Origin of the sequence: Hoylesella pleuritidis, assembly GCF_963541955.1 — a bacterium.
GTDB lineage: Bacteria > Bacteroidota > Bacteroidia > Bacteroidales > Bacteroidaceae > Prevotella > Prevotella pleuritidis.
Genome location: NZ_CAUTUT010000015.1, coordinates 1 through 57,671, shown reverse-complemented (window position 1 = coordinate 57,671; position 57,671 = coordinate 1). Strand labels below are relative to the sequence as shown.

Here is a 57,671-nt window from a genome sequence, read left to right as displayed (position 1 = left end):
ATACGGCTCGCCACGTGGCCGATGTGTTCTTAGTCTTCGCCTATGGAGATAGTACTACCGAGCAGATTGTCGTCCCGATGGTAGAGCAAGAGGGTGTTTGGTATATGCGATAAGGTAATTGGTAATCGATAGTTTAGAATCGGTTATTCTGAGTTAAAATGGCATTTTACTGCGTAAAAAGTGTGAAACGGAATGATGTTGACGTTTAAGCAGTGACCGGTCTATGTACAATCACTTCATAAACGGTGAATTCGTGTGTTCGGATTCAGTCAGAATCCCAGCATTGCTACGGGTGAAATGTCTTTTCATTTCTTCTCATTCTCTTCCTCCATTTCCACTTCTTTCACCTTGCGGAACAAATCGGAAGCGAAGACTAAGGCGTTGAGACGCTCGTTGGTAGAGCTGATCACAGCGTCTTTGTTACCTTGCCATTCTTTCTTTCCTTTGTAAATGAAGATAATGTTTTCGCCGATGCCCATCACGGAATTCATATCGTGGGTGTTGATAATGGTGGTCATACCGAACTCTTTGGTGATTCCTGAGAGCAGTTCGTCGATGACCAAGGAGGTCTTTGGGTCGAGACCGGAGTTAGGTTCGTCACAAAACAAGTACTTGGGATTGAGGACTATGGCACGCGCAATGGCCACCCGCTTCTGCATTCCGCCTGAGATTTCACCTGGATATTTGTCTTGTGCGTCGATCAGTTTCACTCTTGCAAGGCACTCCTGTGCCCGTCTGGTACGGTCGCGAAGTGTCATTGAGGAGAACATATCAAGCGGAAACATCACGTTTTCGAGTACGGAGAGTGAGTCGAAGAGCGCTGCTCCCTGAAAGATCATACCCATTTCGCGACGCATTCGCACTTTTTCTTTCTTGCTCATTGCCACGAAATTACGTCCGTCGTAGAGTATTTCACCGCTTGTAGGCTCTAAAAGTCCCACGATATTCTTCATCAGTACGGTTTTTCCTGAGCCGCTCTGACCGATTATCAAATTTGTTTTGCCGGTCTCGAATGTGGTGCTGATCTCCGTCAACACAGTCTTGTCTTCAAATGATTTTGTGAGATTCTTTACTTCTATCATACTTTAGTCCCCTAAGTTAAGGGGTTAGGGGACAGAACAAACAAAGTTGCCCGATCCCAACCCAATTGATTGTCTATAATTGAATTGTGGTCGTGATCTAATCAATAAAGCCGGATTCGACTCGTGAAAGTAGTGCCAAACGGATTTTATTAACCACATCATCTATATTGTTTTCTACTTCTTCGTTCTTAAATCTGATAACTTTGATATCGTTCTGATTGAGAAAAGTCGTTCTCTCTGTACCTTTTTTCTGTACCTTAGGACTGTCGTACACCTCTTCATCTACCTCTACACATCGTCTCGCTTGCGGACAATAGAAATCCATTACGTATACATATCAGGGCGCTAACTAAGCACTTGTGTCAGGAACACATCTGAGAAGAGAATCAAGACAGAGCTGCTTACGACGGCATCGGTGCTGGCTTTGCCTACTTCTACGGATCCGCCGTCGACCGTGTAACCGAAATACGACGACACGCTGGCAATGATGAACGCAAAGAACAGACTCTTAACAATGCTCATCCACATAAACCACGAGTTGAAAGAGTGCTGTATTCCCAGTGTCAAATCTTCCGGACTGAGGATGTGCCCGATGTAAGCCGTGGCATAAGCACCGATGATTCCCATCGCCGAACTGAATATAACGAGGAACGGCATTATTGTTACCAGTCCCAGAATCTTAGGCAATATGAGGTAAGAAGCAGAGTTAACGCCCATTATGTCGAGTGCATCGATCTGCTGAGTTACTCGCATTGTCCCTAATTCTGATGCGATATTGGAGCCCACTTTGCCGGCCAATATCAAACACATTATGCTCGATGAAAATTCGAGCAACATTATTTCGCGGGTGGTATAGCCTGAAACCCAACGCGGCATCCACGGACTTTGGATGTTCAGTTTCATCTGAATACAGATTACGGCACCGATAAAGAACGAGATTAAAAGTACGATTCCAATGGAATCTATACCTAATTGCGACATCTCTTTGATGTATCTCTTCATAAACATACGCATCCGTTCGGGGCGCGCAAATGATCGCCCCATCAATATTAGATACCTTCCGAAAGTGACAAGAAACTTCAATAATACCATTTATTATCGTGGTTTGTTAGCTGCAAAAGTAACCAAAATCAATTAAAAAACTGCAATAAAAGTGATGGTTTTTGATTTTCTAAGTATTATTTAGATGGAATTTTACTAATTTTGCGACACATTTGACAGATGGATTGATATATGGATGAATGGAACAACACGGTTGATGCCGTGTCGGCAAATCCTGAAATGCAGAATCGAACGATGGTTCTGCGAACGGAAGGATTGGTGAAACGTTATGGAAAACGCACGGTGGTGAACAACGTGTCGATTGATGTGAAGCAGGGTGAGATTGTCGGTTTGCTCGGTCCTAACGGTGCAGGAAAAACCACATCGTTCTATATGACTACGGGATTGATTGTTCCCAACGATGGACATATTTATCTCAACGACCGCGATATAACGAAATATCCCGTCTATAAGCGTGCTCGTGCCGGCATCGGATACCTGCCACAAGAGGCCAGTGTGTTCCGAAAGATGACGGTAGAAGATAACATCCTCTCGGTTCTTGAGATGACAGGGCAACCTCGCAGCTATCAATTGGAGAAATTGGAAACGCTCATTAAGGAGTTCAGGTTGACCAAAGTGCGCAAGAACAAAGGTGATCAGCTCTCGGGAGGAGAACGTAGACGCACCGAGATTGCGCGCTGTTTAGCCATCGATCCGAAGTTTATTATGCTCGACGAACCGTTTGCCGGAGTCGATCCGATAGCTGTCGAAGATATTCAGCATATTGTTTGGCAGTTGAAATATCGTAATATTGGTATCCTGATAACCGACCATAATGTGCAAGAAACACTCACAATTACCGACCGAGCATATTTGTTGTTTGAAGGAAAAATCCTCTTTCAAGGTGAGCCCGAGGAATTGGCTGCCAATGAAATCGTGCGAGAGAAGTATTTAAGCAATAGCTTTGTGCTGCGGAAAAAGGATTTCCAAACGCTGGATGAAGAGCGACGAGCACGCGAAGAACAATAGATTTTACGTATTATATTAGGTATTTACGCAAAATATAAGTACTTTTGCAGTTCATTTGAAGACAAAACAAAGAATCGAATAAAAACAAAACATCAGAGATGAAGATTTCATTTGAAAACCCCGACAAGCTGAATGGTCTGTTGACTTTGACCGTTGAAGAGGCTGATTATAAAGAAACTGTCGACAAAACATTGAAAGATTATCGCAAAAAAGCTAATGTCCCGGGCTTCCGTCCGGGTATGGTTCCGATGGGATTGATCAAGAAACAGTTCGGCACTTCTGCTAAGATGGATGCCATTAACAAGCTGGTGGGTGAACAAATCTATAAGTATCTGCAAGAGAATAAGGTTCAGATGCTGGGCGAACCACTGCCTTCTGATAGTCAGGAAGCACAGGATTTGGAGAAGGAACCGCCCTATACGTTCAAGTTTGACGTGGCTGTTGCACCTGAATTTAAGATCGAATTGACCAACAAAGACAAGATAGACTATTACAAAATCACTGTCGATGACAAGCTCATTGACCAGCAAGTAGATATGTTTGCGTCGCGTGCGGGTAGCTATGAGAATGCTAAGAGCTATCAGGATCGGGATATGTTGAAAGGAGATCTGCGCGAACTCGACGAACAGGGCAATACCAAAGAGGGTGGCATTACGGTCGAAGGAGCCGTAATGATGCCTGATAACATCAAGGTGGAAGACCAAAAGAAGCGCTTCGATGGTGCCAAATTGGGCGACATTATAACGTTCAATCCGAAACAAGCATACCCCAAGAGCAATGTAGAAATCGCTTCGTTGCTGAATATTAAGAAAGAAGAGGCCGAGAATGTAACGACTGATTTCAGTTATCAAATTACTGAAATCCGTCGCTTCAAGAAAGCGGAAGTCAACCAAGAGCTGTTTGACAGCGTTTACGGTAAGGACGCGGTGAAGAGCGAAAAAGAGTTCCGCGAGATGATTGCAGGTGGTTTGAAGGGTCAGCTTGAGGTTGACAGCGACTACAAATTCATTCAAGACGTCCGCAAATATGCAGAGAAAAAGGTGGGCAAACTAACCTATCCGGATGCACTCTTGAAACGAGTTATGCTACGTAATAATAAAGAACGCGGTGAAGAATTTGTCGAGAAGAACTACGAGCAGAGTCTGAAAGAACTCACTTGGCATCTTATTAAGGAACAGCTTGTAAGTGCAACGGGCATTAAAGTGAATGACGACGATATTCGTGAAACGGCTAAAGAGGCCGCTCGTGCACAGTTTGCGCAATACGGAATGAATAATGTGCCCGATGAATATATCAGCAATTACGCCGACGAAATGTTGAAGAAGCGTGAGAATACAGATGGACTCGTAGACCGTTCTATCGATCGTAAGCTCACCGGTGCACTCAAACAAGTGGTTAAACTCAATGAAAAGGAAATCTCACTCGATGATTTCAATAAGTTAATGAGTGAGTAAATTGTAAGGTAGTAAGTATAAAGGAGTAAGGTAGTAAGTAGAAAATAAATGGGTAAGAGAGCTTAGCGTTCTCATTTACCCATTTATTTTCTACTTACTACCTTACTCCTTTATACCAATTACTATGCTCTTCGTCTCTTTGTTAACTCTCCAATTCATCTTTTTTAGCAAAAAAAACTTCTTTCAAAAAGAAGTTATCGGCTTTTTTTATTAACTTTGTCCTATGACAAGTGGAAGAGAGTCGTTAATCTCTTTTTCGTATATCAAATAGAAAGGAATCATTAAATGAACGATTTTAGAAAGTATGCAACCCGTCATCTGGGGATGAATGGTATGGTGTTCGATGATGTCGTGAAATCTCAGGCACAATATCTCAACCCCTATATTCTTGAAGAACGCCAGCTCAACGTCACTCAGATGGACGTATTCTCGCGCTTGATGATGGACCGAATCATCTTCCTTGGTACGGAGATCGATGATTACACGGCCAACACTTTACAGGCACAGCTACTCTATTTAGACTCTGTTGATGCCGGAAAAGATATTTCCATCTACATCAACAGCCCCGGCGGAAGTGTCACTGCGGGTCTCGGCATCTATGATACAATGCAATTTATTGCCAGCGATGTGGCTACTATCTGTACAGGTATGGCTGCTTCAATGGCTGCCGTGTTGCTCGTTGCAGGCCAAGAAGGCAAGCGCTCGGCCCTCACCCACAGTCGGGTGATGATTCACCAACCGTTGGGTGGCGTGCAAGGACAGGCTTCCGACATTGAGATCGAGGCCAAAGAGATTCAGAAATTCAAGAAAGAACTCTACACGATCATATCCGAACACTCCCACACCCCGTATGAAAAAGTGTGGAAAGACAGTGATCGCAACTACTGGATGACTGCCGATGAGGCCAAAGAATATGGTATGATCGACACTGTTTACACAAAGAAGAAATAGCGAATGGCTAAGAAAGTGTGTAGCTTCTGTGGCAGAGGCGAAGACGAAGTGAGATTGTTGATAACCGGGATGAGCGGTTTTATCTGCGAGAATTGTGCACAACAGGCTTACCAGATTGCGCAATCGGCCGGCGCGCTCGATGCCGACGAGGAGGAGCACGCAGCCGATTCGGGATTCAAAGTGAAGAAAGTTCCAAAGCCGAAAGAGATTAAGAAGTATCTCGATCAATACATTATCGGTCAGGATGAGGCTAAACGCTTCCTCTCGGTAGCCGTTTATAATCACTACAAACGGCTGCAACAGCCCAAGGACGACACAGGAGTGGAGATCGAAAAGAGCAATATTATTATGGTGGGAAGCACCGGTACAGGTAAGACTTTGCTTGCCCGTACGATTGCAAAGATGCTTGATGTGCCGTTCACCATTGTCGATGCGACGGTCTTTACAGAAGCCGGTTACGTGGGAGAAGATGTCGAAAGCATCCTGAGTCGTTTGTTGCAGGTAGCCAATTATGACGTACCTGCGGCCGAACGAGGTATCGTTTTCATCGACGAGATCGACAAAATCGCCCGGAAAAGTGATAATCCCAGCATTACGCGAGATGTAAGTGGCGAGGGTGTTCAGCAAGGATTGCTCAAACTTTTGGAAGGAACGATGGTCAATGTACCGCCGAAAGGCGGGCGGAAACATCCCGATCAAGACTATATCCACGTTGATACGAAGAATATACTCTTTATTTGCGGCGGTGCGTTCGATGGTATCGAGCGCAAGATTGCACAGCGACTCAATACGCACGTCGTGGGTTATAACTCCGTGCAGAATGTGCGTAATATCGATAAAAACGACCTGATGCAATACATTCTGCCGCAAGATCTCAAATCGTTTGGCCTGATTCCGGAGATTATCGGGCGTCTACCCGTTCTCACATATCTTAATCCTCTCGATCGCGAAGCATTGCGTCGGATTCTCGGAGAACCGAAAAACTCGATTGTCAAACAATACATCAAGCTCTTTGAAATGGACGGAATCTCGCTCGATTTCTCCAATGATGCACTTGATTATATCGTTGATAAGGCGATGGAATATAAGCTCGGTGCACGCGGACTACGCTCAATTGTCGAGGCGGTAATGATGGATGCGATGTTTGAAATTCCTTCCAAGCGCGTCAAAACATTCGAGGTGACCCGCGATTATGCTGTGGCTCAACTCGACAAAGCACATTTACAAAAATTAGAATCTGCATAAACTGCGACACCCGGTGCAGCTCCTTATACGGGGGCTGTGCGGGGATTCGTTCTGAAAGACCGTTAATCGCACTCCGTTTTACTGTTAATTGCGTTCCGTTTAACCGTTAAATGCACTCCGTTTAACTGTTAGTTGCAAGGTGAAAAGCCGTTAAACGCAGAGCATAAACATGCTGCTTACCGATATGATAAAGGACGTTAATCTTACAAAAGAACTTAAACATTATTTCGGCTTTGATAAATTCAAAGGCGATCAGGAAGCAATCATCCGCAATCTGCTGGCCGGAAACGACACGTTTGTGTTGATGCCGACAGGCGGCGGCAAAAGTTTGTGTTATCAGTTGCCCTCGCTCATTATGGAGGGGACGGCCATTGTCATCTCGCCTCTTATCGCTTTGATGAAAAACCAGGTGGATGTCATCAACGGAATCAGTGAAGACGGCAGTATCGCTCACTATCTGAACTCATCTCTCAACAAGGCAGCCATCACGCAGGTGATGAACGATGTGCGCACGGGAAAGACCAAACTGCTTTATGTGGCACCCGAATCGCTGAACAAAGAAGAGAATGTGGAGTTCTTGCGAACGGTTAAAATCTCGTTCTATGCTATCGATGAAGCTCATTGTATATCAGAATGGGGACATGATTTTCGCCCTGAATACCGCAACATTCGCCCTACAATCAACAAGATCGGAAATGCGCCTGTCATTGCACTCACGGCTACGGCCACTGACAAAGTGCGCTCAGATATCAAGAAAAGTTTAGGAATTACGGATGCACGCGAGTTCAAAAGTTCGTTCAATCGGCCCAACTTATATTATGAGATACGCCCGAAAACTAATGATATAGACCGCCAGATCATAATGTTTATTCGTCAGCACGCAGGCAAAAGCGGTATTATTTACTGTTTGGCGCGTAAAAAGGTGGAGGAGCTTGCAGCTGTTTTGCAGGCCAATGACATTAAAGCCGCTCCTTATCACGCAGGTCTCGACAGTGCCACTCGCTCGCAGACGCAGGACGATTTCTTGATGGAGCGCCTTGATGTTATCGTTGCTACTATTGCATTCGGTATGGGGATAGACAAGCCCGATGTGCGTTTCGTGATTCATTATGATATTCCCAAGAGTCTCGAAGGTTATTATCAAGAGACCGGACGGGCCGGACGTGACGGCGGAGAAGGCCTTTGCATCACGTTCTATTCAAACAAAGATCTCCAAAAATTGGAGAAGATTATGGACGGAAAGTCCGTTGCAGAGCAGGATATCGGTCGACAATTGTTGCAGGAAACGGCCGCTTATGCAGAGTCGTCCGTATGTCGTCGTAAAATGTTACTGCATTATTTCGGCGAAGAATACGATGAAAACAATTGTCATAATTGTGATAATTGTCTCCATCCTAAGGAAAAAAAAGAAGCCCGAAATGCACTGCTCATCGTACTGAATGCTGTAAAAGCCGTTAAGGAAAACTTTCGGACAGATTATGTAATCGACTTAGTGAAGGGGCGCGGAACTGATGACATCGTGTCGCATAAGCACAATGAATTGGATGAATTCGGCAGTGGCGAGGACGAAGACGACAAGATTTGGAATCCCGTTATCCGTCAGGCGATTATCGCCGGTTATTTGAAGAAGGATGTGGAGAACTATGGTTTGCTCAAACTTACCGCTACCGGCAAACGATTTATCAAGTATCCCGTGTCCTTTATGATTGTGGAGGATAAGAATTTCAAGAGCGATTACGATGAGGAAAGGCACGACTCGGCTGCGGCTGCACTCGATCAAGAACTTTATGCAATGCTGCGCGACCTGCGAAAGCGCATGGCTGCCAAGCTCGGTATTCCTCCTTACGTAATCTTCCAGGATATTTCGCTCGAGCAAATGGCCACGATGTATCCTGTCAATATGCAGGAATTGCAAAATATTCAGGGCGTAGGCGCGGGGAAAGCGAAACGTTACGGCACTGAGTTTTGCAAGCTTATCCAACAGCATTGCAAGGAAAACGACATTGAAAGACCCGAAGAACTGCGCGTGAGAACGGTTGCTAAGAAGAGTATGCTCAAAGTAAAGATCATTCAAAGCATCGACCGTCAGATTGCGTTGGACGATATTGCCAATGCTCAAAACATTGATTTCAGTGATTTACTTACGGAAATCGAAGCCATCGTTTACAGTGGGACGAAATTAAATATCGACTATTTCCTCGACGAAGTAATGGATGATGAACGTGTGGAGGATATTTACGACTATTTCCACGACAGTGTGACCGACAACATAGATACGGCAATGGAGGAATTAGGAGGCGACTATACAGAAGACGAGATACGGCTGGTCCGCATCAAATTTCTATCTGAAATGGCCAACTAAATGGCTTTTCTGCAATTCAAGAACAGTGATGTTTTGCTGGAATCGATACGCGAAGGGCGACCGATGACACGCAGTGAGAAGCTCAGTTTGATTGTCGGACTGAGTATTCCTTCTATACTTGCGCAGATCACCAACGTATTGATGTTTTACATTGATGCTGCAATGGTGGGGCGATTGGGGGCCCGTTCTTCGGCTGCTATTGGCTTGGTGGAATCGTCTACGTGGTTGTTCGGGAGCATCGCTACGGCTACTTCGATGGGCTTTTCGGTGCAAGTGGCCAATTTTATCGGTGCAAACGATTTCGTAAAAGCCCGACAAGTGTTTCGTCACGGCCTCATTGCGTCTTTTGTTCTTAGTCTGGTGATTACGCTGTCGGCTGTTTCCGTAGCTCGACCGCTTCCTTATTGGTTAGGTGGTGGCCCCGATATTGCACCCGAAGCATCCCTTTATTTCCTGATTGTTGCACTTGCCGTGCCGTTTTTTCAGCTGTCAAGTATTTCCGCATCGATGTTAAAATGTTCGGGCAATATGCGTATCCCGAGTATCGTCAGCGTGATGATGTGCGTGTTCGATGTACTGTTCAATTATCTCTTCATTTTCGTTTGCGGCCTCGGTGTACCCGGTGCAGCGCTCGGAACGGCATTAGCTTTTGTCTTGGCAGCCTCGGTCGAAGCCTATTTTGCTGTTTTCCGCAATCGGATTCTGTCGTTGCGGCGAGAGGGCGAGAAGTTTTTCTGGGTGGGAAATTATATCCGTAATGCTTTTAAAATCGGTTTTCCGATGGCTGTACAATCGGTGCTGATGGGCGGTGCACAGATTGTCAGTACTGTCATTGTTGCTCCGTTGGGCAATATCGCCATTGCAGCCAATACGTTCGGAATCACTGCCGAGAGTCTTTGTTATATGCCGGGCTATGGCATTGGTGATGCAGCCACCACCTTAGTGGGGCAAAGTAATGGGGCAGGCAGAGGCGATTTGTGTCGTAGTTTTGCCCGGATGACCGTCTTTTTAGCAATGCTCGTGATGATGTTAATGGGCATTGTGATGTATGTTTTTGCTCCTGAGATGATCGGAATACTCACGCCTGTGGAAGAGATTCGCCTTTTGGGTACCGACGCTTTGCGTATTGAAGCCTTTGCTGAGCCGATGTTCGGTGCCGCTATCGTTACGTATTGCGTGTGCGTGGGTGCTGGCGATACGTTGCGTCCGGCTCTAATCAACCTTGGAAGTATGTGGTTTGTCCGTCTGACGTTGGCTGCCGCCTTGGCTCCTACCTATGGATTGCGTGGCGTATGGTTTGCAATGGCGGTAGAACTCACGTTGCGTGGCGTTCTTTTCCTCATCCGATTGTTCCGTGGAAAATGGATGGGGTGTTTTATTTCGTAATGCCGTAATTGCAGATGGAATACTGATTCGTGAATAGATAAACGAATATCAAGAAAAGATGGAACAGTAAAATGAGCGAATTGGATATTTGAAATAAAAAATAATTGTTGTATAAATGATTCATAAATCGAATAAAAATGAAACGTAAAACATTAATCGTGGCGTTGGCGTTTGCTGCAACGGCAACCTATGCACAGGAGCTTTCGTCGGGTATCGACAAGGCCAATCTGAACACAAGTGTAAAGCCCGGGAACGACTTTTACGAGTATGCGGCCGGCGGATGGATGAAAACGCATCCCCTGGATGCCGAGCATTCGATGAACGGAGCATTCGTCGACTTGCAGGAATCAGTGCAGAAGCAGATTCGCTCGCTCATCGAAGAGTATGCCGGTAAACCGCAACAGAAGGGATCTTTGGGGCAGAAGATTGGCAGCCTGTACAAAATGATGATGGACAGCGTGCGCTTGAACAAGGACGGTTATGCTCCGCTGAAACCGGTGTTGGCGCGCATTAACGCCGTTAAGAACCGCAAAGAATATCAGTTAGTGGCCGCAGACATTGACCGTCAAGGTGGTAACACATTGATGTTTGGCATCGGTGTAGGAGCCGACCAGCGCAATGCGGCGATGAATATCGTGGGTATTGGTCAGGGTGGACTCGGTTTGGGCGAGCGCGATTATTATCTCAACGACGACGAACAAACTAAAAATGTGCGTGAAGCTTACAAGGTTTATCTAAAAAAACTCTTTACACTCGTGGGCTATGACGAGGCTGCAGCCGAAAAGAAAATGCAGGCGGTGATGGCTATTGAGACGCGGATAGCCAGGGTCAGCTACGATATGGTGAAGTTGCGCGATGTGGATGCGAATTATCACAAGATGACTTATGCCAAGCTCGTTGAAGAGTTTCCTGGCATTGATTGGGGCAACGTGTTTCTGATTTCGGGCTTCCCGCGTTTCGATGAAGTGGACGTCGGGCAGCCCGAACCTATCCACGAAGTCGAGAAAATATTGGCCGAGGCATCGCTCGACGACTTGAAGAGTTACGCCGAAGTGCGTGTCATATCCAGTGCATCGAGTATGCTGACCGACGAGTTTCGTGCTGCCTCTTTCGCGTTCAATCGAGTGCTCAGTGGTGTTCAGCAGGACCGCCCGCGCTGGAAACGTAGCGTGTCGCTCGTAAGCGGCGTTCTCGGCGAGGCTATCGGCAAGCTCTATGCAGAGAAATATTTCCCTGAAAGCAGCAAGAAGCGTATGATCGAGTTGGTGCACAACTTACAAACGGCGCTGCGAGAGCGCATTGAGGAGGCTACGTGGATGAGTGCCGCTACCAAGGCACAGGCTATCGACAAGCTGGCCAACTTCATTATCAAGATTGGTTATCCTGATAAGTGGAAGGATTACAGTGGCCTGCAAATCAACGATAGTCTCTCCTTGTTTGACAATATGGCCCGGGTCTCAGAGTGGTTCACGATGGATGAGATCGGTCGAAAGGTAAACAAGCCCGTGGATAAGACCGAATGGGGAATGACACCGCAGACCATCAATGCTTATTACAACCCCACGACTAACGAGATCTGTTTTCCTGCGGCCATTCTGCAACCGCCGTTCTTCGATCCGCAAGCCGATGATGCGGCCAATTACGGGGCCATCGGAGCCGTGATCGGTCACGAAATGAGCCACGGATTTGACGATCAGGGCTGCCTGTTCGACAAGAACGGTAATCAGCACAACTGGTGGACAGCGGCCGACAAGAAGAATTTTGATCTTCGGACGAAAGTGCTTGTAGATCATTTCAGCAACTTCGAGGTACTGCCCGGCAAGAAAATAAATGGCAAGCAGACGCTCGGCGAGAATATCGGAGACAACGGCGGGCTGAACGTTGCGTTCCGTGCTCTGCAAAACGAGATGAAAAAGAATCCGCTGGCCGATAAGGACGGCTTTACGCCTGCACAGCGTTTCTTCCTTGCCTATGCTCGCGTATGGGCGCGCAATGCTACGCCGCAGATTCAGGCTTATCTGCTCACGGCCGATGTACATTCGCCGAGTATCGCTCGCGTAAACTGTGCTCTGCCTATGATTGATGCCTGGTATCAGGCTTTCAACGTTAAGAAAGGCGACCGCCTGTTCGTCCCTAAGAACAAGCGCGCACATATTTGGTAAGGGTTCTCCCGGCCTAAGAAAGAACCGTTGCAGACCGCTTCGTGTCTGCAACGGTTTTTGGTAGATTAAAATAACGTGAGTTCGACGAATTGTAATTGTTTGTGAATGGGATGATGTTGCATCCCACGAGTGATCTATAAACGCATCCCACGAGTGGGGTGCGATGATACCCCACGAGTGCCCCCTTGAAGTACCCCACTCGTGGGGTACAAGCGCATCTTTTTTATGGAGATGAAAGCGGTTTCGCCTTGTTCGAGGGTTGCAGCGACATACTTTTGATGTTCTCACGAGGTCTTGGATATCAGAAATCCCCGGATGCAATAAAATGCTGCATCCGGGGATTTGTCTTTCCGAGGCTCGGTTCAATCTTTCTCGGGAGCAGTCGGTTCCTCGCCTTTGATACTGTCGATAACCTCTTGTGCTTCGCCATTGAGATTGATGTTTCGGGTGGTCTTGGCCTGAATAGAACCGGCTTTCATAATGTCGGCCATATCTACGCCGGTGGCCGATTTGAGTACATCGAATGCCTGCTTGATGGCGATGGGTACATTGCCACTCATCGCACTGATGCCGTTCCCGTCTCCGCTGTAAATGTTGACATCCTTGATGGCACTGATCGGTTTGGCCACATTTTCCACAATTTGCGGCAAGACTTCGATCATCATTTGTGCAACGGCAGCATTGTTATATTTCTTGTAAGCCTCGGCTTTCTTGTCCATTGCTTGTGCCTCGGCCTCACCTTTCTTTAAAATGGCATAAGCCTCGGCTTCACCTTTGGCTTTGATACCCTGGGCTTCTTGCTCCAATTGGTAGCGGGTGGCGTCAGAAGCCGCATTTTGAGCCTGTGCTCGCTGCTCAGCCTCATAGCGTTGGGCTTCGGCCACGCGTTTGCGCTGTTCGAGATCGGCCTCGGCATTCTTCTGAACCTGATATTTGTCGGCATCTGCTTTCTTCTCAACTTCGGCGGACAAACGGTTTTGACGAATGACGATCTGTTCCTGCGAGAGAATCTGCTCACGCTTGGTCTTTTCGATTTCGGCCTCGACGGTCTTGATGTTGATGGTCTTCTGCTGTTCCTGTTGCTGAATGGCATAGGCCGCATCGGCATCAGCCTGTGCGGTGTCGGCCTGTTTTTTCAGGTCGGCCCGTTTCAGGGCGAGGTCGTTGTTCTTCATTGCGATAGCCGTGTCGGCATCCACCCGCGCATCGTTGGCATCCTTGTCGGCGTGTGCCACTTGTATTTTCACATCGCGCTCGGCATTGGCTCGGTTGATGGATGCATCCTTTTTAATCTTTGCCGTATTGTCGGCACCGAGGTCGTGGATAAGTCCTTCCTTATCGGTCACGTTCTGGATGTTGCACGAGATGATTTCTATTCCCAATTTGGCCATATCCGGTTGAGCTTTCTGCATCACTTGGTCGGAAAAACCGTCGCGGTCGGTGTTGAGCGACCGCAGGTCGAGCGTACCGATGATTTCGCGCATATTACCCTGCAATGAGTCTTGCAGCTGTTCGGCAATTATCGTGGGAGTCATATTGAGGAAGTTCTTTGCGGCCAAGCGTGTGCCTTCGGCATTGGGCGTGACGCGTATCTTCGCCACGGCATCCACGTCTACGTTGATGAAGTCGTTGGTCGGAACGCTCTCCTCGGTCTTGATATCCACTGTGATTTGTCCCAAGTAAACACGGTCCAATCGTTCGAGGAACGGGATGCGAAAGCCACCCGATCCGATGAGTACACGCGGTTCGCGGCTGAGTCCCGAGATAATGAATGCATAAGAGGGCGGCGCCTTGACATAAGAAGTAAAGATAAAAATGAACAGCAGTACAACGGCTGCGGCAATGATTGCATAAATGGTTGGTTCCATAAGCCGATTTGTTTTTGTAGGGTTATTGAATATTCAGATATTTTCTTCCGAGTTTGATTTGTGATGGCAAAAATACATATTTCTTTTCAAATCTGCAAGTGTTTATTTTTGAAATGCGTGTGCGTTTTGATCTTCCTATCAAGAGATGTTATTCTTTTGCTTGAAATCTGACAGAATAATGCGTTTGTAGGTATCGAATCTGTTTGTCTGTCGGCTTGATTCACCTTAATCGAAACATTTTGCAGCATATTTATTTTGAATGAGAAGTATAGGAGTAGACGGCGAGTAGTATAGGGGTAGTGGGGCAGAAGTCCTATACTACTGCTTATTGCCAGGTATGGGGTGAGGGATGGAAGATGAATTTTGAAATTCGATATGAATGTTTTCTTGGTTTGAGTTTTTATACTTTACCTAATATGTAGATAAAATTTGTCCCTTCCCCGGTCGCAATCGGTTGGGGAAGGGACATCAACGTATGAAGTGAAGAAAATTAGTTTCCTTGATAAATACCCATAAAATAGATAGTTCCGATACTGTGTTCGGTAATCGCGTAGATGAAAGGGTGATCGGCCTTGAACACGACTTCTGATTCTGGACCAATAGCAGTGAGCCCATTTTCAACAACTGTGGAAGCTGCTGCCTTAGTTCCTTGCTCGTCTACTTCTATTTTTGCGTTTTGCAAAATACGAGAAACATAACTTGGAGTAGTACTCAATCGAGAGAAGTCTGCTTTCGTTGTATTGAAGATCAGAGACATACCCAGCGCTTGTACAATGCTGTTCAGCTGCTGGTTATAAGTTGTCGTGAAGCGTGGGAGCGATAGATTGACTTTCGTATTGTGACATTTTTTGATATTGTCAGTCCATTTCTCGGCATTTAAACTGTTTAAAACATCGGTTATCTTTTTACCTTCTCGGGGCAGAAGAACTACCATTTGGTAAGACCCATTGCCGTAAGGAAGTATTAAGGTTTGACAAATAGCATTTTCATTATAGCGGAAACCTGCTTTTTGGTGCATCATCTGCACTTTGGTCTTAACGTTTTTCTCTGTGGTAAAGGTAGTCTCACGTGTATTGTTTTTATTAAATTTTTCCAGCCAACGGCCCTTAAAATATATGGCATTCAGCAGATAAGTCAATGCTTTGGGATTGACCTTGTCTATTATTTGAGGAATCATTCCTTGTGTTTTAGTCTTACACCAGTCGTTTATATAAGTCAGTGTGGCCGGTGAGGTGAAGTCTTTGTTGACCGCAAGTGCGCCATAATCTTTGGTAACCGTACTTGTAAAGCCAGGCAATAGTTTATACTTTTCGTTGACGACCACGGCATTGGCAATATCGATTCGGGTAGATTTATCGAGCTTCGGAGCCTCGGTAATCAGTTTGTTGCACAATGCATTGACAGCAGTTGGCGTCGTTTCACCAAATCCTAAGCCCTTGGTTATTTCGCGCTGTGTTTCGCCTGCTGCTCCGTTGTTGAGCATTGCAAGCGTGTAAGTGAGACTGATCGGAGAGAGAACAAAGCTTTTATCAGATGCAGAAGCAACCTGATTGAACAGTCGCAGGGCAAATCCGTTGTTTCCGTTAACATTTTGTTGTTGTGCGGCTGACAATGTTATTTTCCCCGGATTGTATTTAATTCCCGGTGTCGGATTGTCGTTTTTGTCACAGGCAATGAGCATAGTCGCTGCGGTGAGCGCTACGCAGGAATTCATCAATAGCTTTTTCATTTTTGAGTGAGTTTAAAGTTGTTTATTAGAGAAACAAAAAACTCTGTAAATCTTGCACGAATAACGAAAAAAGATGAAAAAATGGAAAGATGGAAAGATTTCCTAATTACTGTCCGATACCTTTCCCGAATGGTAATTTGAATGTGCAGCCATTCTTCCAATTGCTGCATCCGTAAGCAGTGCGACCTTTGAGAATGATGCCTTGGCCGCAAACGGGACAGAGCTTGCCGATGATGCTGTCATCGGCTGGGAGCGAGTGCGGAGGTGTTTCTTTTGTTTTGGACTTCTTCTTCGGTTTCGATGATGAGCTGCGAGCGGTTGATGCAGCTTTCTTGGCCATCTTTTTCTTCAAGTCTTCTTCGGTTGTTATGGTGACGCGACGATTACTGTTATCCCGTAAGACGCCGTTGACGATCTCTGTAATCTGTGCTTTCAATTCATTGATAAATTGATTGGCGTCATATCTCTGATGCTCGATGTCGCGCAGTTTCTTTTCCCAAATACCCGTTAACTCGCAACTCTTCAGCAACTCTTCGTGAATGGTATCGATGAGTTCGATGCCTGTCGGTGTGGCCAACAGATTCTTTCGTTCGCGTTTGATGTAGTGGCGCTTGAAGAGCGTTTCAATGATCGAGGCGCGCGATGAGGGTCTACCGATGCCGTTCTCTTTCAGGGCACTGCGCAAAGCTTCGTCTTCTACGAATTTTCCTGCTGTTTCCATTGCGCGGAGTAATGTGGCCTCGGTGTAGTATTTGGGTGGTGTGGTCTGCTTTTCGGTCAATGTTGGCGTGTGCTGACCGCTTTCTCCCTTTGTGAATGTGGGCAATGTGCGCTCCTCGTCACTCTTTTTGGTCTCATCATCGTCTTGCACTTGCTGCTCTTTTTCATATACAATGCGCCATCCCGGGGCAAGAATCTCTTTACCGCTGACTTTAAACTCGGTCTTGTCAACGGCCCCAAATACGGTCGTTGTGGCGAACTTGCAATCTGGATAAAACACGCTGACAAAGCGGCGGGCAATCAAATCATAAACGTTCCGTTCCATATCGGTAAGATTCTGTATCGGAACACCTGTGGGAATAATTGCGTGGTGGTCTGTAACTTTGGATGAATCGAACACCTTTTTACTTTTGATGAGTGGTCGGTCGACGAGTGGTTGTATCCACGTTTCATATCCGCGCAATCCCCGTAAGATGCTGGGACATTTGGGATAGATATCGTCGCTCAAATATTGTGTATCTACGCGGGGATATGTCGTGAACTTTTTCTCATAAAGGCTCTGTATCAGATTGAGTGTGGTCTCAGCCGAATAGCTGAATTTCTTGTTGCATTCCACCTGCAAAGACGTGAGATCAAACAAGTGCGGAGGCGCCTCCGAGCCTTTCTTCTTCGTAATGTCTGTTATCTCAAAGGGTTTCCCGGCAATGCCGGCGAAAGCCTTTTCACCATCCTCCTTGTTGCTGAACCTCCCTTTGACGGCCGTGAACAGCGTATCGCGGTAAATCGTGGAGAGCACCCAATAAGGCTCGGGCTTGAAGCCATCTATCTCTTTTTGGCGCTGAACGATAAGTGCCAGCGTGGGAGTCTGCACGCGACCGACACTCAACACCTGTCTGTTCTGCCCGTATTTCAACGTGTATAGACGTGTGGCATTCATTCCGAGAATCCAGTCGCCAATCGCTCTGCTAAGCCCCGCCAAATAAAGCGGCCGATATTCGGATTGATCTTTGAGCGTATCGAAGCCTTGTTTGATGGCATCTTCGGTAAGCGATGAAATCCAAAGTCGCTTGACCGGACATTTAATTTGCGCCTTCTGCATCACCCAGCGTTGAATCAATTCACCCTCCTGGCCGGCATCTCCGCAGTTGATAATGCCGTCTGCAGCCTGCATCAGGCGTTCTATCACGGCAAATTGCCGGCGTATCCGTTCGTCGTCTATCAGTTTAATGCCAAACCGCGGGGGAATCATCGGCAGAGCGGCAAGGCTCCAATGTTTCCAGTTGGGCATATAGTCGTTCGGTTCTTTCAGTGTACACAGATGACCGAAAGTCCACGTTACTTGATAGCCATTGCCTTCCATATATCCGTCGTGGGTGCTTGTCGCTCCCAAAACGTGTGCAATATCTCTGGCTACACTGGGTTTCTCTGCTATGCAAACAATCATTCTTACCGTGTCGTTGTTCGGGAATGCAAAGGTAAGAAAATCCTTTCAATATCCCAAATCTTCATTCTCAGGCGGGGCGCCGACCGTTATTCTCTAAAAGATGTTCATCATTACTCCTAATAAAGCATCGGTCGTTGATCCTAAGGGATATTGATGGTCATCGCCAAGAGAGAATTATCGGATACGGCAAAGACTTATTTCGCATTCGGTAGAAATACGTTCTTTGATGGTCGATTTTATAGAGATGATCTGCATTTTGTGGCAAAAAATAACTTCGATTGTTGCAAGATTTCCTATATTTGCAGTTATAAAGTAAAGAATCGGACAGAAAATGAAGAGAATCTGTATATTGATGATGGTGGCGATGCTGACCGCTTTCACGTTCAATGCGTGTATGTCGAGCGATAACGACAGTATGCCGTATGAGAATAGTCAGGTCGGGAAAGGGCTGTATTCTGGTTATTACGACGGGTGTTGGACTGTAAACGGAGAGAAAACGGACTCTGTACAGGTTTATGTCGGTGCTTATGTTGATATCAGCAATATGCCGCGGACTTATGTTTTCGGGAAATATTACCATCAATTCTTTGCAGATGCTCCGATTAAAGCAGAAAAAGACTACGGTTTCCCGTTGCATTATACCATTAACGGTGTGTCTCACGACAGCTATTATTTCGCGTTCGAGCATCAGAATTACAGCTTTCGTTATGTTGCGCGAGATACGACCTTTACTTCAATTTATGTCATCAAAGAGCGCCCCGTGGCCATATATAATAGATATTCCAATTCATTTGTGATCAAGATTAAGATCAGCTCCATCACCGACAGTTATGTTACGACTTCTGATGAGATGTCAGACGGGAAGCAGGAATCGAAAAGTGTCAGCCTGAAACGGCCTGTTCCCGAGTTGAGTCTGGTCTTTACAGGCACTAAAAGAAAGGAAAGCAACAGGTAAGTGGAGGCAGAACAGGTACTGTTAGACGATATTCGGCGGGGCGACAGGGCTGCAATGCGGCGGCTGTACGACCGATATTCCGGCTATGCAACGGCTGTCGGCCTGAGATATATACCCGATCGGGAAGATCTGCGCGATGTTTTACAGGACTGTTTTGTGAAGATATTCACCTCGATCGGTCGTTTCGAGTATCGCGGCGAGGGATCTGTCAGAGGCTGGATAGCCCGTATTGTGGCTAATGAAGCATTAGATTTCTTACGGCGCAATCAGCGATTCTGTTACACGGATGATATTCCCGAAGATTCCGATGACGACGATCCCGGCGTACAGCAGATTCCGCCCGATGTGTTGACAGGAATGATAGGCCAGCTACCTGTGGGTTATCGATCGGTGATCAATATGTATGTTTTCGAGCAGATGAGTCATAAAGAGATTGCCGAAAGGTTGGGAATCAGAGAAAACTCGTCTGCATCGCAGTTTTCGAGAGCCAAAAGGATATTGCGGAAAATGATCAATGAATATTTAAAAAACAACGAGATATGAGCAAAAAAGATTGGACACAACGACTGCACGACCGTTTGGCAGACTATGAAGAGGCTGCCCCGGACGATTTGTGGCAGGATATTGAGCGGGTGCTCGACCGTCAGGCCGAAACCCGGCGGCGTGCTCGCATCCTGCCGATGACGCGCATTGCTGCCGTAGCTGCAGTACTGCTCTGTCTCGTTTTAGGCGGGATTTACGTCTATCGCTCTGCTTATCGCTCCGCAGAGAACCGTTTTGCAAATAAGGTACAGCATCCTACACCGCTTGCGGAAAGGGCTGTTGAGACCGTCAAAGATAACTCAATTTCTGACTATCAAGCGAATATTGGTGAGAGACAACTTGTGAAAGCGAAGTCTCTCATCGCTTTCGCCACTTCCGATCGTGAATTGGATGCAACGCAAGATGCCGTTAATCACGACGTGACTAACGGTCAATTACCCGACGAAAAGACGTTAAATGCAACGCAAGTAACGGCCGATCGCCAGACTTCTGACAGTCGTAACGAGAATGCCCGAACACAGGGCGTCGTGCGGGAGCATCCTACTTCTGCTTCAACCTCATCCCGCCCAAATAACAATTCTTTATTCCATACGCGCCCTTCCGCATCCCAAGTTCGTCATTCCAAGTTAGACCTAATGGCCTATGCGTCTAATGCTGTCATCGGACAAGCCAATTCCAATGGTGTGCTGATGAGCGAATCGGTAAGCGGAAATAATGATCTTGCCGAGATGTCTTATGCCAAACGTGCCCCGATTTACCTTACTGATTATGGCGAAAAGGAGCATCATCACCAGCCGATATCGTTCGGTTTGTCGGTGCGTTACGGTCTGTCGCGTCGTTGGTCAGTATCGACGGGTGTGACCTATACCAAGGTTCGTTCCGACTTCGTACACATTATGGGGACCGAACAGGTGAAAAACGTTCAGACATTGCATTATGTCGGCGTTCCGTTGACGGCTCATTATAATGTGTGGGGTATCAAACACGTTAAGACTTATGTCTCTTTGGGCGGTGAAGCCGATATCAATGTCAAGGCGAATATTGCCACTGAGGGCAACCCACAGCCAATGGATAAAGATCGTGTACAATGGTCTGCCGGTGCGTCCGTGGGCGTTCAATACGATGTTTTTCCCCAAGTGGGCATTTATGCAGAGCCCGGTGTGAAGTATTATTTCGATAACAGAAGTCGCGTTCGCAATGTGTTCAAAGAAACACCGCTTAACTTCAGTGTGCAGGTAGGTTTGCGTATTAACGTTAAAGGAATATAAAAGAGATGTGAAAAGCTGTTTTTCATTTTCCGATTAACTGTATTCGGAATGATGAAAAGCGGCTTTTGTGTTGCTGACAGATGAAAACGAAAGAGAAAACGGTTGTTTCTTGCTTTGTGAATGAACTTTTCCGACTTAGAAATTAATATTCGGAGAAAGCTCTTTTGTCAATCTTTTTCATACTTGTTTACTCGTCACGATTCCGCTGTTTCTATCGAAATGCATTGGCGGCATCGATGATGTGATTGGTCTCTTCATCCGTCAGAGCCGGATGGAGGGGCAGACTCAGCTCCTCGCGATGAATCTGTTCGGTTATGGGCAGCGATAGATGGCTGAGCCGGGCATAACAACTCTGCTTGTGGGGAGGAACAGGATAGTGAATCAGTGTTTCTATTTCGCAGGCCGACAGATATTTTCTTAGGTCGTCGCGACGGGTAGAAAAGACGGGGAAAATATGATAAACGCAGTCGCTCGGAGAGTTCGGAATGCGAAGATGAGTGTTGTGAATGCAGGCAATATATTGTTCGGCGAGTCGGCGACGACGGTCGTTAGCCTCGTCGAGATACCGTAATTTGACGTCGAGAACAGCTGCTTGAAGTTCGTCTAACCGACTGTTGATGCCGCGAAAAGGGTAAATATACTTGCTACTGCTACCGTAATTGCCCAACGAGCGTATGGTTTCGGCCAGCTGGTCATCGTCAGTCGTCACCGCTCCGCCGTCACCCAGCGCCCCGAGATTCTTTCCCGGGTAGAAGCTATGCCCTGATGCGTCGCCCAATGAGCCTGTTCGGCGCTTGGCGTAACGACATCCGTGTGCCTGTGCATTATCTTCGATCAGGCGCAGATGATGATGATCGCACAGCTTTCGGATGTGTTCGGTATAGGCACATCGGCCGTAAAGGTGCACGATCATCAGTCCGCGTGTCCGTGTATTGATGGCTTCGGCGATGCGTGTGTCGTCGATTTGGAGCGTGTCGAGCGTGGGTTCGACGAGTCGTGGAGTCAATCCTGCGGCACTGATAGCCAGTATCGATGCGATGAATGTATTGGCCGGAACGATGATTTCATCGCCTGGTTGCATCTCGCCGAGTGCTATATAGGCACGCAGAATCAGTGTGAGTGCATCTAATCCGTTGCCGCATCCGATGCAATGACGGGTTCCAATGTAGGCGGCATAGTGCTTTTCAAATAGCGAAACGGCCTCGCCTTGCAGATAACGACCGCTATTTGCTACGGTCGAAAGGACTTCGTTCAGCTCGTCGACATACTGTGCGTTGATGCGTTTGAGATCTAAATAGGGGATCATTGATGGATGACAGATGAGGGGGATTACGATGAATGATGAGGGATTAGTGATGAAAAATTGATGGTTTTGCGGTGAATGACAGTTTCATAAATACCATTCGTACGTGTCGTAGCATACGCCGCGTGCGCCGAATCCTTCTTTTTGAAAGATCAGACCGCGGTTGAGCATTTGCCCCAGTGTCTCTGTCGACCGGCCGAAATCGAAATATCGGGCCTCGCGAAAGTCGTCGTCGAGCAGGCGGGCGAACAACAAATCGAGTGCGCCTGTCTGCTTGCCTCGTGCCGATGCTGCTATATATTGAGCGTGAATGGTGTCGCGGCAAACATAAACAACGGTTCCCGCCACTGTCTCTTGCCCCTCGCGCGCCACAAACAAACGAATCTGAGAGGGAAAACGATGTTTCAGCAGGCGTAGTTCGGAAGCCGAATGCACGGGATGTACACCGTATTTACGGGTGAGATTGTTGTCGAGAATCTGCCAAAATGTATCGATATCATCGCTCTCAGCAATGGAAATACCCGCAGCTTGGGCTTTTCGGGTGCCGCGTCGACGCAGTTCCGTGAAACGAATACGGCTTCTGAGTTCGACGACTGACGAGAGATCGCGCCCTATGAGACGTGCTTTGCAGATCTGTGTAAGCACATACAGATCTTCCTCCGAAGGTATATCGTGATAGATTCGGGGCACAGCCTTGTAGATAACGACCTGGAAACGTGCCGTGATGAGATACTTTTCGAGGGTCGAAAAGGCGTTGATCACAGTGTCGGTAATGGTTTTTCGACCCACGATTAACCCGCCGTAGGTAAGGCCCTCGTGCGAGATCAGTCGGCCGTCGACCGTTTCGTTGGCTGGAAATAAGGCTACAAGGCGACCACGGTCATAAATCATCAGCGAGTGATCGTGATATCTGGCGCTGTGATAGTCCATATATCGTCGATCGAAAAGAAATGTTCCGTTTCGAGATCGGGCCGTGAACGTATTCCATTCGTCGGCTTTTTCGGGTGTGTATCGAACTACTTCAAACATTGGCGACATATTTCAGAAAGTCCGAATAATCGCGGATGTAATCGTCTTCTGCAAATGGTTCTGAAGCGAGAACAAGGCAAACGGCACCCGATGAGAAGTCGTCTAAGGTGCGCCAGATACCTGTTTCGATCAGAAGACCTTGATAAGGGTGGTTCAAAAGATAAGAGTGGCGGGCGTGTCCGTTGTCCAATGTCACGGTAAACGACCCGCTGATAGCCACCAATAATTGGCGAAGCCGGCGATGAGCGTGCCCTCCTCGGCTTTCGCCTCCGGGTACATCATAAACCCAGTAAGCCCGCCGTATGTCGAAAGGAATACTGCCGTATCCCTCGACAACGGTGAGATTGCCGCGCGGGTCGATGATTTTCGGTAGGTCTATGAGTTGTCCTAAACGCATTTCTTGCAGTTGTTTACCCTTAGAATTGAATAAGTCGGCGTACCATTTGCCACTCGGGCGTGACGGCTAAGCGGCGTAGATCGGTTTCGATTTGCATCGCCATTGTTTCGAGACTGTACCCGTTTGTCTCGGCCAAACGGTCTAACGGTACTGCTGTTTTCCCCAAAATGCCGAAATATTGCAGTGCGATCGTCTCGTGATCGGCAGGCAATAGGTGGAAGATGTGCTCGATGTAATGTTCCATTCGATGACTGATGCACCCGGGATTCTGGCCCAAGTGCATCAGCACGGCGTGCATTTCGGCCGTTAAAGCGTCCATCAACGGTTGCCGTACATTTGTTCGTAATACTTCTGATAGTCGCCACTGGTTACCTCAGCAATCCAATTTTGGTGCTCGAGATTCCATCGGATGGTTTTCACGATGCCGTCGGCGAACTTGGTTTCGGGGTACCAACCCAGCTCATTCTTGATTTTTGTGGGGTCGATTGCATAGCGTTGGTCGTGGCCCAGGCGGTCGGCAACGAAAGTAATCAGGTCGTTGCTAATCCAGTCTATGCGTATTTCGTCGTCGGCACCGAGTTCTTTCTTCTTCAAGACAGTGCGCAACGACTTATCGTTTTCCATCATTTCGCGAATCGTTTTGATGGTAAGCTTCACGATATCTATGTTTTTCATCTCGTTATGTCCGCCCACATTGTATATTTGTCCGGCCTTTCCCTCGCGTACAACAAGGTCTATTGCCTTGCAGTGATCATCCACATAGAGCCAGTCTCTGATGTTTTCGCCCTTGCCGTAAACGGGTAATGGCTTACCGGCAAGAATATTGTTGATGATCAACGGGATAAGTTTTTCAGGGAAATGGTAGGGTCCGTAGTTGTTGGAACACCGTGTGATGCTTACCGGGAGATGGTAAGTGTCGTGATAAGCCATTACAAACAGGTCAGCACTTGTTTTTGAAGCACTGTACGGACTATGCGGACACAGTGGCGTTTCTTCGGTAAAATAGCCTGTGGAACCGAGACTCCCGTAGACCTCATCGGTTGAAACCTGGTGATAACGCTTGCCTTCTCGCCACGTGGGATAGCCCTGGGCATCTTTCCCGTTGACCCAAGCACGGCGGGCAGCGTCCATCAGATTCTGCGTGCCTAAGATGTTAACGGAGAGGAAAAGCTGCGGATCTTCAATGCTTCTGTCTACGTGACTCTCGGCCGCAAAGTTGACAACGAAGTCGGGATCGTAGTCTTTGAAGAGTTTGTCAACCAATTCGCGATCGCGGATATCGCCTCGAACGAAGAAGCATCGTTTGTCATCGATGTTGTTTTTGATGGTTCCGAGGTTGCCCGCATAGGTCAAAGCATCAAGCACGATGATGCGGATGTTGTCGTTCTTGTACTTCTTTTCAAGCAGGTATTTAATGAAATTGGCGCCGATAAAACCTGCTGCGCCCGTGACTAAATACGTTTTCATATCGTTGTTTTTATGTTGTTGTCAATGTAAATGATTTTGTTTGTGAAACTCTCAATTATAAAGTTACCACCTCGCAATCAGTGAATCGGTTGCCCTCAATGGTCAAACGAACCAGCGTTCGGTCTTTATGCCAACCCTGAATACCTGCTGCTCCCGGGTTGATATGCAGCAAACGGAGGGTTTTGTCATACTGAATCTTCAAGATATGAGAGTGTCCGCAGACGAAGAGTTGCGGCGGAGCAGCATACAGTGTGCTCTGAATTGCAGGGTCGTAATGCCCCGGATAACCGCCGATATGCGTCATCAGCACGTCTATGTCTCCGCATTTCCAACGCAGTCGAGGCTTAAACATCAGTCTTAAATCGCCCCCGTCGCAATTGCCGTAGACGGCTTTGAGCGGGCGAAAGGCAGCCAACCGATCTGCCACTTCTGTCGAACCGATATCGCCGGCGTGCCAAATCTCGTCGCAAGGTTCTAAGTAATGCAGATACTTCTCGTCCCAATAACCGTGCGTATCGCTGATAATGCCTAATCTTTTCATTGTCGTTGCATTCGCTTTCGGATAAAATCAGCCAGATACCGAGCTGTTTCTTTGATGCCGAGCAGACTCGAATTGATACAGAGATCATACGAATCGCTGAAGCCCCAACGTTTACCCGTGTAATAATTATAATAAGAGGAGCGACCACTCTCAATCGAATTGACCAATCGTTCGGCTGTTTTTGCGTCGCAGGCGTGACGTTCGGCTATGCGTTCTATGCGTTTTTGTGTATCGGCTGTGATAAAAATATTCACCACATTGCGGTAATCGCGCAACACATAGTCGGCGCATCGCCCTACGAACACACACGGACCCGCATCGGCTGCCTTGCGAATTGCATCGCTCTGAAACTGAAACAAACTCTCCTGTGAGAACTTATCGTTGTAGAAGTTGGCGTCGGGCATATAAGGAATATGTATGTGGAAGCGCGACTTTAAGAATCCTTTATTTTCGTCGTTTTGCTCAAAGAACTTCTCACTAAAACCGCTTTCCTTGGCCGCTAAGTTAAGAAGCTCGCGGTCATAGAACTTACATGCGAACTCATCGGCCAACAATCGCGCAATGCTTCGGCCTCCGCTGCCGAGCTGTCGGCCCACATTAATGATTAAATTCTTGTCGTTCATCGGTCAACTGTTTATGTTGTCTATTGAATTTACGCATATATACGGTCATCATCGCTATTGCAACGCCGGCCGAAACAGTATCGGCCACCGGCATCGAGATCCAAACACCGTCTACGCCGAAATGTTTCGGCAGGATAATCAGCATCGGAATGAGAAATAAAAGTTGTCTGGACAGCGACAGAAACATACTGATGCGTGCCTTACCGATGCTCTGAAAGAAGTTGGTGATGACCATTTGGCAGCCCACAATGGGGAAACTCAGCATTACGATGCGTATTCCTCGGATAGACATTGCAATTAAAGTCTTGTCCGAAGTGAACAGTCTTGCACAAGGGTAAGGTGCTAACGTCGCCAGCAAAAAGCCGCTTGTCATCACCACCGTGCCTGCAATGACGCTTAGTTTGAGTACGCGCAACAGCCTGTCTAATTGTTGCGAACCGTAGTTGTAACCTGCAATCGGTTGCATTCCTTGATTGACTCCCATCGTGATCATCACGAAAATGAAAGCCACTTTGTTGGCAATGCCATAGGCGCCGACGGCCAAATCGCCGCCGTATTGCACCAGTCCGGTATTGATAAAAATAACAACGACACACGCACAAACGTTCATTGCAAAGGGAGACATACCGACCCCGATGATATTCCGCACCAAATCGCGTCGCAGTCGGAATGTTCCGCGTTTGAAATGGATGAGTTCGGCCTTGTTGCTGAATAGTTTCAGTTGCCACGTGAGCGCCACGGCTTGCGATAAAATGGTTGCATACGCCGCACCGCGAATGCCGAGTTCGAGTCCGAAAATGAACAACGGGTCGAGCACTGCATTGAAAGCGACGGTGAAAATGGTAGCAAACATAGCCTGTCGAGGCTTGCTTGCCGCCCGCAATACAGCGTTAAGACCGAAGTACATATGCGAGATTGCGTTACCGGCAAGAATCACTTCCATATAGTCTCGCGCATAAACGATGGTTTGGTCGCTTGCTCCGAAGAAGCGAAGAATAGGATTTAGGAAAAGGAGACACACCAATGTGAGTGACAATCCGATGATAAGATTCAGCGTAAACGTATTTCCTAAGATTCGCTGTGCAGTGGAATAGTCTTTCTGTCCTAACTTAACCGAAAGGCAGGTAGAGGCTCCAATGCCGATGGCTGCACCGAAAGCGCTCGTCAAATTCATAAAAGGGAATGTGATGGCAAGCCCTGAAATGGCCATCGCACCTACCCCCTGGCCGATGAAAATACTGTCCACCATATTATATAACGACGCTGCCGTCATCGCAATAATGGCCGGAATGGCATATTGCATCAGCAGTTTACCTACGGGTTTGGTGCCCAATTCCAAAGTCGCCTGTTTGTGATCCATTCCTGTTTTGATTACGCTGCAAATATAAACAAAATTTCTCAGACAGGCGTAATACCCCGGGAGAAACGTTCGGAAAACCGATTTAATATCGTAACTTTGCACAAATCAAAATACAAGAAAAGGAGAACGAATGACCGATAGGGAGCAAACCCCGCAACTGTCTTTATATGAACTCAATCAACTGGTACGTGAAACAATCGATGTCTCGATGCCAGATGAATATTGGGTAGAGGCCGAACTTGCCGAGGTAAGGGAAGTACGAGGGCATTGTTATATGGAGTTGGTGCAGAAAGATGTGTCGACTCATACACCCGTTGCCCGTGCTTCAGCCAAGTGCTGGCGGTCGCGCTGGATGCTGGTCGGCCCTTATTTCGAGCGGATGACGGGCCGACGGCTGTGTGCCGGACTGAAAGTGCTGCTGCGGGTGCACGCTGATTTCCACGAGGCTTACGGCTTTTCGTGGATTGTTACCGATATCGATCCGCGCTTTACAATGGGCGATTTGGCGCGCAGAAGACAAGAAATCATTCGTATTTTACGGCAGGAGGGAGTCTTGGAATTGCAGAAAGAATTATCGCTTCCTATGTTTACACAGCGCATTGCAGTGATTTCCAGCGAGAATGCAGCGGGCTATGGCGACTTCTGCAACCAACTTCTGCACAATGATTACGGGCTGCACTTTACCGCGCAATTGTTTTCTGCCGTGATGCAGGGTGAACAAGTGGAACGCAGTGTGATAGCGGCGCTCGACCGTATCAATGCCGATGCCGACGCGTTCGACGCAGTCGTGATCATCCGCGGAGGCGGAGCCACAAGCGAATTGAGCGGATTCGATACGTTAGAGCTGGCTGAAAACGTGGCCAACTTCCCGCTTCCGGTCATTACCGGCATCGGACACGAGCGCGATGAGAGCGTACTCGACCTCGTTGCTCATACGAGTGTGAAGACGCCTACGGCCGCAGCGACTTTTCTTATAGACCATTTGGCTACCGTGTTACAACGTATCGGCGAGGCGCAAGAGGCCGTGACACGCATTGTCGGACAGCGATTGGCAATCGAACGAATGCGTATTGACCGATTCGCAAGTGTTATCCCGATGCAGTTCTCGGTCGTAAAAACGAGTCGCGAAGCCCATCTTGACAATCTGTTTGCCACCCTTATTGCTGCTGTCCGACAGCATCTTGCTGCCGCCGAACATCGTCTTGCCGCTCTGTCCGCAGGCTTGCCGCCTGTTGCCGAACGACTTCTCACGGTCGAGCAGCATCGGATAGACCTGCTTGCACAGCGTGTCGAGGCCGTCGATCCTGTGCAATTGCTCAACCGTGGGTACAGTATCACCTTGCACAACGGTCGTTCCGTGCGCGATGCCCGCAGTCTTCGGTCGGGCGACGAGATAGAAACACGTGTGGCCCACGGCACGATATGGTCTGTCGTGAAATAAGAGAAACAAATCGAACGGATATGAAACAGAACATTAAATATGAAGATGCGGTACGCCGATTGGAAGATATCGTAACCCGAATGGAGAACAATGAGCTTGACATCGATACGCTCAGCGAGCAGCTGAAGACTGCTCAGCAGTTGATAAAACTATGCAAAGATAAGTTGATAAAGACCGATGCAGAAATCAAGAAATTATTAGGTAAAGGCGCGAATGCTCCTAAATGCTGAGACAAAGACTTGCAAACGAGTAGGGGCTCACATTTATTTCTTTATCTGAAAGATGAAAATGTATAAAGAGCAATCTCTGGTTGCAATCCCGGTATGTATGTCTTATCGAAAGGGAAAATATCGAGCAAAAACCAAAGGAATATCGCTTTGATTTTAAAAGGCCGTTAATCATCTTGCGAAAAGCCGTTAAACGTAGTGCAACTAACCGTTAATCGGCGTGCGTTTAACGGCTTTTTGCAAAGTGTATTGTAATTGCTTGAATCTTAAATCATTACAAAGCACATCGCATTCTTTTATATTTCCCGCGAATTATATTATCTTTGTACCATTGAAAAGACAAAAGATGATGGGAGAAAGACTGTTGGATTGGCAGCCGGATGAGAGTCAGCGCGAAGTAATCGACATACAGGGAGGTCAGCATTTGGTGCTGGCACCCCCGGGATGTGGAAAAACACAGATTCTGACGGAGCGCGTGAAGCGGGCTCGACAATGTGGAACGGCTTATGAAGATATGCTCTGTCTGACGTTCACCAACCGCGCGGCACGTGGAATGATGGAACGAATTCGTGCGCATATCGATGACGATGACATCGCGAAGCTGTATGTAGGGAACGTTCATCGATTCTGTTCGCGGTTTCTGTTTGAGAACAATGTCATCCCAGCCGAGTCTTCGGTAATCGACGATGACGATGCAATCAGCATTCTGGCACGCTTTCTCGATGAGGATGAAACGCAGGTGGCGGCTACTTATAAACGGTTGCACGACTATCACGATGTGGTTTTTCTCTCGCATTTGATGTATCAGGTGGCTCATCGTCATCCGCGAATGCTGCGGTTGCACACCGATTGTATCAATGCCGATGATATCGCGGCAATGCGCGAAATATGCCGTGTGCAACGAATGGAGTTTACTGCCGAAGTAATGACCGACATCTATATGCATACCGATTTCTATCTCGATGCTTTACGGGTGGAGGGCTATGATTATGGAATGAGGGCGGTTCTCGATGCACTTCTGCGTAAAATGAAACTCGCCAGGCAGTATGAACAATATAAAACAGACAACAAACTGGTAGATTTTGAAGACTTGCTACTGCTTACTTACGACACTTTAACGGGCGAACAGCAGCAGAACTTTCGTCGATTTTCGTGGATCCAGATAGACGAGGTGCAAGATTTGAACCCTTTGCAGCTGGCTATCGTCGATGCGATAACGGCCAACGATAATGCTACGGTGATGTTTCTCGGCGATGAACAGCAGGCCATCTTCTCCTTTATGGGTGCCAAACTCGATACGCTCGACGTGTTGCGGGAACGCTGCAAGGGGCGAATCCATCACCTTACAGTCAACCATCGGTCGCCGAAATACCTGCTCGACGTGCTGAATACATACGCATCGCAGGTGCTCCGAATCAATGCCGACCTGTTGCCGGAGGCTGATAACGAGGCGACTTGCAGAGAAGGTGAACTGAAATTGCTGTACAGTGACACCATAGATGCCGAATATCGCGATGTGGCTGCATTCGCCCGGCAGCTGCACGATAACTTTACGGAAGAGACAACGGCGATAATTGTCAGTTCAAACAGCGATGCCGAGTTGGTAAGCAGGGCGCTGCGAGACTTGGAGTTGCCGCATTTCAAAGTGTCGGGAATCGATCTTTTTTCTACCAATGAGGTTAAGTTGCTGCTTGCTCACCTCAATGTGTTGGCCAATGAACATAATTTTATCGCGTGGTCGAGGCTGGTCAAGGGTCTGAAAGTAGTGGAAACTAACAGTGCAGCACGTAATTTCGTCCGTTCGTGTCAGAACAACGGGCTGCTGCCTTCTGACTTTTTGCTTTACGAAGATGGGTCTTATGTGCAGGATTTTGTCCGAACTTGCACTGAAAAAGAGATCGTGGTATTCGACACCGAGACAACGGGGCTCAATGTTTTTACGGATGATATCGTGCAGATCGCAGCCGTCAAAATGCGTGAAGGACGGGTAGTGGAAGGTTCGGAGTTTGTTGTTTTTATAGCCACCGACCGCGAGATACCTTCTCATTTGGGCGACATTGTGAATCCGATTATCGAAGAACTGAAGCACAACAGGCAATATCCGCACGACGAAGCGCTGCAAATGTTTCTCGATTATGTAGGCGACGATGTCTTGTTGGGGCATAATGCGGACTATGATTACAACATACTCGATCGGAATCTGCGCCGCTATTGTCCGGGGATCGACCTGCACGAGCGTTTTCCTCAGTACTTCGACTCGCTGAAATTGATGCATCTTCTCGAGCCGGATTTAAAACAATACAAGTTGAAAGCCTTGTTGGAGATCTTTCATTTGCATGGAGAGAACTCGCATTTGGCCGATGCCGATGTCGAGGCAACGGCCAACGTCGTAGCTTATTGCTATGAACGGGCACGAGCTTTGCTGCCTGCTCAGCGTGCATTTATGGCTCGCGACCGCGTGAAAACTTGTGCAGAGCGGCTTAGACGTATTTATCGTGACTTGTTTCTCGATGCCCGTCGCCGGTTATATACATCTTGTGCAGAGGTCGACCGATTACCGTTGATAGCCGAACTGATGTGTTTTTATGATGCGCTTTTGGCCAATGGACTTGTCGAGAAAGTCGACGGTATCGGTTATATCGAGGCTTATCTCACGGAAGATGTCATCGATATGCACTGCGAAAATTCACTGATTGAACAGTTGGGCAGGCATATAATGGAAATCAATACACTGAAAGAGGCTGATCTTTGTAGCAGTTCCGTTATCCGAGATCGTGTTTTCGTAACCACAGTTCACAAGGCCAAAGGACTCGAATTCGATAATGTCATCGTCTTTGATGCTATTGACGGGCGTTATCCCAACTATTACAATCAGACGGATGAGGGGCTGTTGGCCGAAGATGCACGAAAGTTTTACGTAGCGATGTCGCGTTCGCGCAAGCGACTTTACATTTCACAGAGTCTGTCGCGAATCGACTATCACAATCAGCCTCGCCCCAATCAGCTTACTCGTTTTATGACACCCATCTTGCGATATTTCAGCTGATGAGGATTACTGAATGTTAAAGTGCACGCTGGATTTGCTCTGACGATAATAGGCTCTGATATTCGTGCAGGGAAAGATCGATACGTCTGCCGGCATCGATTCGATGGTGATGTCTGCCGGGAACAGGCTGTTGAATTTATGTTCTGATAAAAATCTTGTGCGAAACGCGCATTATTTCCTGAGTTATTTCGTACATTTGCAACTGGTATTTGATGTAAACCAAGATATGGAAAAGAGATTTTCAGCGGTCGTGATAACCGCAATGTTATGTTTGACAATGGTTGGACAGGGCCTGAAATTCCACAACGGGACATTTAAAATCGTACAGTTTACCGACCTTCATTATAAGACCAATACGCCCGCTTCTGACGCCGCACTGGCTTGTATGAATGAAATCATAAACCAAGAGATGCCTGATCTGATCGTCGTTACGGGCGATATTATTTATTCAAAGCCCGGGAATGAAGCGCTGCAAGAAGTCTTAGACTGTCTTTCGGCGCATAAAAGGCCTTTCGTTATGACGTTTGGCAACCACGACGGAGAACAAGGTGTGCCGCTCACTGCGCTTTATGACCAAATGCGGAAGGTGCCTTACAACATCCAACCCGACCGCAATGTGACTAAGACAATGGATTATGTGCTGCCTATCAAGTCGTCAAGCGGTACGCGAACAGCTGCTTTGGTGTATTGTTTCGACAGCCACAATCGCAGTGGAATGCCTGGTGTGAACGGTTATCAATGGTTAACATTCGACCAAATCGGGTGGTATCGCCGTCAGAGTGCAACTTACCGCTCGCAGAATAGCGGTCGCCCACTTCCGGCTTTGGCCTTTTTTCATGTCCCATTGCCTGAATTTAATATGGCCGTTGATAATCCTCAATGCATACTTTACGGTACTCGGATGGAACGGGCGTATACTCCTAACCTCAACTCGGGTATGTTTACGGCAATGAAAGAGTGCGGCGATGTGATGGGAATCTTCTGCGGTCACGATCACGATAACGATTATTCAGTCATTTATTATGACGTGTTACTGGCTCACGGGCGTTTTTCCGGGGGTAACACTGAGTATAACCATCTGCGCAACGGAGCCCGAGTCATTATCCTGAAAGAAGGAAAACGCAGCTTTGATACCTATATTCGCGAACGTGGTGGACGTCTCCTTAATTCCACGACTTATCCTAATAGTTATGTCAAAGACAATTGGAAGACACGTAAAGGAGAGTTAGCACCATAAGATTCGGAGGTTCCTTATATACCCGGTGATGAAAGGTATGGGAGGAGGTGTGCAGAAGTCCTATACTTCTCATCGTCTTCTCGTATACCTCTTATTTATTACAGTCTGGCAAAGAAAAACAACGAGATAAAAGTAAATATGAAGTGTATTGGCCGTATCGTAATGTTTAGAACGTCTTTACTTTCAGATTTCAGCAAAGTTTCGGAGTAGAACTCCGAAAAGAAAGGGAGAAATTATGTATTTTTCTTTAAAATGTTTGCGAATTTAAGATTCTTTATCTACCTTTGTCGCCGAATTTGTGTCTATATGATTCATTTTTCTCTCTCGGAAGAGTCAGATGGGTGTAGGATCTGAATAAGAGAGTATAATGGTAAAAAGAGCAAGATATAACAGCAATGCTGTACGAAGAAATGTTGATTTCTCCGTGCTTTTTAACGTTTTGTATTTGGTTGTTTCAGGAAAAAGTGTTATATACAACAGGCGTAACTTTACATTATTATATTCGCGCATATGCACGCGAAAACATTAAGAATACCCCGTAAGCAAAGAGCTTGTAAAAGTTATCTTTGTTCGGGGACTTTTATGTCTTTTCTCAAATTCGAGAAATAAAATAAGAACAAATATTTATTAAAAAATAAAGGCGATGAAAGAAAATCAAGTAAGTAGAATGGCTTATCACAAGCCAAGGATTGAAGCTTTCTATGTGAAAACAGAAAGTCATTTGTTGGAAACCTCCTATCCAGGAGATCATCAGCCGGGAGTACACAAGCCGGGTCCTGGTGAGGAAGAAGAAGCTAAAAGGAATTCTTTCTTTGGAAGTGAAGAAGAAATAGAGAATGTTTGGTAGGATTAAATATGTTATAAAATATTCACGGATAATGAAAACAAAAGTTTTATCATATGTTGCCGTCTTCGTTCTGCTGGCAGTTATGGCAGGGTGTTCAAATGGTGATGCAGTCTTGAACACAGAAAAAGAAACAGCAGCAAATAAGGAGAATGTAGATTTGACCGCTTTCGCTTCTGCTGATGCCTCCAACACACGTACGTCGTTGGACTATCATTCTGGAGCTTTCTTTTGGGAAGACGGTGACCATATCTATGTAAAAGATGATGGCAACGGCTTTAAAAAGAGCAGTAACTCTGTCTCAGGAACCCGACAAGCACATTTCAAGTTTATGATGCCGGGCACTTACGCATCAAATAGTTACACGGTCTATTATCCCGGAGCGGACGGCGTCAATGACCAAGTGACTATCGCAGCCCAACAGACACAGACAGAGCCCAATAACACCAAGCACTTCGGTAAAGCCGGCGACTGTGGATTGGGAAAAGCAATCAAGAATGCAAATGGGCAATTTGATTTCACACTTGAGCATAAGGCATCGTATCTGTGTTTCCTGCCTTCTACAAGCCATACGCTTGTCAGCACCTATATTACGAAAATTGAAGTTAGTTCCGACAATAATATTGCCGGCAGCTACACACTCGATGCCGCCGGTAATAAACTCACTGGTTCAGGAAGCGAAAAGACCATCACGCTCACAACAAAGGGGAGTGGTGACTATGCTGATGGTTTTCCTCTGAATAAAAATAATACCTCTCTTGTCACCAACAGAGCATTTATGGTGATTGCTCCCGGTTATCATAAGCTCACCGTGAAGTATTATATAAGAGATGTTCAGACTAACGTCGAAGGGGTTATTGTCAAAAAGCTTAAAGCATTCAATTATGTAGCAAGAGAGTATTACGACATTGCATCGAAACTGGATGTAAAAGTCTGTGATGATAAATATTATATGTGGGATGCTCAAGATGAATATTGGGCGGGACATAAAGCGGCACAGCCTAAGAAAAACGGTGTACAAAGTAGTGGTTATCCAGAAGCCTCGGATGCAAATCGCTGGTATAGTCAAGTAAGCCATCCTACTGCCGCTTCTAAATCGGCAAAGTTTTGCCCCAACGTCAACGAGTGCATTTGGTATTGCCTGAAAGGCGATCCGCATTGGGACAATACCACCCTGTGGACGACCTGGAGGCACCTTTATGTTGGTGGAATGTGGTTTAAGAAGGCGAGTGTTATTGCTTCTGAAAATGGGAAAGCAAATGCAGCTGAACTCAAAAAAGCAGATCCACTGGGTCGTGATTTAGCTACTAAGAGGCTTTATATAACACCACCCAATAATAATTATATCACTCATCAAACTCCTGCCAACACCGGCAACTATTTCTTCCTCCCTGCTGCGGGATATTATAGCAATGGCAAGTTGAAAGACTTTGGAACGCACGGCCGCTATTGGAGCTGCACTCCCGAGCCTTTCTTCAGTGGGCGTGCGTATTATCTCTACTTTTACAATGGTGACGTTGTTGTAGGCAATATCTATGAGCGTGACGGCGGTTTCCAAGTATGGCGCACAGAGTAGTCCTTACAAATTACGTGAGTGCGATGAATTTATTAACGTATGGGACATCGTATTTCAAGAACATCCGATTTGTATACAAATCGGATGTCTCTTTTACTGTAGCAGAATCGTTTAAGAACTCAGCGTATCGGGCTGTAACGGAAGCGGCAAAGCGACAACCTTTATCAACAGTGGAAGTGCGCGGATTGTGGATACTGCTATCTTCGGACCCCAAACGCCAATGAATACTGCCGTACTACACTATAGTAAGTAGACGAGTGAACGAGTAGACAAGTAGTGAACAAGTAAATTCTTGTCAGCTTGTTCACTCGTTTACTTATTAAGAATCTCCTGGCAAAGCATATACCCCTTGATCATCATCCGCGGAATGTGGAACGGACCTTTAAAGATGTTACCCTTGGCAGGCTGTGCCACGGTTCCGTCGCGATGGAGATAACCGAACCATTCGCCGTATTCCGCATCGGGAAGATGGCTGTATGTCCAGTCGCTGATCTGCTTGTGGATATGCAGATAGCGCTCTTCGCCGCTGGCGAGATAGGCATAGAGCGACGCGATGATCGTCTCGGTCTGAGGCCACCAGAATTTCATGTCCTGCGAATAGTCTTGCGGCGGTAGGTTGCGACAGTCTCGGAAGTTGATGATTCCGCCGTATTCCGCATCCCAACCCCAGTCCCACGACCAGTCGAAAATCTGCAAACCGAGCTGTTTGAGATCATTGTCCCAACCGCGCGCACGGGCTTCTTCGAGGATAAACCACGATGTTTCGATGCAATGACCGGGATTGATTACGCGCCCGTTACAGGTATCGATGAATTCACCCTGCGGTCCGACTGTTTCCAAAAGAGCTTTAAATTCGGGATGGATGAAATACTTCTGCAGCGCATCCAGTGACTCATCGATCTGTGCTTTGAGCATCGGATCATCCTGTGCAGCCCTCAATCGCGAGGCGGTGTTGATGAGTATCATCGTAAGCGAGTGTCCCTGACACGCCAAGGCGGGCAGATACTTCGGTTCGAGAAGTCCCGGTGTGTTCTTGTATCGCAGTATGAGTCGGAATAGGTCGAGTGCACGTTCCGCGTAACTCTTATCTCTCGATGCGATGGAATACTCCGACATCGCGATAGCTGCAAAGCATTCGGAGAAGAGATAACGGCGCATTCGCAGCGGAGTGCCGTCTGCCGTCACTTCGAAATACATTCTTCCGTTCTCATCGCAGCAATGGTCGGTGATGAAATCAATACAACTCTTGGAGGCTTCGAGCCATTCTGCGCGCCGCTCAATGTTGTTATAGGCAAAAGCGGTAATAAATCCGAAGCGGCCCTGAAACCACACCGATTTAGTCGAATCCATTAAAGTTCCGTCACGATCCACGCAGGTATAGACGCCGCCGAACTTGCGATCGAGTCCGTGTTCGAGCCAAAACGGCAAGATGTTGTTTACTAAATCGCTTCGATAAGAGGCTGACCAATCGGTCAAATACTGTTTGATGTCCATAGTAAACCTGTTAAAACACATTACAACGATCAAAGAATCTGATCTCTTCTAACTCTTTCCGCATCTGTCGTTCTTCGTCGTCGGTCATATTACGGAAAGGTGTTCGGTTCGGACCTAAGTCGAAACCGATGAGCTTCATAATGCGTTTTCCGCCCACGATGTTACCCCGATAGCGGCAGATCACGTTGATGACGGCCTGTGCAAAGTCTTGTTTTTCACGGGCTGTAGCAATGTCTCCGCGATTCCAGGCATCGATAATGCCCACCAATTCGCGTCCGTTATAATTGGTGGTACCGCCTATTCCGCCTTTGGCTCCACCTTGTGCGAGACTCGGAAGGATAGTTTCGTCTTGCCCGTGAAGCATATCAAACTTGTTATCCTGATACAAACGACATTGGTTATACTCGTAAAGACTCTCATAAGTATATTTGATTCCGGCAAAGTTAGGTATGCGTCCGTCCACTGCTTTCAGCAAATCGAGCATCGGAAGAAAGGCTCCGTTGAAAGCTGGAATATGATAATAATAAAAAGGAAGATTTGGAGCTGCCGAGGCAATAGCCTCGCAATATTCAACAAGTTCTTGTATTCTGCCGATTCGAGGGAATGGAGGTGCCATCGCACCGATGCCCCAAGCACCGATCTTCTGCGCGTGTTCGGCCAGCTGCCGGCTCTCGCGCAGACAGCAACTACCCACGTGTACGATCACTTTAAACCCTTCTGGAGCCACCGAAACCCATCGTTCGGCCAGTTGCATACGTTCTTGCGGGGTGAGCATATAGCCTTCACCGGAAGATCCGTTGATGAAAACTCCCTTCAAACCATTTTTAACCAGCATTGCGGCATAGGCCTCGATGGGTTGTAAATTGACATCTCCGTTGGGATGAAACGGAGTAAACGGGGCATCTATCAGACCGATAATCTTTTCCATATCTATTGTTTTTTTTTGTGTTGTTTACTGCATATTATCTGTCGTGGGACGAAGGAATATCAATTGTAATGCCAAGGCCAGTGCCACGACTGCACCCAAAAGGGCAAATCCCAAACCTAAATTGCCGCCGTCGCTCCACGCTCCCAATACCTGGGTTACAGCTGCTCCGGCAAACACGCCCGTCATATTCATCACGCCATAGGCCGTAGCACGATAACGAGCGGAGACGAACTGGCAGAGGATCGGCATATTATTGGCATCAAAAATACCGTAACCTACACCGAAACAGAGCCCTGCTCCTACAATGGCAACGATATGATGGCCCAGTCCTAAGAGTAGAAGTGCGGGGATAGTCATTCCCAGTCCGATTGCACTTGTATAGATTCGGCCGCGCAGGTTATGCTGAACCCAACGGTCGGAAAGTATTCCACCTATGATGACTCCGATAAATGAAGACACGGCAATAGTGATTGTAGACAACGGACCGGCATCGGCCATCGGGATATTGAGGCTTGATGAAAATAGCGTCGGCAGCCAGTTTTTCGTCGCCCAACCCGGAAGACTGGGAGCGGCAAAGTAAAACAGAATGATCCAAAACGCCCAGTTAGACAGTACCACGCCGAGTCCTTTGAAGACATTGAAACTTAACGGCCGGCTCGTTTGCGGCTTTTTGTCTGATGAAAGATGGTCTTTCGGCTTCTCATTCAGCGTTAACAGCAAGACGAAAGAGTATAAAATGCCGACGATTCCGAACCAATGAAAGGTAGAATGCCACGAAAACAGTGCGGCAACTGTGGCTCCGAAACCACCGATTGCTTGCCCGACATAGAGGCCAGTCATATGGATTCCCACTGCCAGCGACCGTGATTTGCCTTCGTGCCAATCGGCAATGAGCGACAAGGCAGACGGTATATACAGTGCTTCACTGATGCCCATAAAGGCCCGAAGCCAGTAAAGTTCGTGGAAAGTAGTGGCATATCCCATCAGGAATGTTACTGCCGACCATACAAACAAACTGCCGATGACGAGCCATTTACGACTCACCCGGTCGGCGATGATTCCCGCAAAAGGACTCACTATACCATAAATCCATAGGAAAACAGCCATCAATGCGCCGAAAGCTTCGGCCCGATTGAGCTCTGCAATATCTGCTTTCATTGCTTCCTGCATTGTCGACAGCATCTGCCTGTCCATATAGTTAAGGAGCGCAACGACCCAAAGCAGCGCTACAACAATCCACGGGTAAGATTTAGTTATCTTCATCAAGGGTAGCTATTAGTGTTTATTAATGGCTACAAAATTAATCATTTATTTTAATAAATACAGGGGGTTAATGGCTAAATAATTTAAAAATGTGTGGTGAACGGATACCGGGTTTCAATTCTCCGCCGATAAGATAGACTGCATTTTCAAACCAAACAAGGGCTGCCCCGGCACGAGCCGTAACCTGACTGCGGCCTACTAAGCGCCATTCTCCATAGTCATAGAGCAGAATATCGGGGTTGAAACAATACCATTCTGCGGGATGTCGCAAATAGTCGGGCTGTGGATTGTTGAGCGCTTGCAGGAAGATGTCTCGATGAACGCCGCCTACTACAAGTGTCTCTCCTGTTGGGAGTCCCACCGATGCGGCACCGCCGAGGAAGATGGGAGCACCGGTTTTGTCCGTCGGAATAGGCTCCTGACTCCACGTCCCGTCATCGGTCGTGATGGCACAGCCCTCTAAGGAAAGTGTGGCAGGAGCTTTATCGGTGCGCGGATTGAAGCCGCCCCAAATACAAAAGGCGATGTCGTCTACGGCGCCCGACACGGGTTGTACCCGCGGATTGCCCGGAAATGCCGTGCAATGAACCCATCCGTGCTTTACGTTTTGCAGGTCGAGACGCAACACCCGACTACCGGGAATTCCGTCGCAGTTGCCGCCTCCTACATAGATATATCGTCCTACGCGACATCCCGTCATATTATCCATTGTACAGGGAAGTTCCGGCCACGCATCAATGACAGCCTTTTCGTTTTCCATCCGAATATGAAGGACCGTGCGCAAAGCTCCTGATGCGTTGCAGCCTCCGATGCAAACGACACCGTTTTCTAATGTAACAGACACACCGTAAGCGGTTTCGGTTGGCAGTTCTCCTACCTTTTTCCAGTTTAAGCTATCGTCTTTTACAAGGCGGGCAGCATAAATTCCGCGATAAAATCGTTTCTTCCCACCGTCGGCTGCAGGTACTTCGGGGAAGTTGCAGCCGCCGGCCATCAACAATCTATGCCCTATCGCCCCTGCGAAACACGCTGAGACACCCTGTTCGATACCTCGTTCACCCGCAGGAAAACCATACACTCGCCGAACGGAAAATAGTTCTTCGGCATTGCTTTCGATACCCATTAAAAGGGCAAAAACCAATAATAGCAGTCCTTTCATTTATAAATATTATCTTGTTAGAGTCTCCATCGGCTTCTCCTAAGGATAAAGAGAAAGACGGAAAAATGTTTGTTTGTCAATCTACTGATGCTTTCACTCTCCTTTTTAAGGGAGAGAGGACGGGTAAGGGACTATTTCTTCCGTAAATGTTGATGCCGGAAGACCTTTTTCATTTACTAAATTCGCTCGTGTAAAAGGTTGCCAACCATAACGTACTGCACAAGGATGAGACACCCGATCGCTACTTATTTCCACTTGATTGCCCACAATCCGCGCCTCGGCGGGCACATAGAGACCCTCTGTTCCGGCCACTTCAAAACCACGAAGTACACCATCTTTTGCCCGCAATCCGACTGCATTGTCAAACGAGAGAATCAGTTTTACGCCGTCATTCACGACATTTCGGAGCACAGGGCCTTCTGAAACGACTGCGTGTCGATACGAGTGGCGTAGCGCCTGCAATGCCAATCGCTCGCCGACAGGCCTTTTATGGCGGTAATGCACATTGAGAGAATCGCCCAAATCGCTCGTTACCGTCATCCAAGTGTCACGCAATTTCAGGCTCAATTGCCGCTGACTCTCCCGAAAAGCGGGCCAAGACGGGCGATTTAAGCGAGACAGTTGCACAAAGTAAAACGGCAATCGAGAGTCTCTGAAATATGCTCGCCAGCTCGCTTCAAGCATCGGAAAAAGACGGGAATGCAGTTCTGCATTGTGTGCATTCGACTCTCCCTGATACCAAATTACGCCTTTCACGGCATAATGATCGAGCGGAAGGATGCCCGACTCGAACATATAAGCAGGCTGATAGGGGTGCCGTTGCAATCGGTTCTTTGTATTTTTGATATTCAGCAGCGCTCGATTGCGTGCCCATTGCTGCCCATAGTCGCCGTGATACCAGTCGTTGAGGATAGCGGGAAACTGCCATTCTAATGTCGAACGATCAATCCAGGCTTCGGTGGTGGTACCTCCTACGGCATTGCAGATCAGTCCGATGGGTATCTGCAAACTGTCGGCCAACACGCGGCCGAAGTGGTAAGCCACAGCCGAAAACTTGCGGGCATTCTGCGTATTGCACCTTTGCCACGGACCTTTATTCAACAGTCGGAGACTGTTTATATTCGTCAGTGTTACCGAATCCCACACAACGGCATCGGTGGGATAATGTGTAGACATATTAAATAGGTGTAAATTCGGATGCCGGTCGGCTGATTTGATATCTTCATCTACCGTAGCACACCGTGCCAGAGTGAACTCCATATTCGACTGTCCCGAGCAAAGCCATACGTCGCCCACCCACACATCACGGATAATTCGTTGCTGCTTGCCGGCCGAAATCATTATCGAATAAGGACCGCCGGCTGCTTTTTGCGGGAATGTTACGCACCATTTGCCGTCGGGCGAGACCTTTATTGTTTGTTCTTGCTTATCAAACTGCACTTTGACAACGGTTCCCGCATTGGCTTGACCATTGAAACAGATGGGGCGTTCGCGCTGAATCACCATCCCGTCAGTGTAAAGCGGCGAGAGCTGAAGCCCTCCGAAGTTGCCTGTAAGATTGCTGTAAATCGTTCGAGCTATTATCTCTGCTCCCTCGGCATTAGGATGAAGAGCATCCGGAAAAAGGTCGGGGCGATTGTATAAAGGTGCATTCAGGTCGATCAATCCTACGTTGGCCGTGGCTGCAATGCGCCTGATGCACTGCTGAATAGCTGCGAACCAGTCGCGTGTTCCACTCTGAAAACGCGGGTGTCGGTCGCCGATGGGTGTCATCAAGCATATCCAAATCCGTGCGTTCGGGTTCGATACGCGAAACGAATCAATAAGTGTGCGATAGTCGCGAATAAATTCCGAACCGTAATTCGGCCAGTTTCGTGGGTCGGTATCATTCAATCCGAGATGGATTACCACCCAATCGGCCTTGAATTTCAGGGCTTCCCGAAATTCGGGCAACCGCATATAAGGTTTATGTCCACGTCTAAGCAGTGTGGCACCAGGATGTCCGAAGTTGCTCACCTCATAGCGATCTCCGAGCATTTGCTGTAGTCTGACGGGATAAGCCTGTGTCTTTCGGTCGGCCAATCCTGATCCATAAGTGACGCTGTTACCTACACACGCCACTCTTATCACCTGTTTTCCCCATCCTGTGACAGTCAGTGCGGTCAGGAGAAACAGCAAAAGAGTCGTCCTTTTCATCTTAGTTTATTCTTTGTATCTTATAATGGGTTTCCCGTTGGGTATTCGTCGGACAAAGATAATATATTTCCTGCAATTCCAAGAATCTCTTTGAAAGGTTTGACAAACTTCATCCGCTACGCGAATGCGATACTGACCGTATTCACAACGGTACAAATCGGTCTGTACACTCTTTCCATCCGCATAGCGGATGCACTATTGATAGGGCACTGTTGGGAGCGAAGCGAACAACGGTGCCTGGCTGGGCGTTATTTCATTCAACGCTATAAGCGTTGCGCTGTTTTATACTTCGAAATCCAAAAGAAAATCATTTATTTGAATTTTCTATATTAAACATACAGTTAATTCAACCTAAATCACTAAATTTGCCAAGCGAATCAAAATCTGGTAAGCCATCATTTGCGTAGCAAATGCGCTGTTAACAGGGCACCGACGGGAGCAAAACGGACAACAGTGGGTAGGCAAACGTAAGACACTTCAATACCATCAGCGTTGTACCGGGTACTATCTAAAAACTTAAAATCCTCAACTATGTCACAAACACTTTGTAATGTTCTCATCCATTGCGTGTTCCACGCAAAACCATCAGCACCACACATCCAAGCGGAAGACCGGAAACGACTCAATGCTTACGCATTAGAGGTTTGCCAAAAATTGCAATGTCCTGGCTTGATTGCCAACGGACCGGGAGACCATTTACACCTGCTGATTAGTCTTTCAACCGCAATTGCCCTCTCGACCGTTATCAAAGAAGTAAAGCGAAACACGTCCGTCTTTCTTAAAACATTGAATCCCCATCGATATACCGACTTCTACTGGCAGCGCGGTTATGGTGCGTTCTCCGTCTCGATCAAGTTCAGAGACACTGTGTATAAATACATTGCCGACCAAGAAGAACATCATCTTCACACCTCATCAAGGGCCGAATTTGAGGCACTCCTGCACAACGCACAAGTCAGCGGATACGTGCAGGGTTTTTATTGGGAGCCTCAATGAGTTGTTTATAACAAAACAGAGCAACGCTTACAGCGTTGAGTTGGATTGCAATTACTTAGGCACTGTTGTCCGCTTCGCTCCCAACAGTGCCCTGTCAATAGCACATCCGCTATGCGGATGAAGATAGTGTACAGAATGATTCGTACTGTCGTGAATACAGTTTACAGCGCATCCGCTACGCGGATAACAGCACGGTATATTTTGATTTGTGAGATAATGATTGAGGATTGACGTGAAGTGACAATAAAGTTATTGCTGAGATTTTAGTTTATTGTTCATTTGGGGAATTTTAATTTGTACATGATTGATTCCCAGTTAAATACGAACGGTATTCCAGTCAGTTATTCATTACACGATGATGAACGGTTAATCATAATGCAAAAAGCCATTAAACGGCGTGCGTTTAACGGCTTTTCGCAAGGTGATTAACCATTAACTGCGACTCACTTGCAAACCATTGGTACTCAGCGTCATATCTACGAAGCGGGCATTGGGATGCTGGCGGTTATCGTTTAAGATCTGTTTGATGCGCGCGGCGGCATCAGGATCCTTGGCCACCATATACAGATAGCCGCCTCCGCCGGCACCGGGGAGCTTATAACCGAGACACAAGTCATCGACTAAATCTGTCAAACGACGAATCGACTCGGGATTGGTCCCACTGTCGAGTGCCTGATTCTGCGCCCACGTTTTACGTACTAAACGGCCCATTTCGGCGAAATTCTGCCGTTGAATGGCCTCATACATTTCCATCGTGTGTGCTTTCATCTCGCGCAGTTGTGCAATTTCGGTATGCTGGTTGAGGAACATTTTGCGAACGATTTCTGCCAAAATATTCTTCGCCGTACGTGTAATGCCGGTGTAAAACAGCAAATGACAGGCGCGATATTCCGTTTGTGTGTAGAGATCCGACGGCAACCAGCGCACTACGGGGCGCTGGTCAAAGCCGTTGCTTGTCTGCAAGAGCTTGATGCCCGGCAATAAACCGCCGAACTGATCTTGCCAACCGCCGCCCGTGGTGAGCAACTGCTCTAAGACGAGTGTGCGCAAACCGATTTCAGTTTTGTCCCACGCCAGACCGCAAAAATCGTTCAATGCACCGAGAACGGTAGATGCCAACAGACTGCTTGTGCCTAAACCGCTGCCTGCGGGAATGGCTGAGAGGAGCGTAATCTCTATTCCGCATCCAAAAGAATGCAGCTGGCTTTCGAGCGATGGAAAGCGTTCGGCTGCGTAATCGGGCAGGAAACCGGCTAATGCCAGTGCTGCTTTGGGAATGGAAAAAGGGCTCCCTACCTTATTATACATCGCCAACTCGTCGTAAGTTCGAATCGTTTCGGAAGCTCCGAGATCGATACTCCGCAGCACAATGTGTGCTTCCGAGCATGGTCGAACGTATGCCTGCAAAGGCGGTTGACCGTTGAGCTCGATGGCAAAGTTGATTACATTGCCGCCTTCCGTCAGACAATAGGGCGGCGTATCGGTCCATCCGCCGGCGATATCGATACGAACGGGGCTCCGTCCCCATACGATTTGGTCGCCATAAACAGACATTCGGGGGGACTGCAACTGCCCGGATGCCGTCTCAATCAGGCTCTGACGCAACAGCGCAAAGGCGTTTTCCTCGTTCTTCTTGCCGTCTTTGCCGCGCAGACGTTCTACTTCCGAGCGGAACATTGCATCGTGAATGCGCGTGAGCACCTGTTCCGAATCGGGCAAAGGGGCAGGTAAAGGAATTTCGTTAGCGGCATATTCGTGTGCCGCATCATCCAAATCGATTTGATAAAACACGCTATGCCGATAGTTATCGGCCAGCATCGACCAATTGGCAGCACGTAATCGGCAGCGCTGTGCATTGAGACGACGCAAGTCGGAACGTGCTAAAATATCGTCGGCACAGACTTTTTGCGCGGCCATCCACAATCGGCGGCCTTCCGCTAACTGCGGTTCGCTGAGCATCCAGCGCAGAATGGGTTCTGCATCGGCCGTATTTTGCACCACAGGGAAGATGCAGGCAGACTGCAAGTCGGCTGCTCCCGCAATGTCATCTATCTCTATCTGTCGCTCGGCAGCCCACTGTGAGAATGCCATTCCCATAAACTCCGTGGTCGAAGAATGCAGATTGCCGCGGAATTTATCGTTATAGCCATAAGGTCGGATGGCAAGTCCGCCTTCTGCTATCGGTACAATGTCTATACACTGGCCGCCTTTGAGCGAGATATGCCAATCATTCTGCGGTACGCCTGTGATGATATTGTCGTACGAAATCTGCCATTGCTCACCGATATAGCTATTCTCAATCCACAGGTTTCGATTGTTTTCGGTAATTCGAATTCGTGTTTCCGCATTCTGGACGAACATTGCCGGATGTGGCTTTCGTGAGTGGTGCATTATCTCGCGCTGGTCATTCACTAAGTTTTGAACGGCCAGTGTGGAAGAAAGCAGCTCGTGACTGGTTCCGAAATGATAGAACTCGCCGCCTGGCAAAGGCAATACGGCTACGCGTAGACTGTTGATCTCGGTATCGCAGATACCCGGATCGGTTCCCAAAGCACATCCGAATTCGCCGTACATATCGTAGTTGACAACGTTGTCATTACGCATTGATCGATTCATCAGTACCTTAACAGCTCGATCACTGAACATCCAAAGACCGATATCTGTAAGATATAGATGCTCGTTGAATAGTTCGCCGAGTGTTTGAACGGATGGTTTTTGAAGCATACACTTCAATATCGAGGGTGTTTTTCGTGATGAAACGAACACGCCGTGATCCTTAGCGATGTCGGGACCGAGCCATAATCCGTAGCAAATTACATCTGCATCGGGAATCTGCCCGATAGATTCGGTGGCACGAATATAAACATCTCCGCTTACGATCATTGTGCGGACAGACGGTGGAGCGGCCTCCATCATTCGCTCGTAAAGTGGAATTTGCAGGGAGAGTAAGTCCTGAGAGAGACGCTGTCCGCGCTCCCAACGAAATACGGGAACGGGTGTCAGCACCTTGCCCCACGGTGCATACGCCGGCAATCTACGGCTTTGTCCACCGGCGTGGAGTATTAATCGTCTCTCGTTTGACAGCCAATCGTCGAACGAAAGACCGTTATTCGTTGCCTGAAAAGCGGCTTTCAGCAGGTGAGTTGTGCCTCCACCTGACCCCAATGGAGTTCCGAGTGGATCGCAAGTGCAGAACCATTCCGAACTGTCGAGCCCTGTAACGTCGTGAAAACAGTCTACAAGATTGGGAGGAAGTGATAATAGTTTTTTCATTGTTTATGCCTCCTTTTGTTTCTTTTTTCGATCGGCGAAGATACCGATCAGTATAACAAGAATCAGGATAGCATATGAAACATAGGCCACTGTTTCTGTTTTCTTAATGGAAGCAGGGAAGAAACGCAGTGTTACTTGATGTTTCCCGGGTTTGATATTCATTGCCCGAAGCACGTAATTGACACGTCCCAACTCTGCGAGTTGCCCGTCGACAGTGGCCGTCCAACCCGGGTAGTAAATCTCAGAGAATACGAGTACGCCTCCCTTATCGGACATCACGTCGTACGAAAGTTGGTTAGGTGCATACGAAGTAATCTTTACCATTGATACGTTATCTTGTCGAACAGCCTCGCCTAACTGTGACTTGAATTTTACATCGGCCACAGCCGCGTGCCGAAGATTGAGCTTTCCGAGGCTGTCGAGCTCTTGATTGGCGTTGTTCACATACGAAATCCGATCTACGAACCACGCATTGCCGTAGGTGTAAGGGTTCTGTAACGGTGCGGTTTGGTTCTCCTGTAATGGCAGGATGATGTATTTCGTATTGAGCATATTGAGTACCGGGTAGATAGAATCGCCATTTACGCGGGTCATATCGCCCTGAGCCTTAACGATGGCAGGCATCATCCGCTGCATTTCGGGCATAATATAAGCTTCGATCAGTTCTTGATAACGACGTAGTTTTGCGGCGTGATAGCCTCCGATACTTTTATGATAATAAGATGTTTCGTTCTCATTGAAAGTATTGGAAGCCAGATTCAGCACGCGGTAATCAAGCCCCTTGTCCTGCAAAATCTGCTTATCCGTAGCTGTCATAGGCTGGGGTGTGTCTCGAATACTGCGTTCTACGAACATCTCATCATTGAGATAACGCTTGTCTACTTGCCACATATCGATCAAGCAAAGTATGATCAAGGAACCGATCAGCCACGGAGCACGAAGTTTTTTGGCCTTAAACAACAGCAGACAGACCGTTCCGAGGGTGACGATCCAGAACGAACGCCAGCTGTCAGCAGTGAAAATAGCCTCTCGTATTTGTTTGAGATTGGTCAGCATAGGGTTCAGATACTCTGCGGGAATGTTCTTCATCGCTGCCATTTCGGATGAAGAAACGAAGTCGGAGAAGAACAACGAGGGCGCCAAAGCGAACAACAGAGCGACACCTCCGGTGAGAGCGAAACTGATGTAGACGTATTTCACTTGGTGGGTAAGCACTTCCGGTTCATCGATTACCTTTTTAAGTGCCATCATTGCAAGCAAAGGAATGGTAAACTCGGCAATTACAAGGATGGAAGCCACTGTTCGGAACTTGGCGTACATCGGCACATAATCGATGAAAAAGTCGGTAAACGGCATCAGGTTATGGCCCCACGAAAGCAGAATCGACAACACGGTAGCTGTCAATAATGCCCATTTCATCGGGCCTTTGACAATAAACAGTCCTAAGATGAACAACATTAGTACGAATGCTCCCACATAAACAGGTCCCGAAGTACCGGGTTGTTCGCCCCAGTATTGCCCTAACTGCTGATAAATCTGCATATATTGCTGATCGGCTTTGGCCATCGCTTGCTGATTCTGTGATAACGGAACAGAGGCTCCTCCCTTAGCATTCGGCACGAGTAAAGTCCACGTTTCGCCGATGCCATAGCTCCATTGGGTGATGTAGTCACGGTCAAGTCCACTGTTGGTTTGGTTGGTTGCATTCTGTTTCACCAGTTCGCTCTTGCCGCGCATCGATTCCTGACTGTACTGCCAAGTATGATACAGATTGCTGAAATTGAGACATATCCCGATGGTGGCAGCTGCAATGCACACCAATGTGGCCTTACCGAAACGGGCCAATTGCTTCTCTCGAACCGCCTGAAACAAGAAAGCGATAATCATCAGGGCAATGATAAAGAGGTAATAATAGGTCATCTGCACGTGATTGGCTTTGACTTCAAAGGCTGCAAAGATAGCCGTGACGATGAAGCCCCATAGATATTTGCCTCTGTAAGCAAGTACAATACCTGCAATCATAGGCGGAAGATAAGCCAAAGCCATTACTTTCCACAGATGACCTGCGGCTATAATGATAAGGAAATAACTGGAAAACGCCCACACCACAGCGCCTAATGCCGCCAGCATTTCACGAAAATCGAAAGCCCGAAGCAGGATGTAGAAGCCGAGTAAATAGGCAAATAAGAACCAGACATTATCTGGAAGCCACAGATGATAGGCGTTCATCACGGTCGACAGTGTGTCTGTACTGCTGTAAGACGGGGCCGTCTGGTAAGTCGGCATACCGCTGAACGTGGAGTTGCTCCACCGGGTACGTTCGCCCGTCTGCTCGTAATATTCGGTTGCTTCACGTCCTGCGCCTCGTCCGGCAGAACTGTCGTGGCGATAGAGTATGCGCCCGTCGATGTCTGCCGGCATAAAATAAACAAAGGAGATGACGGCAAACATCACCACCGCGAGAATGTCATAGAGGTGTCTTTTCAATGCTTTCATTACACAACTAACATTTGTTTTGATGCTACAAAGATACTGTAAATCAATCGAAATCAGCCCATATTCGGAATAAATGTTGTAATTTTGCACAAGGATAAGGCATAAAACGAATGAAAATAGGTATCATCGTTGCAATGGACAAGGAGTTCAAGCAACTGAAAACACTGTTGGGTGCGTACCGCACGGAGCATCGTAACCACAAGGATTTCATCTTGGGCGAGATCGGAAATAATGCTGTCGTGATGCAGCAATGCGGCATTGGCAAGGTCAATTCTGCGATCGGTGCAGTAGAAATGATTGACAATTATCATCCCGATCTCATTATTTCGACCGGTGTTGCGGGCGGAGCCGACGTGTCGTTGAATGTTACCGAAGTGGTGGTCGGCACCGAATACGTTTACCACGATGCCTATTGCGGCAGCGAATGTGCCTACGGACAGATTCTCGGAATGCCCCCGTCGTTTCCTGCTCCGAGCCAATTGGTGGAGCTGGCATTGGCTGTCAACGGTCCGGATGTACCCAAGATACACAGTGGACAGATTGTCAGCGGCGAATGGTTTGTGGATTCTCGCGAAAAGATGCAGACCATATTAAATCGCTTTCCACACGCAATGGCTGTCGATATGGAGAGTTGTTCTATCGCACAAACTTGCTTTATCTACCGAACTCCATTCATTTCATTCCGCATTATTAGTGATGTGCCGCTCAAAGACCACAAAGCTGCACAGTATTTCGATTTTTGGAATCGAATGGCCGAAGGCTCATTCAATGTCACGAGAAAGTTTCTCATAAACTTATAAACTAAAAACTTAGATACTCATAAATTCGAACTGCGATGCAAAAGATTCCCAGTTTCACCATTGATCACAACCGCTTGAAACGCGGTATTTATGTAAGTCGGCAAGATAATGTAGGTAACGAAGTCGTTACTACATTCGACATAAGGATGAAAGAACCCAACCGCGAACCAGTTTTACATCCCGGTGCCATCCACACCATTGAACATCTCGCTGCAACTTACCTCAGAAATGACCCCGAATGGCAAGACCGCATCATCTATTGGGGACCGATGGGCTGTCTGACAGGTAATTATCTGGTGATGCGCGGTGACCTTCGCTCAGCCGATATTGTTGATTTAATGCAGCGAACATTTCGCTTTGTCGCCGAATTTGACGGTGAAATTCCCGGTGCTGCACCCCGAGACTGCGGCAATTACTTGCTTCACGACCTCCCGATGGCTCGCTGGGAATCTCGCAAATTCTTAACGGAAGTACTCGAACGGATAACCGATGAAAATCTGAATTACCCGCAATAACCCTCTCCCTCTTCTTTCATTGCCGATGAATACTTCTGTCTGACCTTATGATTAATCGTTAGTTATATTGCAATTAACGGTTAGTTGTGTTGCAATTAACCGTTAATCGCGAGGTGTTTAACGCCTTTTCGCAAATGTCTGTCACTCAATGCTGGTACAACGAGCGGAAGACGAGAGGGGAGGGAGGAACGGATTAGTACCTACTATTATATAGATATATTTTGAGTTATAAGTTATAACGGGTGTCCGTGTTGCAGGCATAGTGAGCAAAATGCTTTCGGCGGGTATTCGCTTTGAGGTAAAATAAAATATAAAATAGTGTCTAATAGGGGATTATTTCGGCCGAAATGCGTATTTTTGTACTTGAATAATGATTATCACAGCAGCTAAACCGCAGCAAGCACGCAGTATTGCACGACTGATAATGCAGGCAATGGACTATGCGTGTTGTCAATATTTTGCCGGTGAGGAACATACACTTGCCGATTTTGAAGAACTGATGACACAACTCGTTGAGGCCGAAGAGAGTCAGTATAGCTATCGGAACACGCTTGTTGCAACAACAGACAATGGGCAAGTAGCAGGTATTTGCGTGGTGTATGACGGCAAAGATCTGCACCGTTTGCGTCGAGCTTTCATTCGAGAAGCACAAAAGAGTTTCGGAAGAGATTTCAGTGAAATGGATGATGAGACACAGGCGGGCGAATTATATGTAGACAGTCTGGCCGTGGACAGTTATTATCGGCGGCGCGGAATAGCCTCGGCACTGCTCCGATCGGCCATCGACCGAGCTCGTGAGCGGCATCTTCCCGCAGTAGGTTTGCTTGTAGATAAAGGTAATCCTAAGGCCGAACGTCTTTATACTCGCATCGGTTTCGAGTATGTCAATGATTCTTCGTGGGGCGGTCATCCGATGAAACACTTGCAATATCATATTTGCCAAAATGAAAAATAATCAATATTAGATTATCTAAGGAAACAAATGCGCCCACTGAATGTCGTTAACGACATCAGTGGGCGCATTCTTTTATGTTTCAATGGTTTATCTCATAGGGTTCAGAAGATGAACGTACGGATGATCCAATACGAGAAGATGCCCGAGATGTAGCCTACGAAAATAAGCCAAGAGATGCGTTTCATATACCAGCCGAATGTGATTTTCTCTAATCCCATTACGACAACGCCGGCCGCACTTCCTATAATTAAGATTGAGCCTCCTACTCCCGCGCAATACGCCAAGAGCTGCCAGAAGATGCCGTCGACAGCCATATCGCCAGTGGGAGCGACGGGATACATTCCCATACAGCCTGCAACTAAGGGTACATTGTCTACAATACTCGAAATGACTCCGATAACACCGGTCACGATATAGTGGTTGCCGCTCGACACTTTGTTAAGCCATTGGCCGAGAGTCGTCAGTATTCCGATCTCTTCTAAGCACGCAACGGCCATCAGAATACCGAGGAAGAAGAGGATGGTGGCCATATCGATGTGTGAGAGTAGATTGCTCACGCGGCGCGACATCCCGTCATTAGTATGATGAACATTGCGATAGAAGACCTCGGTAGCGGTCCATAACACGCCGAGAACCAACAAAATACCGATAAACGGAGGCAGATGTGTGATGGATTTGAAGATTGGTACGAACATCAAACCACCTACACCGAGGAAGAAAATAGTCTTACGCTGCGAGCTGTTGAAATCGAGTATTTGGTAATCGGACTTCATTTTGATATCAGTTGTGGCCAATTCGCCTTTTAAAGAAGTCTGCAAAATTAATGCAGGAATCACCATTGATATGATAGACGGAATGAAAATCTCCTTGATAACGCCTGCTGCCGTGATGAGACCTTTATTCCAAAGCATAATGGTTGTTACGTCGCCGATGGGGGAGAAAGCGCCACCCGAATTGGCGGAAATAATGATCAGCGAGGCATAAACGAGTCGGTCTTTGCGGTCGTGTACCAATTTGCGCAGTATCATCACCATAACGATGCTCGTAGTCAGATTGTCGAGGATGGCCGAAAGGAAGAAAGTCATTATGGCAATGCGCCATAGCAGTGCCCGTTTGCTTTTGGTTTTCAGCGTGTCGCGCACGAAGTTGAACCCGCCGTTTTGATCTACTATCTCCACGATGGTCATTGCTCCCATCAAGAAAAACAGTGTGGTGGAGGTGCTTCCGAGGTGATGTTCGATGGCTTCGCTTACTGCATTGACCAGTCCTTCGCTGCTGACGCCGGTGAGATAAGCTCCGGGATCGAGCATAAAAAACGTCCAACAGAAGACGAACATCAGCAATGCGACAGCTGCTTTGTTTACTTTTGTTACACTCTCTAAGGCTATACAAAGATAGCCCGTAATGAATACGATAACGATCGCTAATGTCAGAGATGTCATTATTTTGTCAGATTGATAATTGTATGCCTTTAAATGATTCGGGGGACAAAGTTACGCATAAATTCTAAAAGTCTTAAATAAAAAGGAAGCAATGTGCGTTTAATTTTCAGGTTCGGGTGGGATCCAGTTTGAAAGATGCCCGAAGGGATTAAAATAAACTTGGATTTATTTTGTATTTCTGTTGATTTCCCTTACCTTTGCAACAATGAAAAATGATACAATACAGGTCCGATGGAGCGAGAATATTATCATTGTCGATGCCGATTACATTGACAATGTGGCATTCAACCTCATTGTCAACTTTGAGCGAATCATCGGGCGCCGTATTCCGCAGGCCGATATGGCCCGTTGGATAGATTGTATCGCGCTCGACGGAGGCTTGCGCGAGGGTGATCATCAGACACAGGTGGTCTTGATTCACGACCGAAAACGCAAGGCGCTGGACCACTTCACACCGGCCGATTATGAGCAAGAGCTGAACGGGAAAGCCTTTAAAGACCAGCTCGGGGAGTTTTTAATCAGTTCGTTTCCGACAGAAGATGTGGTCGGCAAAGACGATTTCCTGCTCGACGTTTTGCAGACGGTCTGTGCTCAAAAGGATGTCCGTCGGGTGATGCTTATTCCCGATACGGAGAAAGAGGGCGTGTATGACGGCATCCGTCAGGTGCTCCGTTATGTGGACGACGATGCCAAACGCGTCACCGTCTTTACAATGCAGCCGATGGAAGGCGGTAACTTTCGCCAGGAAATTCTTGGCTATTCATTGATGAGTGCACTGGGAATCAGGAGCGAAGAAATAGGTGAATAATTCATATTTCACAATTGGCTTGAAGCCGAACTTCGTTTCATAATTCATAATTACAGGCTTACAGCCGTTCTTATCGAGTTTTGAGTGGTGAGCGATGAATAAAAAGATGGATACCAAATAATAAATAATCTGTGAACAATTAATTATGTATTGTAAATTATGAATTGTGAATTAAATAGGGTTTTGATGATCGGCGCCGGTGGCGTCGCTACTGTTGCAGCATTCAAAATAGCACAGAATGCTGATGTTTTTACCGATTTTATGATTGCATCGAGGCGTAAAGAGAAGTGCGATGCAATCGTGCGGGCCATCGGAAAGCCTGGAATCAAGACAGCACAAGTGGATGCCGACGACGTAGAACAGCTCAAGGCACTCTTCAATGACTATAAGCCGACGCTGGTTATCAATCTTGCACTGCCTTATCAAGACCTCACCATTATGGATGCTTGCCTGGCTTGCGGTGTCAATTATCTCGATACGGCCAACTACGAGCCGCGCGATGAAGCCCATTTTGAGTATAGTTGGCAGTGGGCTTATGCCGATCGCTTCAAGCAGGCAGGCCTTACCGCCATCCTCGGTTGCGGTTTCGACCCGGGCGTGAGCGGCATTTTTACGGCCTATGCTGCTAAACATTATTTCGACGAAATTCATTATCTGGACATCGTTGACTGCAATGCGGGCAACCATCACAAGGCTTTTGCCACGAATTTCAATCCTGAAATCAACATCCGTGAGATAACGCAGAAAGGCTTATATTATAAGGATGGGAAGTGGATTGAGACCGACCCGCTGGCCGTTCATCGACCTATCGACTATCCGAATATCGGTCCGCGCGAGAGTTATCTGATGCACCACGAAGAGCTGGAGAGCTTGGTCAAGAACTATCCGACCATCAAGCAGGCACGGTTTTGGATGACTTTCGGGCAGCAGTATCTCACTTACTTGGACGTAATACAGAACTTGGGGATGTCGCGCATCGACGAAATAGAATACGAAGCGCCGTTAGTCGATACTCCGAACAAGACAGCTCGTGTGAAGATCGTGCCCTTGCAGTTCCTCAAAGCAGTGTTGCCAAACCCCCAAGATCTTGGTGAAAACTACGATGGAGAGACCTCGATCGGATGCCATATACGCGGAATCAAGGACGGGAAAGAGTGCTCCTATTATATTTATAACAACTGCAAGCACCAGGAAGCCTATCGAGAGACCGGTATGCAGGGCGTGAGTTACACAACGGGTGTGCCCGCAATGATCGGCGCTATGATGTTCCTCAAAGGCATTTGGCGGAAACCCGGCGTATGGAATGTCGAAGATTTCGATCCTGATCCATTTATGGAGCAGCTCAACAAGCAAGGTTTGCCGTGGCACGAAGTATTTGGGCAAGAGGCGGAGATGGCTCCGAACATCCCCGAAAAAGGCTAAGATGTCTTGCAAGAAACAATGAAATAAAATACGAGAACATACATTATTCATAACCTAATGGAGTGCGATGCACTTCAATGTGCCTGAAAACGTTTCTCCCGCGAGGCACTCTTATCTTCTGGATAAGCAAAGGGGAGGCGCTATTTATGAAAGAATCAACAGACCCTAACATTCAGGAAGCGAAGCTGAAAGCTTTGCAAGCCGCGATGTCTAAGATAGAAAAAGACTTTGGTAAAGGCTCGATTATGAAGCTCGGCGACGAGAAGATAGAGGCGGTAGACGTCATTCCGACAGGTAGCATCGGGTTAGACGCAGCCCTTGGAGTAGGCGGTTACCCGCGCGGACGCATCATCGAGATCTACGGTCCGGAGTCGTCGGGCAAGACAACGCTGGCTATTCACGCCATTGCCGAGGCTCAGAAGGCTGGCGGGATAGCTGCATTCATCGATGCCGAACACGCTTTCGACCGCTTCTATGCTGCCAAGCTCGGTGTAGATGTCGATAATCTGTGGATTTCGCAGCCCGATAACGGCGAGCAGGCATTGGAGATTGCCGACCAACTTATTCGTTCCAGCGCGGTTGATATACTCGTTGTCGATTCTGTGGCAGCACTTACACCGAAGAAGGAAATCGAAGGAGATATGGGCGATTCGGCCGTGGGCTTACAGGCACGGCTGATGAGTCAGGCCTTGCGTAAGCTCACTTCGACCATCGCTAAGACCAATACCACGTGTATCTTCATCAACCAATTGCGCGAGAAAATCGGCGTGATGTTCGGCAATCCGGAGACGACTACGGGTGGAAATGCCCTCAAATTCTATGCGTCTGTGCGCCTTGACATCCGTAAAGTGACCAGTTTGAAAGACGGCGATCAGATTGTGGGCAACCAGGTTCGCGTGAAAGTCGTTAAGAACAAAGTGGCTCCGCCGTTCCGTAAGGCCGAATTTGAGATTACTTTCGGTGAAGGAATCTCGAAGATCGGCGAGATATTAGACCTCGGTGTAGAGTTTAACATCATTCAGAAGAGCGGTAGTTGGTTCAGTTACAACGGCTCGAAGTTGGCTCAGGGACGCGATGCCTCCAAGGCTTTGCTGAAAGATAATCCCGAACTTTGCGAAGAACTCGAAGGACTTATCAAGCAAGCCATTGCAGATAAAGCCAAATAATGTTTTCCGACCAGCTGTAAAACGGCGGGTGTTTAACCTTTTAACACCCGCCGTTTTGTCGTTAATTGTGTTGCAATAAACAGTTAATTGCAACGCGATTAACTGTAAATGGGGCGCTCGTTTCTTTTTGTCAATGTTTCATACTACGGGCAACAAGAAAATGAATAACAACGAATAGCCCATCATTTTGCTCGTTGGTTGGTTAATAAAAGTGGCTTATTACAGGCGAATGTGCAAAACTTTCACAATAAAATAGTTAATAAAAAATGTTATTTAATGGATAAAGGAGTTTTATCTAAACTTTTCTCGTATTTCCTTGCACGATTCAAATAAATGTCGTAACTTTGCACCCGCAAACCAGAAATGTTTGATAACATCGCGGAGTGGAGCAGTTGGTAGCTCGCCAGGCTCATAACCTGGAGGTCGCA

The 57,671-nt window shown here is 47.4% G+C and carries 46 protein-coding genes (1 of these 46 running past the window's edge); 24 read left to right on the top strand and 22 right to left on the bottom strand.

The window, feature by feature from the left end; genetic code table 11:
- Positions 1 to 113, top strand: the 3' end of a protein-coding gene (locus tag RWY97_RS07585) for a hypothetical protein (protein WP_024992164.1). Its footprint begins 274 nt before the window's first position; 113 of the gene's 387 nt are visible here — the last part of the coding sequence; its start codon lies off the left edge, out of view; its stop codon occupies positions 111 to 113.
- Between the two features lie 192 nt (positions 114 to 305).
- On the opposite strand, the gene RWY97_RS07580 is transcribed toward RWY97_RS07585, so the two are convergent.
- From RWY97_RS07580 to RWY97_RS07570, 3 genes are all read right to left on the bottom strand, one after another.
- A complete protein-coding gene (locus RWY97_RS07580; protein WP_315566447.1) occupies positions 306 to 1,082 on the bottom strand; it encodes an ABC transporter ATP-binding protein in 777 nt (258 codons plus the stop codon).
- 97 nt (positions 1,083 to 1,179) lie between these two features.
- Positions 1,180 to 1,407 (bottom strand): DUF559 domain-containing protein, encoded by a 228-nt coding sequence (locus RWY97_RS07575; RefSeq protein WP_021583799.1) that lies wholly within the window; start codon positions 1,405 to 1,407, stop codon positions 1,180 to 1,182.
- A gap of 20 nt (positions 1,408 to 1,427) precedes the next feature.
- On the bottom strand, positions 1,428 to 2,174 hold the full coding sequence (locus RWY97_RS07570) for an MlaE family ABC transporter permease (RefSeq protein ID WP_021583835.1): 747 nt from the start codon (positions 2,172 to 2,174) through the stop codon (positions 1,428 to 1,430).
- 204 nt (positions 2,175 to 2,378) lie between these two features.
- Here RWY97_RS07570 and lptB point away from each other — a divergent pair, with 204 nt between their 5' ends.
- From lptB to RWY97_RS07535, 7 genes are all read left to right on the top strand, one after another.
- Positions 2,379 to 3,152 carry an LPS export ABC transporter ATP-binding protein gene (gene lptB / locus RWY97_RS07565; protein ID WP_199897146.1) on the top strand — a complete coding sequence of 258 codons (774 nt, stop codon included), beginning with the start codon at positions 2,379 to 2,381 and terminating at the stop codon, positions 3,150 to 3,152.
- Positions 3,153 to 3,250: 98 nt separating this feature from the next.
- On the top strand, positions 3,251 to 4,606 hold the full coding sequence (gene tig, locus RWY97_RS07560; RefSeq protein WP_315566446.1) for a trigger factor: 1,356 nt from the start codon (positions 3,251 to 3,253) through the stop codon (positions 4,604 to 4,606).
- A 285-nt stretch (positions 4,607 to 4,891) separates the two neighbouring features.
- Positions 4,892 to 5,557: an ATP-dependent Clp endopeptidase proteolytic subunit ClpP gene (gene clpP, locus RWY97_RS07555; protein WP_021583171.1), complete on the top strand. Its 666-nt coding sequence runs from the start codon at positions 4,892 to 4,894 to the stop codon at positions 5,555 to 5,557.
- A gap of 3 nt (positions 5,558 to 5,560) precedes the next feature.
- Positions 5,561 to 6,802, top strand: a complete 1,242-nt coding sequence (gene clpX, locus RWY97_RS07550) for an ATP-dependent Clp protease ATP-binding subunit ClpX (protein ID WP_315566444.1) — start codon at positions 5,561 to 5,563, stop codon at positions 6,800 to 6,802.
- A 184-nt stretch (positions 6,803 to 6,986) separates the two neighbouring features.
- Positions 6,987 to 9,164, top strand: coding sequence for a DNA helicase RecQ (recQ, locus tag RWY97_RS07545; RefSeq protein WP_315566442.1), 2,178 nt, complete (start codon positions 6,987 to 6,989; stop codon positions 9,162 to 9,164).
- The gene (locus RWY97_RS07540; RefSeq protein ID WP_315566440.1) at positions 9,165 to 10,550 is read left to right on the top strand and encodes an MATE family efflux transporter; all 1,386 of its coding nucleotides are present in this window, start codon (positions 9,165 to 9,167) and stop codon (positions 10,548 to 10,550) included.
- A 137-nt stretch (positions 10,551 to 10,687) separates the two neighbouring features.
- Positions 10,688 to 12,712: a M13 family metallopeptidase gene (locus RWY97_RS07535; RefSeq protein WP_315566438.1), complete on the top strand. Its 2,025-nt coding sequence runs from the start codon at positions 10,688 to 10,690 to the stop codon at positions 12,710 to 12,712.
- Between the two features lie 362 nt (positions 12,713 to 13,074).
- Here RWY97_RS07535 and RWY97_RS07530 read toward each other — a convergent pair whose 3' ends face one another.
- The 3 genes from RWY97_RS07530 to RWY97_RS07520 form a co-directional block, all read right to left on the bottom strand.
- On the bottom strand, positions 13,075 to 14,580 hold the full coding sequence (locus RWY97_RS07530; RefSeq protein WP_021583304.1) for a flotillin family protein: 1,506 nt from the start codon (positions 14,578 to 14,580) through the stop codon (positions 13,075 to 13,077).
- Positions 14,581 to 15,070: 490 nt separating this feature from the next.
- A complete protein-coding gene (locus RWY97_RS07525) occupies positions 15,071 to 16,309 on the bottom strand; it encodes a serpin family protein (protein ID WP_315566436.1) in 1,239 nt (412 codons plus the stop codon).
- Positions 16,310 to 16,415: 106 nt separating this feature from the next.
- Positions 16,416 to 18,473, bottom strand: coding sequence for a DNA topoisomerase 3 (locus tag RWY97_RS07520; RefSeq protein WP_315566434.1), 2,058 nt, complete (start codon positions 18,471 to 18,473; stop codon positions 16,416 to 16,418).
- Positions 18,474 to 18,804: 331 nt separating this feature from the next.
- On the opposite strand from RWY97_RS07520, the gene RWY97_RS07515 reads away from it, so the two are divergent.
- The 3 genes from RWY97_RS07515 to RWY97_RS07505 are packed head-to-tail and all read left to right on the top strand — an operon-like array spanning position 18,805 to position 21,239.
- Positions 18,805 to 19,428: a hypothetical protein gene (locus tag RWY97_RS07515; protein ID WP_315566432.1), complete on the top strand. Its 624-nt coding sequence runs from the start codon at positions 18,805 to 18,807 to the stop codon at positions 19,426 to 19,428.
- Complete coding sequence (locus tag RWY97_RS07510) at positions 19,429 to 19,971, top strand: RNA polymerase sigma factor (protein WP_021583346.1); 543 nt, start codon at positions 19,429 to 19,431, stop codon at positions 19,969 to 19,971.
- Positions 19,968 to 21,239 carry an outer membrane beta-barrel protein gene (locus tag RWY97_RS07505; RefSeq protein WP_315566430.1) on the top strand — a complete coding sequence of 424 codons (1,272 nt, stop codon included), beginning with the start codon at positions 19,968 to 19,970 and terminating at the stop codon, positions 21,237 to 21,239. Before RWY97_RS07510 ends, RWY97_RS07505 begins: the two co-directional genes overlap by 4 nt.
- Positions 21,240 to 21,450: 211 nt before the next feature.
- Here RWY97_RS07505 and RWY97_RS07500 read toward each other — a convergent pair whose 3' ends face one another.
- The 8 genes from RWY97_RS07500 to RWY97_RS07465 form a co-directional block, all read right to left on the bottom strand.
- Positions 21,451 to 22,545, bottom strand: a complete 1,095-nt coding sequence (locus RWY97_RS07500; protein ID WP_315566428.1) for a DegT/DnrJ/EryC1/StrS family aminotransferase — start codon at positions 22,543 to 22,545, stop codon at positions 21,451 to 21,453.
- A gap of 84 nt (positions 22,546 to 22,629) precedes the next feature.
- Positions 22,630 to 23,571, bottom strand: coding sequence for a GNAT family N-acetyltransferase (locus RWY97_RS07495; RefSeq protein WP_315566427.1), 942 nt, complete (start codon positions 23,569 to 23,571; stop codon positions 22,630 to 22,632).
- Entirely contained in the window at positions 23,564 to 23,968 is a 405-nt protein-coding gene (locus RWY97_RS07490; protein ID WP_021583226.1) for a sugar 3,4-ketoisomerase, read from the bottom strand. The genes RWY97_RS07495 and RWY97_RS07490 overlap by 8 nt, the downstream gene beginning before the upstream one ends.
- A gap of 19 nt (positions 23,969 to 23,987) precedes the next feature.
- Entirely contained in the window at positions 23,988 to 24,287 is a 300-nt protein-coding gene (locus RWY97_RS07485; RefSeq protein ID WP_021583366.1) for a hypothetical protein, read from the bottom strand.
- Positions 24,287 to 25,435 carry a dTDP-glucose 4,6-dehydratase gene (gene rfbB / locus RWY97_RS07480; protein WP_315566425.1) on the bottom strand — a complete coding sequence of 383 codons (1,149 nt, stop codon included), beginning with the start codon at positions 25,433 to 25,435 and terminating at the stop codon, positions 24,287 to 24,289. Before rfbB ends, RWY97_RS07485 begins: the two co-directional genes overlap by 1 nt.
- A gap of 55 nt (positions 25,436 to 25,490) precedes the next feature.
- Positions 25,491 to 25,976 carry a metallophosphoesterase family protein gene (locus RWY97_RS07475; RefSeq protein WP_315566423.1) on the bottom strand — a complete coding sequence of 162 codons (486 nt, stop codon included), beginning with the start codon at positions 25,974 to 25,976 and terminating at the stop codon, positions 25,491 to 25,493.
- Positions 25,973 to 26,599, bottom strand: coding sequence for a cytidylate kinase-like family protein (locus tag RWY97_RS07470; RefSeq protein WP_315566422.1), 627 nt, complete (start codon positions 26,597 to 26,599; stop codon positions 25,973 to 25,975). The genes RWY97_RS07475 and RWY97_RS07470 overlap by 4 nt, the downstream gene beginning before the upstream one ends.
- On the bottom strand, positions 26,574 to 27,959 hold the full coding sequence (locus RWY97_RS07465; RefSeq protein ID WP_315566420.1) for an MATE family efflux transporter: 1,386 nt from the start codon (positions 27,957 to 27,959) through the stop codon (positions 26,574 to 26,576). Before RWY97_RS07465 ends, RWY97_RS07470 begins: the two co-directional genes overlap by 26 nt.
- A 130-nt stretch (positions 27,960 to 28,089) precedes the next feature.
- On the opposite strand from RWY97_RS07465, the gene xseA reads away from it, so the two are divergent.
- The 6 genes from xseA (at position 28,090) to RWY97_RS07435 (ending at position 36,330) form a co-directional block, all read left to right on the top strand.
- Complete coding sequence (xseA, locus tag RWY97_RS07460; protein ID WP_315566418.1) at positions 28,090 to 29,400, top strand: exodeoxyribonuclease VII large subunit; 1,311 nt, start codon at positions 28,090 to 28,092, stop codon at positions 29,398 to 29,400.
- Positions 29,401 to 29,420: 20 nt separating this feature from the next.
- Positions 29,421 to 29,630 carry an exodeoxyribonuclease VII small subunit gene (xseB, locus tag RWY97_RS07455; RefSeq protein ID WP_024992181.1) on the top strand — a complete coding sequence of 70 codons (210 nt, stop codon included), beginning with the start codon at positions 29,421 to 29,423 and terminating at the stop codon, positions 29,628 to 29,630.
- 343 nt (positions 29,631 to 29,973) lie between these two features.
- The gene (locus tag RWY97_RS07450) at positions 29,974 to 32,673 is read left to right on the top strand and encodes a 3'-5' exonuclease (protein WP_315566417.1); all 2,700 of its coding nucleotides are present in this window, start codon (positions 29,974 to 29,976) and stop codon (positions 32,671 to 32,673) included.
- A 226-nt stretch (positions 32,674 to 32,899) separates the two neighbouring features.
- On the top strand, positions 32,900 to 33,910 hold the full coding sequence (locus tag RWY97_RS07445; RefSeq protein WP_315566415.1) for a metallophosphoesterase family protein: 1,011 nt from the start codon (positions 32,900 to 32,902) through the stop codon (positions 33,908 to 33,910).
- A gap of 643 nt (positions 33,911 to 34,553) precedes the next feature.
- Positions 34,554 to 34,757 (top strand): hypothetical protein, encoded by a 204-nt coding sequence (locus tag RWY97_RS07440; protein ID WP_039875757.1) that lies wholly within the window; start codon positions 34,554 to 34,556, stop codon positions 34,755 to 34,757.
- A 31-nt stretch (positions 34,758 to 34,788) separates the two neighbouring features.
- On the top strand, positions 34,789 to 36,330 hold the full coding sequence (locus RWY97_RS07435; RefSeq protein WP_315566413.1) for an Lcl C-terminal domain-containing protein: 1,542 nt from the start codon (positions 34,789 to 34,791) through the stop codon (positions 36,328 to 36,330).
- A 312-nt stretch (positions 36,331 to 36,642) separates the two neighbouring features.
- On the opposite strand, the gene RWY97_RS07430 is transcribed toward RWY97_RS07435, so the two are convergent.
- The 5 genes from RWY97_RS07430 to RWY97_RS07410 all read right to left on the bottom strand — a co-directional run bounded on the left by RWY97_RS07430 (position 36,643) and on the right by RWY97_RS07410 (position 43,370).
- A complete protein-coding gene (locus RWY97_RS07430; protein ID WP_315566411.1) occupies positions 36,643 to 37,824 on the bottom strand; it encodes an AGE family epimerase/isomerase in 1,182 nt (393 codons plus the stop codon).
- Between the two features lie 10 nt (positions 37,825 to 37,834).
- Positions 37,835 to 38,752: a dihydrodipicolinate synthase family protein gene (locus RWY97_RS07425; RefSeq protein WP_021583189.1), complete on the bottom strand. Its 918-nt coding sequence runs from the start codon at positions 38,750 to 38,752 to the stop codon at positions 37,835 to 37,837.
- Between the two features lie 24 nt (positions 38,753 to 38,776).
- The gene (locus RWY97_RS07420) at positions 38,777 to 40,015 is read right to left on the bottom strand and encodes an MFS transporter (RefSeq protein WP_315566409.1); all 1,239 of its coding nucleotides are present in this window, start codon (positions 40,013 to 40,015) and stop codon (positions 38,777 to 38,779) included.
- A 67-nt stretch (positions 40,016 to 40,082) separates the two neighbouring features.
- On the bottom strand, positions 40,083 to 41,174 hold the full coding sequence (locus tag RWY97_RS07415) for a cyclically-permuted mutarotase family protein (protein WP_315566408.1): 1,092 nt from the start codon (positions 41,172 to 41,174) through the stop codon (positions 40,083 to 40,085).
- 105 nt (positions 41,175 to 41,279) lie between these two features.
- Complete coding sequence (locus RWY97_RS07410) at positions 41,280 to 43,370, bottom strand: GDSL-type esterase/lipase family protein (protein ID WP_315566406.1); 2,091 nt, start codon at positions 43,368 to 43,370, stop codon at positions 41,280 to 41,282.
- 531 nt (positions 43,371 to 43,901) lie between these two features.
- Here RWY97_RS07410 and RWY97_RS07405 point away from each other — a divergent pair.
- The gene (locus tag RWY97_RS07405) at positions 43,902 to 44,366 is read left to right on the top strand and encodes a transposase (protein WP_024992186.1); all 465 of its coding nucleotides are present in this window, start codon (positions 43,902 to 43,904) and stop codon (positions 44,364 to 44,366) included.
- A 432-nt stretch (positions 44,367 to 44,798) separates the two neighbouring features.
- Here RWY97_RS07405 and RWY97_RS07400 read toward each other — a convergent pair whose 3' ends face one another.
- The gene (locus RWY97_RS07400; protein WP_315566404.1) at positions 44,799 to 47,639 is read right to left on the bottom strand and encodes a bifunctional fucokinase/fucose-1-phosphate guanylyltransferase; all 2,841 of its coding nucleotides are present in this window, start codon (positions 47,637 to 47,639) and stop codon (positions 44,799 to 44,801) included.
- A gap of 3 nt (positions 47,640 to 47,642) precedes the next feature.
- Positions 47,643 to 50,135 carry a YfhO family protein gene (locus RWY97_RS07395; protein WP_315566402.1) on the bottom strand — a complete coding sequence of 831 codons (2,493 nt, stop codon included), beginning with the start codon at positions 50,133 to 50,135 and terminating at the stop codon, positions 47,643 to 47,645.
- Between the two features lie 110 nt (positions 50,136 to 50,245).
- On the opposite strand from RWY97_RS07395, the gene RWY97_RS07390 reads away from it, so the two are divergent.
- The 3 genes from RWY97_RS07390 to RWY97_RS07380 all read left to right on the top strand — a co-directional run bounded on the left by RWY97_RS07390 (position 50,246) and on the right by RWY97_RS07380 (position 52,405).
- The gene (locus tag RWY97_RS07390) at positions 50,246 to 50,935 is read left to right on the top strand and encodes a 5'-methylthioadenosine/adenosylhomocysteine nucleosidase (protein ID WP_021583250.1); all 690 of its coding nucleotides are present in this window, start codon (positions 50,246 to 50,248) and stop codon (positions 50,933 to 50,935) included.
- Between the two features lie 35 nt (positions 50,936 to 50,970).
- Positions 50,971 to 51,450 (top strand): S-ribosylhomocysteine lyase, encoded by a 480-nt coding sequence (locus RWY97_RS07385; protein WP_024992190.1) that lies wholly within the window; start codon positions 50,971 to 50,973, stop codon positions 51,448 to 51,450.
- Positions 51,451 to 51,820: 370 nt separating this feature from the next.
- A complete protein-coding gene (locus RWY97_RS07380; protein ID WP_315566399.1) occupies positions 51,821 to 52,405 on the top strand; it encodes a GNAT family N-acetyltransferase in 585 nt (194 codons plus the stop codon).
- Between the two features lie 101 nt (positions 52,406 to 52,506).
- On the opposite strand, the gene nhaD is transcribed toward RWY97_RS07380, so the two are convergent.
- Positions 52,507 to 53,847: a sodium:proton antiporter NhaD gene (nhaD, locus tag RWY97_RS07375; protein WP_315566397.1), complete on the bottom strand. Its 1,341-nt coding sequence runs from the start codon at positions 53,845 to 53,847 to the stop codon at positions 52,507 to 52,509.
- Between the two features lie 205 nt (positions 53,848 to 54,052).
- Here nhaD and RWY97_RS07370 point away from each other — a divergent pair, with 205 nt between their 5' ends.
- The 3 genes from RWY97_RS07370 to recA all read left to right on the top strand — a co-directional run bounded on the left by RWY97_RS07370 (position 54,053) and on the right by recA (position 57,243).
- On the top strand, positions 54,053 to 54,655 hold the full coding sequence (locus RWY97_RS07370; RefSeq protein WP_024992192.1) for a DUF6621 family protein: 603 nt from the start codon (positions 54,053 to 54,055) through the stop codon (positions 54,653 to 54,655).
- Positions 54,656 to 54,814: 159 nt separating this feature from the next.
- Entirely contained in the window at positions 54,815 to 56,077 is a 1,263-nt protein-coding gene (locus tag RWY97_RS07365; protein WP_315566395.1) for a saccharopine dehydrogenase family protein, read from the top strand.
- Between the two features lie 146 nt (positions 56,078 to 56,223).
- Entirely contained in the window at positions 56,224 to 57,243 is a 1,020-nt protein-coding gene (gene recA / locus RWY97_RS07360; RefSeq protein WP_021583317.1) for a recombinase RecA, read from the top strand.
- Positions 57,244 to 57,671: the final 428 nt, after the last annotated feature.

Coding starts and splice junctions, on each gene's coding strand:
- RWY97_RS07420 (WP_315566409.1), bottom strand. CDS start 40,015: ATGAAGATAACTAAATCTTACCCGTGGATTGTTGTAGCGCTGCTTTGG.
- RWY97_RS07385 (WP_024992190.1), top strand. CDS start 50,971: ATGCAAAAGATTCCCAGTTTCACCATTGATCACAACCGCTTGAAACGC.
- RWY97_RS07400 (WP_315566404.1), bottom strand. CDS start 47,639: ATGAAAAAACTATTATCACTTCCTCCCAATCTTGTAGACTGTTTTCAC.
- lptB (WP_199897146.1), top strand. CDS start 2,379: ATGGTTCTGCGAACGGAAGGATTGGTGAAACGTTATGGAAAACGCACG.
- RWY97_RS07520 (WP_315566434.1), bottom strand. CDS start 18,473: ATGATTGTTTGCATAGCAGAGAAACCCAGTGTAGCCAGAGATATTGCA.
- RWY97_RS07475 (WP_315566423.1), bottom strand. CDS start 25,976: ATGAAAAGATTAGGCATTATCAGCGATACGCACGGTTATTGGGACGAG.
- xseB (WP_024992181.1), top strand. CDS start 29,421: ATGAAACAGAACATTAAATATGAAGATGCGGTACGCCGATTGGAAGAT.
- RWY97_RS07485 (WP_021583366.1), bottom strand. CDS start 24,287: ATGGACGCTTTAACGGCCGAAATGCACGCCGTGCTGATGCACTTGGGC.
- RWY97_RS07570 (WP_021583835.1), bottom strand. CDS start 2,174: ATGGTATTATTGAAGTTTCTTGTCACTTTCGGAAGGTATCTAATATTG.
- RWY97_RS07365 (WP_315566395.1), top strand. CDS start 54,815: ATGAATTGTGAATTAAATAGGGTTTTGATGATCGGCGCCGGTGGCGTC.
- RWY97_RS07405 (WP_024992186.1), top strand. CDS start 43,902: ATGTCACAAACACTTTGTAATGTTCTCATCCATTGCGTGTTCCACGCA.
- RWY97_RS07440 (WP_039875757.1), top strand. CDS start 34,554: ATGAAAGAAAATCAAGTAAGTAGAATGGCTTATCACAAGCCAAGGATT.
- clpP (WP_021583171.1), top strand. CDS start 4,892: ATGAACGATTTTAGAAAGTATGCAACCCGTCATCTGGGGATGAATGGT.
- RWY97_RS07515 (WP_315566432.1), top strand. CDS start 18,805: ATGAAGAGAATCTGTATATTGATGATGGTGGCGATGCTGACCGCTTTC.
- RWY97_RS07530 (WP_021583304.1), bottom strand. CDS start 14,580: ATGGAACCAACCATTTATGCAATCATTGCCGCAGCCGTTGTACTGCTG.
- clpX (WP_315566444.1), top strand. CDS start 5,561: ATGGCTAAGAAAGTGTGTAGCTTCTGTGGCAGAGGCGAAGACGAAGTG.
- RWY97_RS07425 (WP_021583189.1), bottom strand. CDS start 38,752: ATGGAAAAGATTATCGGTCTGATAGATGCCCCGTTTACTCCGTTTCAT.
- RWY97_RS07535 (WP_315566438.1), top strand. CDS start 10,688: ATGAAACGTAAAACATTAATCGTGGCGTTGGCGTTTGCTGCAACGGCA.
- RWY97_RS07370 (WP_024992192.1), top strand. CDS start 54,053: ATGAAAAATGATACAATACAGGTCCGATGGAGCGAGAATATTATCATT.
- RWY97_RS07430 (WP_315566411.1), bottom strand. CDS start 37,824: ATGGACATCAAACAGTATTTGACCGATTGGTCAGCCTCTTATCGAAGC.
- tig (WP_315566446.1), top strand. CDS start 3,251: ATGAAGATTTCATTTGAAAACCCCGACAAGCTGAATGGTCTGTTGACT.
- RWY97_RS07445 (WP_315566415.1), top strand. CDS start 32,900: ATGGAAAAGAGATTTTCAGCGGTCGTGATAACCGCAATGTTATGTTTG.
- RWY97_RS07380 (WP_315566399.1), top strand. CDS start 51,821: ATGATTATCACAGCAGCTAAACCGCAGCAAGCACGCAGTATTGCACGA.
- RWY97_RS07525 (WP_315566436.1), bottom strand. CDS start 16,309: ATGAAAAAGCTATTGATGAATTCCTGCGTAGCGCTCACCGCAGCGACT.
- rfbB (WP_315566425.1), bottom strand. CDS start 25,435: ATGAAAACGTATTTAGTCACGGGCGCAGCAGGTTTTATCGGCGCCAAT.
- RWY97_RS07435 (WP_315566413.1), top strand. CDS start 34,789: ATGAAAACAAAAGTTTTATCATATGTTGCCGTCTTCGTTCTGCTGGCA.
- RWY97_RS07575 (WP_021583799.1), bottom strand. CDS start 1,407: ATGGATTTCTATTGTCCGCAAGCGAGACGATGTGTAGAGGTAGATGAA.
- recQ (WP_315566442.1), top strand. CDS start 6,987: ATGATAAAGGACGTTAATCTTACAAAAGAACTTAAACATTATTTCGGC.
- RWY97_RS07395 (WP_315566402.1), bottom strand. CDS start 50,135: ATGAAAGCATTGAAAAGACACCTCTATGACATTCTCGCGGTGGTGATG.
- recA (WP_021583317.1), top strand. CDS start 56,224: ATGAAAGAATCAACAGACCCTAACATTCAGGAAGCGAAGCTGAAAGCT.
- xseA (WP_315566418.1), top strand. CDS start 28,090: ATGACCGATAGGGAGCAAACCCCGCAACTGTCTTTATATGAACTCAAT.
- RWY97_RS07505 (WP_315566430.1), top strand. CDS start 19,968: ATGAGCAAAAAAGATTGGACACAACGACTGCACGACCGTTTGGCAGAC.
- RWY97_RS07580 (WP_315566447.1), bottom strand. CDS start 1,082: ATGATAGAAGTAAAGAATCTCACAAAATCATTTGAAGACAAGACTGTG.
- RWY97_RS07540 (WP_315566440.1), top strand. CDS start 9,165: ATGGCTTTTCTGCAATTCAAGAACAGTGATGTTTTGCTGGAATCGATA.
- RWY97_RS07465 (WP_315566420.1), bottom strand. CDS start 27,959: ATGGATCACAAACAGGCGACTTTGGAATTGGGCACCAAACCCGTAGGT.
- RWY97_RS07490 (WP_021583226.1), bottom strand. CDS start 23,968: ATGCGTTTAGGACAACTCATAGACCTACCGAAAATCATCGACCCGCGC.
- RWY97_RS07500 (WP_315566428.1), bottom strand. CDS start 22,545: ATGATCCCCTATTTAGATCTCAAACGCATCAACGCACAGTATGTCGAC.
- RWY97_RS07495 (WP_315566427.1), bottom strand. CDS start 23,571: ATGTTTGAAGTAGTTCGATACACACCCGAAAAAGCCGACGAATGGAAT.
- RWY97_RS07390 (WP_021583250.1), top strand. CDS start 50,246: ATGAAAATAGGTATCATCGTTGCAATGGACAAGGAGTTCAAGCAACTG.
- RWY97_RS07470 (WP_315566422.1), bottom strand. CDS start 26,599: ATGAACGACAAGAATTTAATCATTAATGTGGGCCGACAGCTCGGCAGC.
- RWY97_RS07450 (WP_315566417.1), top strand. CDS start 29,974: ATGATGGGAGAAAGACTGTTGGATTGGCAGCCGGATGAGAGTCAGCGC.
- RWY97_RS07415 (WP_315566408.1), bottom strand. CDS start 41,174: ATGAAAGGACTGCTATTATTGGTTTTTGCCCTTTTAATGGGTATCGAA.
- nhaD (WP_315566397.1), bottom strand. CDS start 53,847: ATGACATCTCTGACATTAGCGATCGTTATCGTATTCATTACGGGCTAT.
- RWY97_RS07410 (WP_315566406.1), bottom strand. CDS start 43,370: ATGAAAAGGACGACTCTTTTGCTGTTTCTCCTGACCGCACTGACTGTC.